Source organism: Halomonas litopenaei, assembly GCF_003045775.1.
GTDB lineage: Bacteria > Pseudomonadota > Gammaproteobacteria > Pseudomonadales > Halomonadaceae > Halomonas > Halomonas litopenaei.
This window is the reverse complement of record NZ_PXNS01000017.1, coordinates 1-54487: the sequence shown is the minus strand read 5'-3', so window position 1 is coordinate 54487 and position 54487 is coordinate 1. Positions and strand designations below refer to the sequence as shown.

General features: G+C 62.8%; 44 protein-coding genes. 17 read left to right on the top strand and 27 right to left on the bottom strand.

From position 1 onward, the window contains the following. Complete coding sequence (locus tag C6W88_RS20005; RefSeq protein ID WP_331281212.1) at positions 1 to 162, top strand: TetR family transcriptional regulator C-terminal domain-containing protein; 162 nt, start codon at positions 1 to 3, stop codon at positions 160 to 162. Between the two features lie 186 nt (positions 163 to 348). On the opposite strand, the gene C6W88_RS20000 is transcribed toward C6W88_RS20005, so the two are convergent. Beyond that, entirely contained in the window at positions 349 to 1776 is a 1428-nt protein-coding gene (locus C6W88_RS20000) for an NCS2 family permease (RefSeq protein ID WP_231498721.1), read from the bottom strand. A 312-nt stretch (positions 1777 to 2088) separates the two neighbouring features. Here C6W88_RS20000 and hrpB point away from each other — a divergent pair, with 312 nt between their 5' ends. The 3 genes from hrpB to C6W88_RS19985 all read left to right on the top strand — a co-directional run bounded on the left by hrpB (position 2089) and on the right by C6W88_RS19985 (position 6301). Next, positions 2089 to 4671 carry an ATP-dependent helicase HrpB gene (gene hrpB / locus C6W88_RS19995; RefSeq protein ID WP_108133756.1) on the top strand — a complete coding sequence of 861 codons (2583 nt, stop codon included), beginning with the start codon at positions 2089 to 2091 and terminating at the stop codon, positions 4669 to 4671. A 121-nt stretch (positions 4672 to 4792) separates the two neighbouring features. Then, positions 4793 to 5725 carry a glutaminase gene (locus C6W88_RS19990; protein ID WP_181248695.1) on the top strand — a complete coding sequence of 311 codons (933 nt, stop codon included), beginning with the start codon at positions 4793 to 4795 and terminating at the stop codon, positions 5723 to 5725. A gap of 108 nt (positions 5726 to 5833) precedes the next feature. Continuing rightward, positions 5834 to 6301 (top strand): YchJ family protein, encoded by a 468-nt coding sequence (locus C6W88_RS19985; protein ID WP_108133754.1) that lies wholly within the window; start codon positions 5834 to 5836, stop codon positions 6299 to 6301. A gap of 214 nt (positions 6302 to 6515) precedes the next feature. Here C6W88_RS19985 and hutU read toward each other — a convergent pair whose 3' ends face one another. From hutU to hutI, 3 genes are all read right to left on the bottom strand, one after another. Further along, positions 6516 to 8207, bottom strand: coding sequence for a urocanate hydratase (gene hutU, locus C6W88_RS19980; protein WP_108133753.1), 1692 nt, complete (start codon positions 8205 to 8207; stop codon positions 6516 to 6518). Positions 8208 to 8243: 36 nt separating this feature from the next. After that, positions 8244 to 9227 carry a formimidoylglutamase gene (hutG, locus tag C6W88_RS19975; RefSeq protein WP_083970572.1) on the bottom strand — a complete coding sequence of 328 codons (984 nt, stop codon included), beginning with the start codon at positions 9225 to 9227 and terminating at the stop codon, positions 8244 to 8246. A gap of 106 nt (positions 9228 to 9333) precedes the next feature. Continuing rightward, positions 9334 to 10545, bottom strand: coding sequence for an imidazolonepropionase (hutI, locus tag C6W88_RS19970; protein ID WP_181248694.1), 1212 nt, complete (start codon positions 10543 to 10545; stop codon positions 9334 to 9336). Positions 10546 to 11250: 705 nt separating this feature from the next. Here hutI and C6W88_RS19965 point away from each other — a divergent pair. After that, positions 11251 to 12573 (top strand): YjiH family protein, encoded by a 1323-nt coding sequence (locus C6W88_RS19965; RefSeq protein WP_045994312.1) that lies wholly within the window; start codon positions 11251 to 11253, stop codon positions 12571 to 12573. An 85-nt stretch (positions 12574 to 12658) separates the two neighbouring features. On the opposite strand, the gene hutC is transcribed toward C6W88_RS19965, so the two are convergent. Next, positions 12659 to 13366: a histidine utilization transcriptional repressor HutC gene (gene hutC, locus C6W88_RS19960; protein WP_045994311.1), complete on the bottom strand. Its 708-nt coding sequence runs from the start codon at positions 13364 to 13366 to the stop codon at positions 12659 to 12661. A gap of 167 nt (positions 13367 to 13533) precedes the next feature. Here hutC and C6W88_RS19955 point away from each other — a divergent pair, with 167 nt between their 5' ends. After that, positions 13534 to 14235, top strand: a complete 702-nt coding sequence (locus C6W88_RS19955; protein WP_108133751.1) for a DUF938 domain-containing protein — start codon at positions 13534 to 13536, stop codon at positions 14233 to 14235. Between the two features lie 36 nt (positions 14236 to 14271). Here the strand turns inward: C6W88_RS19955 and C6W88_RS19950 are convergent, their stop codons facing one another. The 4 genes from C6W88_RS19950 to C6W88_RS19935 all read right to left on the bottom strand — a co-directional run bounded on the left by C6W88_RS19950 (position 14272) and on the right by C6W88_RS19935 (position 18213). Beyond that, on the bottom strand, positions 14272 to 15222 hold the full coding sequence (locus tag C6W88_RS19950; RefSeq protein ID WP_108133750.1) for an NAD-dependent epimerase/dehydratase family protein: 951 nt from the start codon (positions 15220 to 15222) through the stop codon (positions 14272 to 14274). 63 nt (positions 15223 to 15285) lie between these two features. Next, positions 15286 to 16578 carry a TRAP transporter large permease gene (locus tag C6W88_RS19945; protein ID WP_108133749.1) on the bottom strand — a complete coding sequence of 431 codons (1293 nt, stop codon included), beginning with the start codon at positions 16576 to 16578 and terminating at the stop codon, positions 15286 to 15288. 6 nt (positions 16579 to 16584) lie between these two features. After that, on the bottom strand, positions 16585 to 17097 hold the full coding sequence (locus C6W88_RS19940) for a TRAP transporter small permease (protein WP_108133748.1): 513 nt from the start codon (positions 17095 to 17097) through the stop codon (positions 16585 to 16587). A gap of 141 nt (positions 17098 to 17238) precedes the next feature. Next, positions 17239 to 18213, bottom strand: a complete 975-nt coding sequence (locus C6W88_RS19935) for a TRAP transporter substrate-binding protein (RefSeq protein ID WP_108133747.1) — start codon at positions 18211 to 18213, stop codon at positions 17239 to 17241. Positions 18214 to 18380: 167 nt separating this feature from the next. On the opposite strand from C6W88_RS19935, the gene C6W88_RS19930 reads away from it, so the two are divergent. Further along, positions 18381 to 19421 carry a LacI family DNA-binding transcriptional regulator gene (locus C6W88_RS19930; protein WP_108133746.1) on the top strand — a complete coding sequence of 347 codons (1041 nt, stop codon included), beginning with the start codon at positions 18381 to 18383 and terminating at the stop codon, positions 19419 to 19421. 60 nt (positions 19422 to 19481) lie between these two features. On the opposite strand, the gene C6W88_RS19925 is transcribed toward C6W88_RS19930, so the two are convergent. From C6W88_RS19925 to C6W88_RS19895, 7 genes are all read right to left on the bottom strand, one after another. Further along, entirely contained in the window at positions 19482 to 19751 is a 270-nt protein-coding gene (locus C6W88_RS19925; protein WP_108133745.1) for a hypothetical protein, read from the bottom strand. 183 nt (positions 19752 to 19934) lie between these two features. Beyond that, a complete protein-coding gene (locus C6W88_RS19920) occupies positions 19935 to 21185 on the bottom strand; it encodes a TRAP transporter large permease (RefSeq protein ID WP_231498723.1) in 1251 nt (416 codons plus the stop codon). Beyond that, a complete protein-coding gene (locus C6W88_RS19915; protein WP_231498720.1) occupies positions 21185 to 21685 on the bottom strand; it encodes a TRAP transporter small permease in 501 nt (166 codons plus the stop codon). The genes C6W88_RS19920 and C6W88_RS19915 overlap by 1 nt, the downstream gene beginning before the upstream one ends. Further along, positions 21686 to 22723: a TRAP transporter substrate-binding protein gene (locus C6W88_RS19910; RefSeq protein ID WP_108133743.1), complete on the bottom strand. Its 1038-nt coding sequence runs from the start codon at positions 22721 to 22723 to the stop codon at positions 21686 to 21688. A 406-nt stretch (positions 22724 to 23129) separates the two neighbouring features. Continuing rightward, positions 23130 to 23402: a type II toxin-antitoxin system YafQ family toxin gene (locus C6W88_RS19905; protein ID WP_108133742.1), complete on the bottom strand. Its 273-nt coding sequence runs from the start codon at positions 23400 to 23402 to the stop codon at positions 23130 to 23132. Next, positions 23402 to 23659 carry a type II toxin-antitoxin system RelB/DinJ family antitoxin gene (locus C6W88_RS19900; protein ID WP_108133741.1) on the bottom strand — a complete coding sequence of 86 codons (258 nt, stop codon included), beginning with the start codon at positions 23657 to 23659 and terminating at the stop codon, positions 23402 to 23404. The genes C6W88_RS19905 and C6W88_RS19900 overlap by 1 nt, the downstream gene beginning before the upstream one ends. Before the next feature lie 108 nt (positions 23660 to 23767). Next, positions 23768 to 25387: an OpgD/OpgG family glucan biosynthesis protein gene (locus tag C6W88_RS19895; RefSeq protein WP_108133740.1), complete on the bottom strand. Its 1620-nt coding sequence runs from the start codon at positions 25385 to 25387 to the stop codon at positions 23768 to 23770. A gap of 294 nt (positions 25388 to 25681) precedes the next feature. Between C6W88_RS19895 and C6W88_RS19890 the strand changes: the two genes are divergently transcribed. Both C6W88_RS19890 and C6W88_RS19885 read left to right on the top strand, forming a co-directional pair. After that, positions 25682 to 26743 (top strand): HlyD family secretion protein, encoded by a 1062-nt coding sequence (locus tag C6W88_RS19890; protein ID WP_108133739.1) that lies wholly within the window; start codon positions 25682 to 25684, stop codon positions 26741 to 26743. Positions 26744 to 26882: 139 nt separating this feature from the next. Next, a complete protein-coding gene (locus C6W88_RS19885; protein WP_231498722.1) occupies positions 26883 to 27956 on the top strand; it encodes a DUF2955 domain-containing protein in 1074 nt (357 codons plus the stop codon). Positions 27957 to 28140: 184 nt separating this feature from the next. Here the strand turns inward: C6W88_RS19885 and C6W88_RS19880 are convergent, their stop codons facing one another. Next, complete coding sequence (locus C6W88_RS19880) at positions 28141 to 29406, bottom strand: lactonase family protein (RefSeq protein WP_108133737.1); 1266 nt, start codon at positions 29404 to 29406, stop codon at positions 28141 to 28143. Between the two features lie 92 nt (positions 29407 to 29498). On the opposite strand from C6W88_RS19880, the gene C6W88_RS22015 reads away from it, so the two are divergent. Next, entirely contained in the window at positions 29499 to 29621 is a 123-nt protein-coding gene (locus C6W88_RS22015; protein WP_258183976.1) for a hypothetical protein, read from the top strand. Positions 29622 to 29856: 235 nt separating this feature from the next. On the opposite strand, the gene C6W88_RS19875 is transcribed toward C6W88_RS22015, so the two are convergent. Beyond that, positions 29857 to 31125, bottom strand: coding sequence for a Y-family DNA polymerase (locus tag C6W88_RS19875; RefSeq protein ID WP_108133736.1), 1269 nt, complete (start codon positions 31123 to 31125; stop codon positions 29857 to 29859). Continuing rightward, positions 31122 to 31571 carry a LexA family protein gene (locus tag C6W88_RS19870; protein WP_231498719.1) on the bottom strand — a complete coding sequence of 150 codons (450 nt, stop codon included), beginning with the start codon at positions 31569 to 31571 and terminating at the stop codon, positions 31122 to 31124. The genes C6W88_RS19875 and C6W88_RS19870 overlap by 4 nt, the downstream gene beginning before the upstream one ends. Before the next feature lie 425 nt (positions 31572 to 31996). On the opposite strand from C6W88_RS19870, the gene C6W88_RS21465 reads away from it, so the two are divergent. Continuing rightward, complete coding sequence (locus C6W88_RS21465) at positions 31997 to 32887, top strand: AbaSI family restriction endonuclease (RefSeq protein WP_146164687.1); 891 nt, start codon at positions 31997 to 31999, stop codon at positions 32885 to 32887. 72 nt (positions 32888 to 32959) lie between these two features. Next, complete coding sequence (locus C6W88_RS19860) at positions 32960 to 34057, top strand: ADP-ribosylglycohydrolase family protein (RefSeq protein WP_108133734.1); 1098 nt, start codon at positions 32960 to 32962, stop codon at positions 34055 to 34057. 268 nt (positions 34058 to 34325) lie between these two features. Here the strand turns inward: C6W88_RS19860 and C6W88_RS19855 are convergent, their stop codons facing one another. From C6W88_RS19855 to C6W88_RS19820, 8 genes are all read right to left on the bottom strand, one after another. Next, positions 34326 to 34625 carry a DUF2442 domain-containing protein gene (locus tag C6W88_RS19855; protein ID WP_083970229.1) on the bottom strand — a complete coding sequence of 100 codons (300 nt, stop codon included), beginning with the start codon at positions 34623 to 34625 and terminating at the stop codon, positions 34326 to 34328. A gap of 179 nt (positions 34626 to 34804) precedes the next feature. Continuing rightward, positions 34805 to 35800 carry an ion transporter gene (locus tag C6W88_RS19850; RefSeq protein ID WP_108133733.1) on the bottom strand — a complete coding sequence of 332 codons (996 nt, stop codon included), beginning with the start codon at positions 35798 to 35800 and terminating at the stop codon, positions 34805 to 34807. Between the two features lie 156 nt (positions 35801 to 35956). Beyond that, a complete protein-coding gene (gene recD, locus C6W88_RS19845) occupies positions 35957 to 38164 on the bottom strand; it encodes an exodeoxyribonuclease V subunit alpha (RefSeq protein WP_108133732.1) in 2208 nt (735 codons plus the stop codon). After that, positions 38161 to 42153: an exodeoxyribonuclease V subunit beta gene (gene recB / locus C6W88_RS19840; RefSeq protein WP_108133731.1), complete on the bottom strand. Its 3993-nt coding sequence runs from the start codon at positions 42151 to 42153 to the stop codon at positions 38161 to 38163. The genes recD and recB overlap by 4 nt, the downstream gene beginning before the upstream one ends. Then, positions 42150 to 45884, bottom strand: coding sequence for an exodeoxyribonuclease V subunit gamma (recC, locus tag C6W88_RS19835; protein WP_181248693.1), 3735 nt, complete (start codon positions 45882 to 45884; stop codon positions 42150 to 42152). The genes recB and recC overlap by 4 nt, the downstream gene beginning before the upstream one ends. 520 nt (positions 45885 to 46404) lie before the next feature. Continuing rightward, positions 46405 to 46566, bottom strand: coding sequence for a type II toxin-antitoxin system Phd/YefM family antitoxin (locus tag C6W88_RS19830; protein WP_231498718.1), 162 nt, complete (start codon positions 46564 to 46566; stop codon positions 46405 to 46407). Positions 46567 to 46674: 108 nt separating this feature from the next. Continuing rightward, positions 46675 to 46896 (bottom strand): hypothetical protein, encoded by a 222-nt coding sequence (locus tag C6W88_RS19825; protein WP_108133729.1) that lies wholly within the window; start codon positions 46894 to 46896, stop codon positions 46675 to 46677. Between the two features lie 220 nt (positions 46897 to 47116). After that, positions 47117 to 47476 carry a hypothetical protein gene (locus C6W88_RS19820; protein WP_108133728.1) on the bottom strand — a complete coding sequence of 120 codons (360 nt, stop codon included), beginning with the start codon at positions 47474 to 47476 and terminating at the stop codon, positions 47117 to 47119. 831 nt (positions 47477 to 48307) lie between these two features. Here C6W88_RS19820 and C6W88_RS19815 point away from each other — a divergent pair. Genes C6W88_RS19815 through C6W88_RS19795 form a run of 5 tightly spaced genes read left to right on the top strand, consistent with a single transcriptional unit; the run spans position 48308 to position 54460 of the window. Further along, positions 48308 to 50167, top strand: coding sequence for a DEAD/DEAH box helicase (locus tag C6W88_RS19815; RefSeq protein WP_108133727.1), 1860 nt, complete (start codon positions 48308 to 48310; stop codon positions 50165 to 50167). Further along, the gene (locus C6W88_RS19810; protein WP_108133726.1) at positions 50164 to 50532 is read left to right on the top strand and encodes a hypothetical protein; all 369 of its coding nucleotides are present in this window, start codon (positions 50164 to 50166) and stop codon (positions 50530 to 50532) included. The genes C6W88_RS19815 and C6W88_RS19810 overlap by 4 nt, the downstream gene beginning before the upstream one ends. A 33-nt stretch (positions 50533 to 50565) precedes the next feature. Continuing rightward, the gene (gene zorA / locus C6W88_RS19805) at positions 50566 to 52608 is read left to right on the top strand and encodes an anti-phage ZorAB system protein ZorA (RefSeq protein ID WP_146164686.1); all 2043 of its coding nucleotides are present in this window, start codon (positions 50566 to 50568) and stop codon (positions 52606 to 52608) included. Continuing rightward, a complete protein-coding gene (locus C6W88_RS19800; protein WP_108133724.1) occupies positions 52608 to 53372 on the top strand; it encodes an OmpA/MotB family protein in 765 nt (254 codons plus the stop codon). Before zorA ends, C6W88_RS19800 begins: the two co-directional genes overlap by 1 nt. Beyond that, positions 53369 to 54460, top strand: a complete 1092-nt coding sequence (locus C6W88_RS19795) for an EH signature domain-containing protein (protein WP_108133723.1) — start codon at positions 53369 to 53371, stop codon at positions 54458 to 54460. The genes C6W88_RS19800 and C6W88_RS19795 overlap by 4 nt, the downstream gene beginning before the upstream one ends. Positions 54461 to 54487: the final 27 nt, after the last annotated feature.

Sequence of the window (54487 nt, the reverse complement as noted above, 5' to 3'; positions counted from 1 at the left end):
CTGATCTGGTCGGCGACCCAGCACTATGCAGACTTTCAAAGCCAGGTCGCCGGCATCACCGGCCATGACGACTTCACCGATGACGATATGCAGCGTGTCACCGATTTTCTGATCCAGGTGGTCCTGAAGGGCTGTGGGGTAAGATCTTCCCCCGCGCCATAGCAGGGGACGTCGCCACCACTACGCTGCTCATTACCTGCCAAAGCCAGGTCGCCGGCATCACCGGCCACGACGACTTCACCGATGACGATATGCAGCGTGTCACCGATTTTCTGATCCAGGTGGTATTGAAGGGCTGCGGGGTGGTGTCGGCGCCACGGGGCTGAGGCCCGGTGGCGCTTGCTTACGCTATTGCGCCGTCACCAGCATGATCGCGGACAGCACCGCGGACACCCACATGGCGGGTTTGATCTCGGTGAACTTGCCGGTGGCCAGCTTGATCAGCACGAAGCTCATGAAGCCGAAGGCGATGCCCAGGGTGATCGAGTAGGTCAACGGCATCAGGATGATCGCCAGAAAGGCAGGAAAGGCCTCCTCGAAGCGTCCCCAGTCGATCTTGCCCACCGGGGCCATCATGAACAGCCCCACCAGCACCAGCGCCGGCGAGGTGGCGATGCCCGGCACCAGCGACAGCAGCGGCGACAGGAACAGAAACGGCAGGAACAGCAGCGCGATCACAAGCGCGGTCAGACCGGTGCGCCCGCCCTGGGCGACCCCTGCGCCGGACTCGATAAAGGTCTGGGCGGCGCTGGTGCCCAGCGGAGCGGCGATCATCGAGGCGAAGGCGTCCACCGTCATCGAGCGCTTGAGGTTGCGCGGGTTGCCCTTGGCGTCCTTGAGCCCCGCGGATTCCGACAGCGCCATGAAGCACGACAGCGCATCGAAGAAGTTGGTGAACAGCATCACGAAGATAAAGGGCAGGTAAGCGACCTTGAGAGCCCCCAGTACGTCGACCTGACCCAGCGCCGAGAAGTCCGGCCAGGCGGCCAGTCCCTGCCATGCAACGACCACCTCGTCACCCCACAGACGCCCCATCGGTGCGGCCAGCAGGGTGGTGGTGGCGATGCCGAGGATCAGGGCGCCGTTGAAGCCGCGGATGACCAGCACGGCGGTCACGATCAGGCCGATGAAGAAGGTGGCGAGGCTAGCATCCAGGCTGCCCAGGCTGACCAGGGTGGCGGGGCTTGCCACGATGAAGCCGGCGTTCTTGAGCCCGATAAAGGTGATGAACAGGCCGATACCGCAGGTGATGGCGTAGCGCAGCGACGGCGGAATGGCGTCGATGATCGCCTCGCGGACGTTGAACATGGCCAGTACGGCGAACATCACACCGGACCAGAACACGCATCCGAGCGCGACCTCCCAGGACAGACCTGCGCCCAGTACCAGGGTGTAGGTGAACAGGGCGTTCATGCCCATGCCGGGCGCCACCAGGATGGGGTTGCGCGCGTACAGCGCCATGGCCAGGCTACTCAGAAAGCTGATGACCACCGTAGCCGACAGCGCCGCCGAAAAGGGAATGCCGGCGTCCGACAACACCGCCGGATTGACCACGATGATGTACATGCCCGCCAGAAAGGTGGCGATCCCGGCCAGCAGTTCGGTCTTCAGCGAACTGCCCCGGCGGCTGACGTTGAAGTAGCGATCCAGCCAGGCAAGCCGGCCGACGGCGTCCTGGTTGGTTTGATCCGGAGTACCGTCGTCGCCGTCAGGGCGACTCGCGCTGGCTGCCGGATGACGGTCGCGCGGTGAAAGCGTGGACGTGGTCTCGCTCATCTCAGGGTCCTCTTGTCGTTGTAGTGGCCGCTGTCGATTGTCTGGGCGATGCCGCGACGGGCGTCGCGCTAAAAACCTGACCTTTCGGTCAGCTTGAAGAGCGTAGACAAAAACGTCATCTACTGGCAACAAAATGTTGTTGCTGGTGTATACAAGTCGGGCCTCGGGCGGGGACGCTGCCGCCGGGCCATGGGGCAGCGGCGTGCTATCATCGGCGGCGCATTGCTGCCTTGCTTGTGCAGTCCAGTCCAGTGCAGTCCAGTCCAGCCCAGCCCAGTCCCGTCCCGTCCCGCCCGAGGAGCCCCCGAGCCGATGTCTTCACCGCCCAGCCTGCCCATCGACGCCCGACTGCCTCAGCTCACCGCAGCGCTTGAACAGCACAACCGGGCGCTGCTGGTGGCCGAGCCCGGGGCCGGCAAGACCACTCGGGTACCGCTGGCCCTGCTGGACTGTGACTGGTGCGGTGGCGACGATGGTCGCGGGCGTCTGCTGCTGCTGGAGCCTCGTCGGGTGGCGGCGCGTCTGGCGGCGGGCCATATGGCCGAGTTGCTGGGCGAGCGGCCGGGCGAGACGGTGGGATATCGCATGCGTGGCGAGAGCCGGGTCGGCCCGACGACTCGCCTCGAAGTCGTCACCCAGGGCGTGCTGTCGCGCATGCTGCAGCACGACCCCATGCTAGAGGGGGTCACCGGCATCCTCTTCGACGAGTTCCATGAACGCAGTCTGGAGGCCGACCTGGGGCTGGCGCTGGCCCTCGATGTCCAGCAGGGGCTGCGCGAGGACCTGCGCCTGGTGGTGATGTCTGCCACCCTGGACGTGGCCGCCATGCAAGGCGTGCTGGGACAGGACGTGGCGGTGATCGAGTGCCCGGGGCGGCAGTATCCGGTCCAGACGCTGTATCGGCCGCTGTCCCAGCGCGCCTCTGCAGAGGAGCAGCAGGGCCGGGTGGTCATGGAGGCGCTGCAGGCGTCCGATCCTGTGTCCCATGGCGGGGATGACGATGCCAGGGGTGGTGGTGATCCTGTTGGCGACGTGCTGGTGATCCTGCCTGGCGTTGCCGAAATCGAACGTCTCGGGCGCTGGCTGGGCGAGCGGCTGGAGGATATCGCGATACTGCCGCTGCACGGACGCTTGCCGCTCGAGCAGCAGCGCGCTGCCCTTCGTCCTGACCCGAATGGCCGGCGTCGGGTGGTGCTGGCCACCGCCATCGCCGAGTCCAGTGTCACCGTGGATGGCGTGCGCAGCGTGGTCGATGCAGGACTGGAGCGGGTGCCGGTGTTCAGCCCGCGTACCGGGCTTTCGCGTCTCGAGACCCGCCGTGTCAACCGAGCCAGCGCCGATCAGCGGCGTGGGCGGGCAGGGCGCCAGGGGCCTGGACGCTGCTATCGGCTGTGGGCGGAAGAGCAGCCGCTGCCGCCCCACGCCGAGCCGGAGATACACCAGGCAGACCTGTCCGGCCTGGCCTTTGAACTGGCTCGCTGGGGCGTCAAGGACGCGTCCGCGCTTGCCTGGGTGACTTCACCAGGGACAGCGGCCCTGGATAGCGGGCGTCGGCTGTTGCAGTCCCTCGGGCTGGTCGAGCCTGATGGCGGCTTGAGTTCGCTGGGCCGGGCAGCCGGACGCTGGCCGGTGCATCCCCGGCTCGCCGCCATGCTGGAGCGGGCCAGCCGCGCTGGCGAGGCGTCGCTGGCCCTGGCCTGCGCCCTGGCCGCCTGGCTCGAGGGTCGTCAGGGCGCCTCGCGGGAGCCGGATCTGGAGCGGGTGTTTTCGCAGTTGTTGTCGTCGCCGAGGCCAGACCCTGCCTGGCAGCGGGAGGCCCGGCGACTGTGCAAGCGCGCCGGGGTGGCGCTGGACAAGGCCCGTATGGGCGAGCCGCGCGGGACAGGCGAGCCGGGCGCATCAATAACCCTGGGCGAGCTTCTGCTCTGCGCCTACCCCGACCGTGTCGCTCAGCACCTTTCGCCCGGACGCTTTCGCCTGCGTGGCGGTGGCCTGGTGACGCTGGCAAGCGATCACCCCCTGGCCCACGCGCCCCTGCTGGTCGCGGTGGACCTGGACGGTCGCCAGCGTGAGGCCAGACTCTATCGCGGCGTACGGATCGAGGAGGCGGCGCTGCTGGCGCATTTTCCTGAACTTTTCGACTGGACCGAGCGGGTCGCCTGGAACGCATCGGCGGGGCGCTTGGAAGGCGAGCGGGTACGCGCCCTCGATGCCGTGGTGCTGGAGCGCAAGCCCCTGGCAGGACCGCCGAGTCGAGAGGCGAGGCGCCGGGCGCTGCTCGACGCCCTGGGGCAGCGCGAGGCGCTGCCGCTGGACGAGGCGGCAGAACAGCTCAGAAGACGGGTAGCGCTGTTGCGACGGACGCATGATCCCCAGTGGCCGGAGCTTGACGACGCCAGCCTGATGGCCGAGCTCGAGGACTGGCTCGGTCCGCATCTGGACGGCCTGTCGCGGCTCGATCAGGTGCTGGCGCTGCCCTGGGAACGGCTGTTGCGCGAACGTCTGCCGTGGCCGTTGGCGGGCAAGCTGGACGAGCTGGCACCGCGACGGCTGGCGCTGCCAAGCGGTGACAGCGCGGCCTTGCGCTATGAGCGTGAGGTCGACGACGGCGACGAGCACGGCACGCGTATCGTGCCGGTTCTGGCCGCCAAATTGCAGGCCCTGTTCGGTTGCGAAGCCACACCCTGTATCGTCGACGGGCGGGTGCCGGTACGCCTGGAATTGCTGTCCCCGGCGCGGCGGCCGCTGGCGACGACCATGGACCTTCGAAGCTTCTGGCACAACGTCTACCCCGAGGTGCGCAAGGAGAACCGCGGCCGCTACCCCAAGCACCCCTGGCCAGAAGATCCGCTTGCCGCCGAGGCGACCATGCGCACCAAGCGGCGCGGGCGCTGAGCGGGCCCTGAGCGGGCGCTGTCGCCCTGGCGATTGACCCCTGCCGGGAAGGGACGTTGACAGTGATGGTGGAGGGGGCGACCATCGCCAGCCTTGTCAGGCTCCTGGAAGAATCACGCTCATGGGAAAGACCCTTACGCCGGAACAACTGCAGGCGCTGGTCGAGAGGCTGGATCGCGAGGCTCGTCAGGCTGGCGAGTGGGGCCAGGTGGCAAGCTATATCCCCGAACTTGCCTGTGTCGATCCCCGCCAGTTCGCCATCAGTGTGTGCACCGTGGATGGACAGGAGTTTCATGCCGGCGACGCCGGCAAGGCCTTTTCGATCCAGAGCGTGTCGAAGGTCTTCACCCTGGCGCTGGCGCTGGGGCGCCACGGCGATGGCCTGTGGCAGCGGGTCGGGCGCGAGCCATCGGGCCGGGCCTTCAACTCCATCGTCCAGCTGGAGGTGGAAGACGGCATTCCCCGCAATCCCTTCATCAACGCCGGGGCGATTGTCACCACCGACGCGGTGCTCGGGTGCAATGCGCCACGCGACACCCTCGGCGAGATTCTGCGCTTTCTGCGCGAGGCCTCCGGCGACGAGGACATCCACATCAACGAGCAGGTGGCGCGCTCCGAGCATGCCACCGGGGATCGCAACTTCTCCCTGGCCTACTTCCTGCGTTCCTGCGGCAACCTGACCAACGACTGTGACCGGGTGCTGGGCACCTACTTCCATCACTGCGCCATCGAGATGTCCACCGCCCAGCTCGCCAGGGCCACACGCTTTCTGTGTGGTGGCTTCGAGGGCCAGCGCATGATCGGGCTCGAGCGGGTACGGGCGATCAATGCGTTGATGATGACCTGCGGCCACTACGATGGCTCGGGGGACTTCGCCTATCGGGTCGGCTTCCCGGGCAAGAGCGGTGTCGGGGGCGGGATCATGGCGGTGGTGCCCAATGTGGCCTCGATCGCGGTGTGGTCGCCGGGACTGGATCGCTACGGCAATTCGCTCAAGGGCACCGCCGCCCTGGAGGGACTGTCCAAGGCCACAGGCTGGTCGGTATTTGCTTGAGGCCGGTACAGGTCGGCAGTCTGTTTAAAGCGTTGCCACCCACGTCGGGTTTTCGTACAAGGCCTGCGCTGTGGCAAAGCGCAAGGTAGATGAGAGGAGAGCCGCACCTTGAACACGACGTCATCCACCCGCTGCCCCTGCGGCAGTGGCCTGGTCCTCGAGCACTGCTGCGGTCTGCTGCACCAGGGCGAGAACGCAGGTTCGCCTGAGGCGCTGATGCGCTCGCGCTTTGCGGCCTTCGCCCTCGGGCTCGAGGACTACCTGCGCCATAGCTGGCACCCGGACAGTCGCCCGGCGCAACTGGGCGGTGACGACGATACCCGCTGGAAGCGTCTCGAGATACTCGATAGCGGTGAAACAGGCGACCAGGGCTGGGTGCAGTTTCGTGCGACCTTTGCCGAGGGCCCGCCGGGGCGGCAGCGCTGGGGCGTGCTGGAAGAGCGCTCGCGCTTTGTGCGCCACCAGGGACGCTGGGTCTATCTGGATGGCGAGGCCAGGGTGTCTCGACTCAAGCCGGGACGCAACGATCCCTGTCCCTGTGGCAGTGCGCGCAAGTTCAAGCAGTGCTGTGCCTGACCCGTCGCCGGCCGCTTCAGGGGCGTCGGCGCACGTTTCAAGTGGCATCGAAGTGAATCACGGTCGTACACGATAAAGGCCGCCCCGAGGGGCGGCCTTTGTGCAGGCGTCTGCGCTTTTTACATGGCGCTCCCGGGCAGGAGGCGCGCTAAGGGACAAGGCGCCTCGATGCCAGGGTCGGGCGCGCCAGCGGCTGGCCGCGCCCGGGACGGCATCAGTCCTTGAGCATCGGCAGGTCGAGGCCGTTGTCGCGGGCACACTGGCTGGCGATGTCGTAGCCGGCGTCGGCATGGCGCATCACGCCGCTTGCCGGGTCGTTGCGCAGGACGCGGGCCAGGCGGGCATCGGCCTCGTCGGTACCGTCGGCGACGATGACCACACCGGCGTGCTGGGAGAAGCCCATGCCGACACCCCCGCCGTGGTGCAGCGAGACCCAGGTAGCGCCGCCTGCGGTGTTGGCCAGGGCGTTGAGCAGCGGCCAGTCGGACACGGCGTCGCTGCCGTCCAGCATGGACTCGGTCTCGCGGTTGGGGCTGGCCACGGAACCGGAGTCGAGGTGGTCACGGCCGATGACGATGGGCGCCTTGAGTTCGCCGTTCTTGACCATCTCGTTGAAGGCGCGGCCGAGGCGCGCGCGATCCTTCAGACCGACCCAGCAGATACGCGCCGGCAGACCCTGGAAGCTGATGCGCTCCTTGGCCATGTCGAGCCAGTGGTGCAGGTGCTCGTCGTCGGGGATCAGCTCCTTGACCTTGGCGTCGGTCTTGTAGATGTCCTCCGGATCGCCGGACAGCGCCACCCAGCGGAACGGGCCGATGCCCTGGCAGAACAGCGGACGAATGTAGGCCGGGACGAAGCCGGGGAAGTCGAAGGCATTCTCGACGCCTTCTTCCTGGGCCATCTGGCGGATGTTGTTGCCGTAGTCGAAGGTGGGCACGCCCATCTTCTGGAACTCGAGCATGGCGCGCACATGCACCGCCATGGACGCCTTGGCGGCCTTGACCACTGTGTCGGGCTCGCTCTTGGCGCGGGCCACGTACTCGTCCCAGGTCCAGCCAGAGGGAAGGTAGCCGTGCAGCGGATCGTGGGCACTGGTCTGGTCGGTGACCATGTCCGGCTTGACGCCGCGCTTGACCAGTTCCGGCAGGACGTCGGCGGCGTTGGCGCAAAGACCGATGGAGATGGCCTTGCCTTCACTGGTGTAGCGCGCAAGACGCTCGAGCGCGTCGTCCAGGTCGTTGGCCTGCTCGTCCAGATAGCGGGTACGCAGACGGAAGTCGATGCTCGTCTGCTGGCACTCGATGTTCAGCGAGCAGGCGCCGGCCAGGGTCGCCGCCAGCGGCTGGGCGCCGCCCATGCCGCCGAGGCCGGCGGTCAGTACCCAGCGGCCCTTGAGGTCGCCGTTGAAGTGCTGACGGCCAGCCTCGACGAAGGTCTCGTAGGTGCCCTGGACGATGCCCTGGGAGCCGATGTAGATCCAGGACCCGGCGGTCATCTGGCCGTACATCATCAGTCCCTTCTTGTCGAGCTCGTTGAAGTGCTCCCAGTTGGCCCAGGCCGGCACCAGGTTGGAGTTGGCGATCAGTACCCGCGGCGCGTCCTTGTGGGTCGGGATCACCGCTACCGGCTTGCCGGACTGGATCAGCAGGGTCTGGTCGTCCTCCAGGCGCTTGAGCACCTCGACGATCTTGTCGAAGCATTCCCAGGTGCGGGCAGCGCGACCGATGCCGCCGTACACCACCAGATCCTCGGGACGCTCGGCGACGTCAGGGTGGAGGTTGTTCATCAGCATGCGCAGGGCGGCTTCGGTCAGCCAGCTCTTGCACGACAGCTCGGTGCCGGTGGGGGCGGCGATCTTGCGCGAAGGATCGTGACGGTCGTTCAGCGAGGGCGTGATCTGGTTCATGTCGGTACCTGTAGTGAAAGGGAATAAAAGGCTCGGTCAGGCGTTGGACCGGGTCAGTTGATGGACCAGGCGGGCGGCGAGACGCGCCGTGCGTTGGTCGATGTCATACGCCGGGTTGACCTCGGCGATGTCGATCAGGCGTAGCTTGCGCGAGCGACGCAGGAACTCGAGGATCGGCTCGAAGTGGGTCAGAATCACGCCCCGCGAGGCGGGAGCGCTGACGCCAGGGGCATCGCTTGCAGGGAAGACATCCATGTCGATGGTCAGGTAGACGTGATCGCAGTCGGCTACCAGACGCTGCACGTCGCGCTTGATGTACGCGATGCGGCTATCGCGAAACTCGCGATCCTCGACCACCAGCGACTTGAGCCGCTTGGCGGTGTGAAACAGGGCACGGGTGTTGGCCGCCTGGCTGACTCCGAGGCAGGCGTAGCGGAACGGCCAGCGACGCCTGGCGCAGTCGGCGGCGATCTGGGCGAAGGGCGTGCCGGAAGACGTCTGTTCGCTGGGGTCGCGCAGGTCGAAGTGAGCGTCCAGATTGATGATCGCCACGGTGGGCCTGCGGTGGCCCTTGTCCAGATGCTCGGAGAGGCCGCGCCAGCTGGCGTAGGCGACTTCGTGACCGCCGCCCAGCACTACTGGCTGGTGACCCTGGTCGAGGATCTCGGTCACCCGCGCGCCCAGCGCCTCCTGGGCATCCTCGAGGCCATTGCCGACGCAGTGCACGTCGCCGGCATCGTAGGCCGGGGCGTCGCGGTGCCAGGCCATGGGGGCTAGGGCACGGCGAATGGCGGCGGGGCCATCGGCGGCGCCCACCCGCCCCTTGTTGCGGGCGACACCGGCATCACTGGCAAAGCCCGTCACCACGACGCCAGGCTCGGCGCCGGAGCGGTAGGCGGCGATGCGCTGGTGCCAGCGCTCGCTGTTGGGCTCGGGGTCGGTACGCCCCTGCCAGATACCCATGTCCGGTTCGGTCAACGGCGCGGTGGGAGACGAGGGGGAAGCGAGCTGCTCATCCATGGGTCAATACGCCCTCCAGCAGGCGATGCTTGAGCCGTCCCGGCTGGACGGCATGGTGTCTGGGTCAGCCGCCGGGGTCATGGATGACCAGGGGGAAGATAGCTGCTCATCCATGGGTCAATACGCCCTCCAGCAGGCGATGCTTGAGTCGTCCCGGCTGGACGGCATAGGCCAGTTCGGCCGGGCTATCGATGTTCCAGACGCACAGGTCGGCGGGAGCGCCGACGGCGATACGTCCAAGGTCTGGCTGGCCGATGGCCTGGGCGGCGTGGCGGGTCATGCCGGCCAGTGCCTCCTGGGGTGTCAGGCGCAGCAGGGTGCAGGCCATGTTCAGCATTAGGGTCGGCAGCACGATGGGCGAGGTGCCCGGATTGGCGTCCGAGGCCACCGCCATGGCGACGCCGGCACGACGCATGGCGTCGATCGGTGGGTGCTGCGTTTCGCGCAGGGTGTAGAAGGCACCGGGCAGCAGGACGCCGACGGTCCCGGCATCGGCCATCGCCGCGATGCCGTCGTCGTCCAGGTACTCGATATGGTCGGCGGATAACCCTCGGAACTGGGCCACCAGGGCCGCGCCACCGGACAGCGAAAGCTGCTCGGCGTGGGCCTTGACCGGCAGGTCAAGCGCCCTGGCCGCCTCGAACACGCGTCGGGACTGTTCGCTCGAGAAGGCGATGCGCTCGCAGAACACGTCGACCGCATCGACCAGGCCCTCGGCGTGGGCCGCCGGCAGGATCTGGTCGCACACCAGCTCGATGTAGCCATCGGCGTCGTCTGCATACTCCGGTGGCAGGGCATGGGCGGCCAGCAGGGTGGTAGTGACGCGCACGGGCAGTTGCTCGCCGAGACGTCGCGCCACCCGCAGCATCTTCAGTTCGTCGGCCAGGGTCAGGCCGTAGCCGGACTTGATCTCGACGCTGGTCACGCCGTCCTCGATCATCGACGTGAGGCGCTTTGCAGCGGCGTCGAACAGGGCCGATTCGTCGGCTTCCCGGGTCGCCGTGACGGTGCCCAGGATGCCGCCACCGCGACGCGCGATCTCTTCGTAGGAGGCGCCTTGCAGGCGCAGCTCGAATTCGTCGCTGCGCTGCCCGCCGAAGACCAGGTGGGTATGGCAGTCGATCAGGCCCGGCGTCATGACGCCGCCTTGCCCCATGTCGACGGCGTCGCGATGTTGACTCGGGTCAAGGGTCTGCATGGTGCCCAGGGCGCAGATCCGTCCATCCTCGACCGCTACCCAGTGACGCTCGGGCAGGGTGGTCAGTCCGTCGAAGATCGCCAGATCGCGCCACAGCAGGCGCTTGGATTGCTCGGACATGGGGATGCTCCGTGTCGGTTAATGTATATACAAATAATGCCTTCAAGCCGTTTCGTCAAGCCGCCGAGTCGCCAGTGATGCATCGCCCGAACCTCGGGTCTGGCCTGATGGATGGTTGTTGAAACAGCGGCTTGCAGGCGTTTTTTGGGCTTGGTTCCAGGCCGTGACGCATCAGTAGACCATGGTCGTAGTGCGCGGATAGGCGTGAAATCTCGACTGATTGCTTCGGTAAACGTATATACAGGGTCGCGGGTGCACTAGGCATGTCCTCTGTGAAGCATCGCACCGGGGGAGCGCAGGTCGGCTAGGCCGAGTGCACCCCGTCTTGGCCACGGGATCGTTACCGGCTTTTCTGAACCCCGAATCGTCCAGGGACCTGAGAGCGTTTCGAGCACGCGCGGGAGACGTCGGGTGCCCAACGGGATCGCTCGACAGCATCATGTATATACAGAAAAGTGTGGTTCTGGAGCCCTTGCCGGTTCGTCCGATGCCCTGACCGGCGGCCTGTCTGCGACGCTGCAGGAAAGAGGTGTGGTGGAGCGTGATAACGCCGTTTAACGAACGAATCTGAGGAGAAGCTTGTGGCATATTAGACCATCGTCTAAAGGCGCTGTGGGGGAGTGCTTTGCCACTATAGCGGTTGAAATGTATATACAAACAAGATGACACTTACGAGTTGGTTCACACTTCGACGAGGTTCCCTTCATGGCGACGACTCCTGGTTCCTCGGTAGGCCAGACACCCCTCGGCCTGCTGTTGTTCAAGCTGTTGGTGCCCAGCGCCATCGGCATCTTCATCTTTTTTGTTCCGGTTGCCTGGGAAGGTCGAACCACGATTCCGCTGGATCATCTGGTGACCGCGGCACGGGCCGGGCTCGGTGACTGGGCGAGGTTCTACGCCCTGGCGCTGATCATCGCCGGCGCGGCCTATCCGTTGATCAAGGGAGACTGGCGACGCAGTCTCACCGACAAGATCTTCACCGTGCTCAAGCTTCTGGGGGTGGTGGCGGCGCTGTTGACCATGACCACCGCCGGTCCGGCACTGCTGCATCAGCCGGACATGCTGCCCTTTCTCTACGACAAGCTGGTGATTCCGGTGGGGCTGATCGTGCCGATCGGTGCCATCTTCCTGGCGCTGCTGCTGAGCTATGGGCTACTCGAGCTGATCGGCATCCTAGTTCAGCCCGTCATGCGCCCGCTGTGGCGTACCCCGGGTCGAAGCGCCATCGACGCGGTGGCCTCCTTTGTCGGCAGCTACTCGATCGGACTGTTGATCACCAGCCGTGCCTACGCCGGTGGCCAGTACTCGGCCCGAGAAGCGGCCATCATTGCCACCGGTTTCTCTACCGTCTCCGCGCCGTTCATGATCATCGTCGCCAAGACCCTGGGGCTGATGGACTACTGGAACGCCTACTTCTGGATCACCCTGGTGATCACTTTCGTTGTCTCGGCGGTGACCGCGCGGTTGTGGCCGCTATCAGGCATGGACAACACCGCGACCGACGGCGAACCTGAAGCGCGGAAGGGGGATCGCCTGGCGCTGGCGTGGCGCACCGGTATCAAGGTGGCCGAGCAGGCGCCGCGGCTGGGATCCAGCGTACGCAAGAATCTGACCGAAGGGCTGGTGATGGCGATCAGCATCCTGCCGTCGATCATGTCGGTGGGGCTGCTGGGACTGCTGGTGGCCAAGTACACGCCGGTGTTCGAGTGGCTGGGCTGGCTGTTCTATCCGGTGGTGGCGATCTTCGGCATCGATAATGCCCAGGAACTGGCCCAGGCCAGCGCAGCGGGCCTGGCCGAGATGTTCCTGCCGGCGCTGCTGCTCGGTGGCGACGCGGGAATCGACTTCGTGGCGCGCTTTGCCGCCGGCGTGGTGTCGGTGTCGTCCATCCTGTTCTTCTCGGCGTCCATTCCCTGCGTGCTGGCCACCCGAATTCCAATCACCATCTGGCAGATGCTGGTGGTATGGGCGGTGCGGGTGGCACTCACCCTGGTGATGGCGATCCCGGCGGCCATGCTGCTGCAGTAACCTTGTCGATCGCTGTCGCCGTAAGTACGAGGGCCGGACAATCACTGTCCGGCCCTCGTGCGTTGGTGGAGGCTGTGTGCGTCCCTCAGTCCTTCCACGCCGAGCGCAACTTGTAGCGATCGCCCGGGTGGATCAACACGGCGTAACTGATGAGCAGGTCATTTGACCAGGTGCGCCGCCGCAACTGCAGGCAAGGGAGGGAGGTGGAGATGGCCAGCTCCTCGGCCTGTCGTGTGTCTGCCGAAACGGCCTCGACCACGTGTTCGATATCGGTGATCGGCCAGGTTTGGATCAGCACCTGATGGGGCGTGGTGAGCGTGAAGTCGGCGTCCAGATAATCGGGCACGTGGCGGGGATTGACGTAGCGCAACTCGAGCTGGATGGGCTCGTCGTTTTCGTGGTGAACGATACGGGTATGGAAGACCTTGCTGCCACGCTTGACCCCCAGTTGCAACGCGATGTCCTCACTGGCGTCGATCGCTTCGGCACGCTGTACCCTGGCCCGATAGTGATGGCCGCGACCGCGGACCTCTTCGGCGATATTGTGGACCTCCATCAGCGAGGATTCCGCCTTGCGTTCGGTGACGAAGGTTCCGGCACCCGGCTGGCGGGTAAGGTAGCCGCGCTGAACCAGTTCGCGGATGGCCTTGTTGGCGGTCATGCGACTGACGTTGAAGTCGAGCGCCAGCTGCTCCTCACCCGGGATGCGATGGTCGGTGGGCCATTCCCCCCGCTGGATCTTGGCCAGGATGTGCTGTTGAATCTCGAGGTAGCGAGGCGCGGGTCGAGCCATGGGCCGTCCTTGGTGAAGATGAAGGGTATCTTTTGCTAGTGTACCGGGACGATCATCGCTTGGCATCGTTGCGCAAGCCGTTGATGCCAGACGTTACCATGCTTCCGTTATATTCGTTTGGCCATTGCCGCTCTTGTTACTCCCCTTGTTTACCGTGAGGTTTTCCCATGTCCGACGCGAGACTCTCCAGTCCAGCGGCGCTTCGCAATCGCGAGCCCATCCACGCGGTGCTGCGCCAGTGCCTGGGACGCCATGCCCGCGTGCTGGAGCTCGCCAGCGGCAGTGGTGAGCACGGACTGTATATGACGCAGTGCCAGCCGGGCTGGCGATGGCAGCCGAGTGACGTTTCCGAGGCGGCGCTGGCGTCCATCGCTGCCTGGCGCGCGCTTGCAGCAGCAGACGATGGGCAAGGGGAAGCGGAGGGTGACAGGCAAGGCGAAAGCGAAGCGCAACGGGCAGGGCCTGCTGGGCGAGAGCCGGAGCAAGCGACGCAAGGGGGCGGCAATCTGCTGGCGCCGGTACGCCGCGACGTGCTGGAACCCTGGCCGGATGACACCTTTGACGCCCTGGTGGCGATCAATCTGATCCATATCTCGCCGTGGGAAGTGACGCCTGCGCTGATGGCAAAGGCCCAGGCTCACCTCGAGCCGGGTGGCGTGCTGTTGCTGTACGGCCCTTACCGACGTGGTGGTGAGCATACCGCGCCGTCCAATGCGGCCTTCGACGCCGACCTGAGGCGCCGTGACCCGCGCTGGGGCGTGCGGGACCTGGAGCAGGTGACCGAGGTCGCCGCCGAGCACGGCCTGAGCCGGGAGGCCATCCACGAGCTACCGGCCAACAATCTGGCGCTGGTGTTCCGTCGGCAGTGATGGCCGGCCTGCCACGGACAGGCCGGCCATGTCGGCTCAAGCGTTCTTCTTGAGCCAGCGATGGTAGTCCTCGAGTCCCTCGCGGATATCAGTAAATCGCGGCTCGAAGCCCAGATCCGTGCGCGCGCGGGTGATGTCCAGGGGGCTGCCACGCACCACGAAGGGGCCAGGCCCCAGACGCATGCCGCTGTCGTGGCCGAGCAGTTCGGTGACGCTGTCGACGATGTCCTGATGGGCGATCGGCACACCGCAGGAAATGTTGTAGTGGCGGTGTGGCACGCTGTCGGCATCGAACAGCGCCAGGATGCCCCTCGCGGTGTCCTCGACGTGGGTCCAGTCGGTGGTCTGGTCGCGTCCGTTGTCCGGGTGCACATCGCGTAGCCCTTCGAGTGGCCCGAACATCGCCTGGTAGACCGCGTGCATGTGGGACGGGCGCTTGCCGGGGCCATACACGAAGAACAGTCGGGCCTGACGGATATCCATGCCGTAGGTCGCCGTGTACTGGTCGCCGTAGAGCTCGCCGGAAATCTTGGTGGCGCCGTAAAGGTCGGTGGCCTTGTAGGGCATGGTCTCGACCTGTGGGCCGGCGGCGTCGCCGTAGACCGCGCCGGAGCTCATGTTGACCACCTTGTCGATGCCCAGCAGCCGGCAGGTCTCGTAGACGTTCAGGGTGCCCATGGCGTTGATCGACAGGTGCTTGAACGGGCGGGTCTGGAAGCTTGGCCCGGCGATCACCGAGACGCCGTGTATGACCCCTTCCAGCTCGTCGCGATAGCGCAGAAAGGTCTCGAACAGGGTGTGGGTGTCGAGCACGTCGACCGCTTCGAAGTGGACGTTGTCGCGCACTTCCTCGAGATAGTCGAGCCCCATGCGGTCGACGTGGGGGGCGGCCATATCGCAGATGATGACCTTCTTGCCCTGGCGGGCGAGCAGGGTGGCGACCCAGGAACCGACGTGGCCGAGGCCACCGGTGATCAGTACAGCCATGGCATGACTCCTATTGAGATAAGCCCGCCCGGCAAGGCCCTGGAGCCTTGCCGGGTCGCGGCGTCATTTGAGCAAGAGGTTGGGGAGGAACATCACGATGGACGGAAACAGCGTGATCACGATCAGCACCGCCACCAGCGGGATGTAGAACGGCAGGGTGGCCCGCACCAGGGTGTTGAAGGGCAGGTCGGTGATCTTCTGGATGGCGAACAGCACCGTGCCCACCGGTGGCGTGATCAGCCCGATCATCAGGTTGAAGATCATCAGCACGCCGAAGTGCACCGGATCGATGCCGTACTGCACCACCACCGGCACCAGCAACGGCGTCAGTAGAAACAGCGCCGGTACCGAGTCGATGAACAGCCCGATCAGCAGGATGAACAGACTCAGCAGCAGCAGCAGCACCATCGGGTCGCTGACCGTGGCGAGCAGGAAGTCGGCGACCAGGGCGGTGACCTGGTAGCGTGCCAGGATCCAGCTATAGAGCGCGCTGCCGGCGATGATCAACAGCAGCACCGAGGTGTCGATGGCGGTGTCACGCAGGATCTGGACGAACTCGCGCAGGGTGATCGAGCGATAGACGCAGAACGAGATGATCATGCAGTAGAGCAACGCCACCACCGAGGCCTCGGTGGGGGTGAATAGCCCCGACAGGATGCCGACCAGGATGATCACCGGGGTCAACATCGGCAACAGCCCCCGCGACAGTGCACGGGTGAACTCGGCCATGGTGGCGCGGGCCCGGGTCGGGTAGCCACGACGATGGGAGATCACCGCCACCATCACCATCAGCCCGGCACCCATGAACAGGCCCGGCAGGATGGAGCCGAGAAAGATCGCGGCGATGGAGGCGTTGGCCAGGGCGCCATAGATGACCGCCGGAATGCTGGGCGGGATGATCGGCCCGATGGTGGCGGAACTGGCGGTGACCGCGGCGCTGAAGTCGGTGGGAAAGCCATCGTCTTCCATGGCCTTGATCTCCACCGCGCCAAGCCCGCCAGCATCGGCCACCGCCGAGCCCGACATGCCGGCAAACAGCATGCTGGCCAGCACGTTGACGTGGCCGAGCCCGCCCTTGAGGTGACCCACCGCGCAGCGCGCCACGTCGAACACCCGATCAGAGATGCCGGCGGAGTTCATCAGCCGGCCGATCAGCAGAAAGGCGGGAATCGCCAGCAGGGTGAAGCTGTTGACGCCGTACAGGGTGCGCTGGGCGATCATCTCCAGCGGGATCTCGGCGAAGCCACGGGTATAGGCCAGCACCGCCGCCGATGAGGCGATCATCGCAAAGGCGACCGGCACCCCCAGCATCAGCAGCACGATCAGGCCGACGAACATGATGGCAAAGATTTCCATGGTGTCTTACTCCTTGGGTTCGTCAGGCAAGTTGGGAGGCTTGCCGCGCAGACGAACGACGAGGTCCTCGACCAGCAGCAGTGCCATCAGGCCGGCAGCGACCAGCTGCATCAGGTACAGGTAGGAAAAGCTCATGTCGAAGGTGCTGGCGAAGATGCCGGCGGTGCGCTCCATCATGTTGAAGGCGCCCCCCATGATCATCAGAAGCACCAGGATGCTGATGGCGTCAGCGGCGACCGCCGCCCAGCGCTGGGCGCCCGCTGGCAGCAGGTCGGTGACGACGGTGATGCGGATGTGTTCCTGGTAGCGCAGCGCCAGCACCGAACCGAGAAAGATCTCCGCCAGAAACAGGTAGCGGGAAACCTCGTCGGTCCAGGGCACCGCGACACCGAGGGCATAGCGTGCGATTACCTGAATGGCCATGACCAGCAGCATCAGGCCGAAGGCACCGACTACCACGGTGGTCAACAACCACCAGAAAGCACCCAGTGCCCGGGACAGGGTAGGAGATGAGGTCATCGGACACTCCGTTGCCCCCGCCGGGTGGCGGGGACTTGACTCAAGAGAGGGAGGCCTCGGTCGGCGAGGCCCCGTGGGACGGTCAGATGCTGTGCCAACCCTCGAGGCGCCAAGGCCTCAAAGGCTCGCGCCGCCTCGGACTTACTGGATCAGTGACAGCACATAGTCACGAACGGCCGGGTCGTAGTCCTGGGCGATCTCTTCCACCGCGGGGCGCGCGGCCTGACGGAAGGCGGCGACATCGGGCTCGACCACCTCCATGCCTTCTTCCTTTAGTTTTTCAAACAGCTCCGCCTGACCATCGCTGACCAGTTGATCACCCCAGGTGGTGGCGTCGTCGATGGCTAACAGGACGATGTCACGGTGTTCGTCGGACAGTTCCTGATAGACGTCTTCGTTCATCAGCCAGTGGAAGAACGAGTAGACGTGTTCGGTGCGGCTGACATAGTCCTGCACCTCGAACAGCTTGCCGGCGTAGATGTTGTCCACCGGGTTTTCCTGCATGTCGATGACGCCGGTCTGCAGCGAGGTGTAGACCTCCGGCCAGGCGATCGGGCTCGGCAGTGCGCCGATCTCGCCCCATACCGCGACCCAGGGCGCGATTTCCGGCACGCGCATGCGCACCTCGCTGACGTCCTCCGGGGTCTCGACCGGGGTCTTTGAGGTCAGGTTGCGGGGGTTACGCGCCGACAGGCCCACCAGGCGCATGTTGCCCTTGGCGATCAGGCTCTGATTCAGCGCCTCGCCGATCTCGCCTTCGTAGATCTTGCGCGCCTGGTCACTGGAGTCGTAGACGAAGGGCAGGTCGGCGGCGGCAAACTCGGGGGCATACAGGGTCATCGGCATGGAGCCACCGAGGGCGATGGCGTACTCGCCGTAGCTGGCGCCTTCCAGGTGGTCGCGCTCGCCACCGACCTCGGTGCCTAGCAGGGTCACCGTCAGCTCGCCATCGGACTCGCTCTCGATGGTGTCCTTGAGGCGCTCGCCGATCTTGAACATGGCGTGGGACGGGTCGGTGTGGATGGCGATGGCCAGGTCTTCGGCGGCGGCGGTGCCGGCGGCGCCGAGCGAGATGGCGGTGACCAGGGCAAGGGGGGTGAGGCTGCGTGCGTTCATTGTCGTTGTCTCCTCGGGGCGTATCGTCCGACGACGCTGTTGCGTCGAGGCGTAGTCGAAAGGTAGTCGACATTGTATGGGTAGCGCTACCATTAAGATGGTAGCGCTACCCATACTTTGGTCTTGGGTTACACTGTGGCCAAAGGAATCTTCGAGGAAGGACGCCAATGGACAGCCAGGAAATTCGCTCACGCAAGCGCCACCGGGGCAAGGGCCGAGTGACCCTGGCTGACGTGGCCCGGCAGGCGGGGGTCGCGCCGATCACGGTGTCACGGGCGCTGAATACGCCGGGTCGAGTCTCCGCCGAGGTCAAAGAACGCGTCGACGCGGCGGTGGAGGCGCTTGGCTATGTGCCGAACCTGATCGCCGGGGGGCTTGCAGCGGCCGGTACCCGGGTGATCCCGGTGATCGTGCCGTCGCTGGCGATCCTGACCTTTATCGAGGTCATCGATGCCATCCAGAAGCGACTGGAGGCGGCGGGCTATCAGATGCTGCTGGCCACCACCGACTGGGATCTGGACCGCGAGGCCAGTCTGGTCGATACGGTGCTCGGCTACTCGCCGTCCGGGGTGATCCTGACCGGTCTGCGCCACCGGCCCCGAGTGATCTCGCGACTCAGGGACTGGGGACGCCCGGTGGTAGAGATCATGGAAGTGGGCGACGACCCCATCGACATGAACGTGGGGGTGGATGGCGTCGCCCTGGGTCACGCTATGGCGTCCCATCTGCTTGAGCAGGGCTATCGGCGTATCGCCTTCGTCGGCTCTCACCTGGGCCATGACTACCGGGCGGCTCAACGCCTGGAGGGCCACCAGCGGGCGCTGGAGGAGGCGGGTGCGGCCTGTGGCGGGGTGCTGGAGTACCACGAGCCGGCGTCCTACGAGGTCGGGGTGCGGGCGCTGGAGGATGTGATGGCGATGACACCGCGACCGGACGCCATCCACTGCTCCAACGATATCGTCGCCAGCGGCGTGCTGCTGGCGGCCAGCCGCCAGGGCATCAGGATTCCCGAGGAGCTGGCGGTGGGTGGCTATCTGGGGTTGCCGCTGGCGGAGCACCTGACGCCGAAGCTGACCACCCTGGCGGTGGCCCGCAGCGAGATGGGCACCCAGGCGGCGGAACTGCTGCTCGAGCGTCTGTCCGGCAAGACCCCGGAACGGCCGATCCGCGATCTGGGATTCACCCTGGTGAAGGGCGGCAGCACCTGAGCGTCAGCAGGTCCTGGCGAGGCCTGTACCACCTGTAAAATGGGGGAGCAAATCGGACGATCATTCTTCAGGGATAACGCCCGGTTCACGATACTTGACGCCTTCGTTCTGGCGCTCCTGTTCGGTCTTGTGCTCATCCACCGGGGGAACGCCCCAGACCGTCTCCTTGTGTCCGTCATCGTAGGTGTAGGTGGTGCAGCCGGCGAGGCTTGCCAGCAGCAGGGCGGCGATCATGGCGGTGATGATAGTGCGGCTCGGCAGGCCGATCCTTGCTTGGTGCAGGAAGGCGCGAAGGCCGGGGCGGGCAACGACAGGCAGGCGAAGGGTCATGAAGGCTCCGGATGTCAGGGTACGGTGAAGCTGCGAAGGAGTTGCCGATGAAGCGGTCCATCGCCAGTATGGCGCTGTGGCAGCAAAGAAAAAACCGCGGATCCTGATGACAGCATCCGCGGCTCGCTTGTTGGCGCTAAATAGGCTCTTTCGCCTCCGGCGTCAGGACGATAGCCACCGGTGTCAGGACGAGAGCCACAGGGGCACGTAGACCACCAGCAACAGCACGCCGATCAGCCCCAGCAGGTAGGGCAGGATGGCACGGGTGATACGCTCGAGCGGCAGTTGGGTCACCGAAGAGGCCACGTACAGATTGATCGCCACTGGCGGGGTGATCATGCCGATCGCCAGCCCCACCACGATGATCAGACCAAAGTGCACCGGGTCGATGCCGAGCTGGGTCACCAGCGGCAGCAATACCGGGGTCAGGATGATCAGGGCGCTGGCGGTCTCGATGAACACTCCGGTCAGCAGGATCACCGCCACCACCAGCAGCAGGATGACGTAGGGATCGGTGGACAGCGACAGCACCGACTGGGCGATCTGGGCCGGCACCTGGGCGCTGGACAATGTCCAGCTCAGCACCGCCGAGGTGGCGATCACCAGCATGATCACCGAGGTGGTGATCGCCGAGCGGATCATCACGGCGTAGACGTCCCGATAGGTCAGGTCGCGATAGACGAACAGCGATACCAGCAGGGCGTAGACCACCGCCACCACCGCCGCCTCGCTGGGAGTGAACACCCCCGAGAAGATCCCGCCGAGGATGATGACCGGCGTCATCAGCCCCCAGCTTGCTGCACGCAGGGTCCGCCAGATGGTCGCCAGCGACAGCGGGCTGCCGTGGGGGTACTGGCGACGGTGGGCCTGGACCAGGGCGATGGCACCGAGGCCAAGACCCATGGCCAGCCCCGGCAGAAAGCCCGCCAGAAACAGGTCCGACACCGACTCCTGGGCGATGACCGCGTAGATGATCATCGGCACCGAGGGTGGGATCACCACGCCGATGGTGCCGCTGGCGGCGATCAGGCTGGCGGCGGAGGCCGGGTCATAGCCCTTGCGCTTGAGTTCCGGCACCAGGCTCGAGCCCACCGCAGCGGTGGTGGCCGCACCGGAGCCGGAGATGGCGGCAAAGAACATCCCGGCCAGTACCGACACCAGCGAAAGCCCGCCCTTGAGAAAGCCGAACAGGCTGTCGGCGAAATCGACCAGCTTGCGGCTGACCGCGCCCTGGGCCATGAGGTCGCCGGTGAGGATAAACATCGGCACCGCGACCAGGGCGAAGGTGTTGATGCCCTGGAACATCTGCTGGGGCACCACGGCGAGCGGTGTGCCCTGTACCACCAGCGTCGCCAGGGTGCTGGCGCCGATGGTGAAGGCGATGGGCACGCCGATCAGCATCAGCACCACGAAGGAGATGAACAGCAACAGCATCACGCCACCTCCTGCGGGCTCGCCGGCGTCTGGCCGGTCAGTTCTCGCACGATCGCCACCAGGGTGGTGAAGGCCATCAAGGCGCCCGCCAGGGGCATCACTGCGTAGACCCAGGTCATCGACAGGCGCAGTGACGCCGACTTCTGGAAACTCTGCAACTGCATGTAGTTCCAGCCGATGATGATCAGCGCCAGCAGAAAGGCCAGCACCACCAGGTGGGCGATGATCCTGGCGATTCGGCCGCCAAGGCCGGGCAGGGCGTCGACCACGAAGGTCACGGCGATATGACGACCGGCGCGGTAGGCCAGGGTGGCGGCCAGGAAGGTGATCCAGACCAGCAGAAAGCGTGCGACCTCTTCGGTCCAGCCCACCGCGGTGAAGGCTACCCGGGAGATGATCTGCAGGGAGATGACGCCGATCAACGCCGCCATGGCGGCGAACACCACCGGGCGTGTCACGGCGTCGAGTCCCCGCTCAAGGCGTTCGAGCAGGGACAGCACTTACTTGGACTCCCCGGCCTTCAGCGCTTCCTGGATGCGCGGCAGGTAGTCGCCGAACTGCTCGCCGTAGGTCTCGTAGACCGGAGCGACGGCGTCCTGGAAGGCGGCGATGTCGGGAGACTCCTCGATCTGCATGCCGGCTTCCTTGAGTTCGGCAAGCTGCTGTTCGGCCATGGCGGCGTTCTGCTCACGCTCGTACTCGGCGGCTTCCTGGGCGGCGGCCTCGACGACCTCCTGGGCGGCCTCGGGCAGCTTCTGCCAGGACGGCATACCCATGACGAAGATCGCCGGGGCGTAGGTGTGGCGCGACAGCGTCATGTAGTCCTGGGTCTCGTTGAGCTTGAACGAGTGGATCACGTTGATCGGGTTTTCCTGGCCATCGATGGTGCCCTGCTGCATGGCGGTCAGCGCCTCGGTCCAGGCCATCGGCACGGCATTGGCGCCGAGTTCGCGGAAGGTGTCGACGTAGACCGGGTTTTCCATGACCCGGATGCGCAGGCCGTCGATGTCCTCGGGGCTTGCCACCGGGCGCTCGGAGTTGGTCAGGTTGCGGAAACCGCGCTCGGCGTAGGCCAGGCCCTTGAGGTTGACGTCGGCCAGCCTGTCGAGCAGTTCCTGGCCGATGGGGCCGTCGAGTACCGAGTAGGCCTCCTCGGGCGAGGCGAACAGGAACGGCAGTTCGAATACCGCCATGGGCTCGACGAAGTTGGCCACCGGGCCGTTGGTGATCACGCCCATGTCGACGGTGCCGATCTGCATGCCTTCGAGCAGGGTGCGTTCATCACCCAGGGTGGCGTTGGGGAAGATCTCGACGTCGACCTTGCCTTCGGTACGGGCTTCGACCAGCTCCTCGAACTTGGTGGCGGCGATATGGAAGCCGTCCTGCTCGTTGACCACGTGGGCCAGGCGCAGCTTGACCGGGTCCATGTCGGCGAAGTCGTTGGCCTGGGCGGCGGACGTGGCAAGCGCAGTGGACAGAGCGATGCCGGCGGCCAGGGTGGTCAGGGCAAGGGGGCGGGGCGCGATGTGGCGTGTCATGGGGGTTCCTTGGTGGTGTTCAGCGAAATGGCGTCTTCTCGGCGGGCCGTCACTTTACGATGGTAGCCGCCTAGCGCCTTGTTTTTGTTGAGAGGTTGGAGTGATCTAGCAGCCACGATCATGCCGGAAGCGGCGCCACGCGGTCAATTCGGCTGGGTTGAGGGGGAAGAGCAAAGGATGAGAGCAGGGGAATTACCCTGTGTCGTGGTGTCGGGAACCGCCATGCGGGGAAGGGTTTCAGGCTAGGCGCTGTCCGAAAAGTCGACGAGCGAAGGTTAGACAAGGCAAAAATCGGTGAGACAGCGCAGTTTACGGGGTGTAAATGAGCATTTTGACCGGGCTGGCGCACCAGCCGATTTTTAACGCCGTATTACCGAGCGCAGGCACTTTTCAGACAAGCCCTAGCCTACTCGCGGAAGAGATCTGCGTGGCTACCTGTCCGGGCCAATTGCAGTTGGTCATCCGCGACGCGATACAGCAACAGCCAATCGGGCTCGATATGGGCATCTCGGTAACCCTTCCAGTTTCCCTGCAATGCATGATCCTGGTAGGTATCCGGCAAGGGCGCTTGCTCAAGCAGCAGGCCCAGCAGTCGGCGTAGCTTGTCCATGTCCTTGCCGCGCTTCTGGACCCGCTTTACGTCTCGCTTGAACTGGCTTGAGCGAACTGGGGTCAGCATTAGATGCCTAGATCGTCGAACAGCGCATCCGCGCTATCGAAGCGCTTGCCCTTTCCGGCTTCCAGCTCTTCCAGCGCCTTGGTCGTGGTGGCGTTTGGTACCTGCACCGCAAACGGCAGGCGCTTTTCGTCGGCGATCCGCAGCATCAGCAGGCGGATGGCGTCTGACACGGTCAGGCCCATGGCATCGAGGGCGGCGGTGGCGCGCTCTTTGGTCTCGCTGTCGATGCGAGCTCGGACCACGGTATCGGTACCCATGAATGTCTCCTTCTCATTGGTAGCCACTGTGTAGCTACATTGTGGCCTGGCCCTGGCAACTTGTCATCAAGGAAGGAGGGCGCCCCGCATCATCGGTGGGTGGGGCGACTACAAGTGATCGGGGTTATGTAGCTCGCGCTCATCGCCGGGAGGCGGCGTCCACTGGTAGATCCAGGTCTCCGACAGCGGCTTGCCTTCGCTATCGCGCAGATACAGGCGCAGATTGATCGGCTCGGTGCCCTCGTCCGGTGGCACCACATCGAACATGGCCCGGTAGCCCTGAATGGCGTCCAGTGGTCGGGCCGAGGTGATCTCGATACGCCCGGCGCTGGTCTCGATGACCGGCTCCACCTCGACCTCGCTTGCGTCATCGAAGGGAAAGGGACCGCCGCGGAAGTCCACGGCGAAGCGCCAGCTGAAGTACTCGCGACGTTGGCCGACGACGCCACCCAGTCCGGTACGGGTCGCCACACAGCGCGACAGGCTGGGTTGCTGTGGCGGCAGGTCGTACCAGCTCAGACGATAGGCGTAGCGCAGCTCCTGGCCGGCCTCCACCGGAGTCTTGGGTTGCCAGTAGGCCACGATATTGTCGAAGGTCTCGTCCTTGGCAGGCAGCTCGACCAGGTCCACGCTGCCTTCGCCCCAGCCCTCGGTAGGTTCGACCCACACGCTGGGTCGGCGATCGTAGTAGACGCCATCGTCCTGGTAGTGGTCGAAGTCGTGGTCGCGCTGGGCCAGGCCGAAGCCCTGAACATTGGTGGCGGAATAGGCGTTGTAGCGAAGCTGGGGCGGGTTCACCAGCGGGCGCCACAACCATTCGCCGCTTTCGGTGTGGATCGACAGCCCATCCGAGTCATGGATCTCCGGGCGCCAGTCATAGTTGACGTCACGATCGTTCTCGCCGACCAGGTACATGCTGGTCAGTGGCGCGATGCCCAGACGCTCGATCGTCTTGCGCGGATAGAGGGTGGCGGCCACGTCCATGACCACGCCTTCGACGTCGCGACGAATATCGAAGCGGTAGGCCCCGGTGGTGCTCTCCGACTCGAGCAGGGCGTAGACGATGAGCTTGTCTTCACCCTCGGGCTGTTCCAGCCAGAAGCGGGTGAAGTCGGGGAATTCCTCGGGTTCGCTGCCGGCGGTGTCGATGGCCAGGCCCCTGGCCGACATGCCGTACTGCATGCTCTGACTGACCGCACGGAAGTAGCTGGCGCCCAGGAAGGAGGCGATATCGCGCTTGGGGTCCTGATGATGGTGCAGGCGGAAGCCGGCGAAGCCGAGGCGTTCGGACAGCGTATCGGTATCGACCACGCTATCCCCATCGCCGTTGGAAAAGTTGAATAGCGCCGGGTCGTAGGCCAATTCCTGCGCCTGTCCCTGGCTGACCTGGTAGATCCTGACCGGGGTGGTGAAGCCACGACCCAGGTGAAACAGCTGGGCCGTATAGGGCGCGTCGCTGTTGCTCCACAGGGCGTGGTCGGCGCGGTAGCCGATGGCCTGGTAGTCGTCCCAGGAAAGGGACTTGAGCTGGTCGGGCAGTTCGCCTTCGTGATCCTGGTGAGGTTGCCCCGACAGATGGCGGGCGAAGCCTTTCAGCCAGGCGTAGTCGAAGGAGACCTTTTCTCCGGTGGTCATGAGCCGCTGGTCCAGCGCGGCCAGCAGCGGGGAGATTGGCAGGGCGTAGGCGCTGAGGGCGGTGGCCGCCTTGAGGAAGTCACGTCGCTGCATTTCCATCATCCTTGTGGGTCGAGCATGTCGGGTGTCGGGCGACTGCCTGGGTAAGCAGTCGCTACGCCTGGTCGAGCACGTCGAAGGGTACGACTGCCCGAATCAGCAAAGGTTCAGGAAATGTGCATGACAGGGTCGCAATATTGTTAACAGGCTAACAAAGTGCTAGTCTACGCGGCCGGTCGACGGGGGACGCCTTCGTCAAATACCGAGCGGCTCCGTCGAGTGAGCCCGCACGTCAGCCGGTCGAGTCGGCCCGTTAAAAAAGCCCGTCGTGTAACCAAGAGGAATACCATGACCCCCGACCAGCGCTTCAGGTGGATCGTTCGCCTGGCCTTGGGCATGTTCGTCCTGATGTTTGCCTATTTTGTGGTGGCAGATACCTACATGCCGATGACCCCGGAGGCGCGGGTCATGCGCCCGGTGGTGCGTATCGCCCCGGAAGTCAGCGGCCCCGTCGAGCGGGTCCACGTCAGCAATAACGACCATGTCGAGGCGGGTGATCCGCTGTTTCGTATCGACCCCGCGCCCTTCGAGCTGGTGCTTGAGCAGGCGCGACTGGAACTGGAGGCAGCGCGTCAGCAGAACGCGACTTTGAGCGCCAGCATCGCCTCTGCCCGCGCCGCCCTCGAAGCGGCCCGCGCCAGGGCCCAGGAGAGCGCCCAGGAGCGCCGGCGAGGCGAGCGCTTGATCAGCCAGAACAGCATCTCGCGCCAGCGCCTCGATGGCCTGGTGGCCACCGACCGTCAGGCCCAGGCCGAGGTCAAGTCCGCCGAGGCCGAAGTGGCGCGCCTGGAGGCTGAACTGGGCGCCGAAGGGGAGGCCAACTTGCGTTTGCGTCAGGCCCGCAACGCCCTGGAGCAGGCCGAGCTCGATCTTGACCACACTCTGGTGCGGGCCCAGCATTCCGGCACATTGAGCAACCTGCAACTCGAGGTGGGTGACTACGCCACCCAGGGACAGCCAGCGCTGGCGCTGATCACCGATGAGGTCGAACTGATCGCGGACTTCCGCGAGAAGAGCCTGCGCAAGGTCGCCGCCGGCGACGAGGCCCGTGTGGTCTTCGACGCCATGCCAGGCCAGGTCTTTGCCGCCCGGGTCGAGAAGCGTGACGCAGGGGTCTACGACGGACAGATCAGCGCCGACGGTAACCTGGCCGACATCCCCACCACCGACCGCTGGCTGCGCGACGCCCAGCGCCTTCGCCTGCACCTTTCGCTGGCCGGGGACGCACCGCTGAGTCTGCCCACCGGCTCCCGCGCCACGGTGCAGCTGTTTCCTGGGGAGCACCCGCTGGCCCATCCGCTGGGGGCGCTGCAGATTCGGCTGATGTCCTGGCTGCACTATGTTTATTAACCGGCTACCGGCGTCGTTTACCAAGCAGCCACGGGCGTCGTCTATTAAGCGGCCACTGGCGTCGTTTATTAAGCAGCCACGGGCGTCGTCTACCAGGCTGCCACTGGCCTTGTTTACCAAGCGGCCACGGGCGTCGTCTATTAAGCGGCCACGGGCGTCGTCAGGGCAGCAGCAACCGAAGGCCTCGAAGCTCAGCGACAACGGCTTGCGCCAGTGTCTGCGTATCGCGGTGGGGGCCTGGCTCGGCTTTCTGATCAGTCAGCTGATGCACTGGAACTATGGTGTCTTCTTCACCGTCTTTCCGATGTTTCTGCTGGGGATCATTCCGGTGTTCAACGCCCATGTGGTGCGCCAGTTCCTGGGTAACGCCTGCCTCAATGTGGTCGAGATCAGCCTGGTGGTGGGGCTGACCCAGCATCTGCCGGTGGTGATGACGGGACTGGTGTTCCTGATGTTTCTGGGACGCTTCACGCTGATGGCCAGGGGGCCGTTGTTCGTGTTCGGCGCCAACGGCGTGCTAACCCTGAGCATCATGCTGCATTTCGCCAGCTACCCCGACCTCGACCTGTTCGATCTGCTGGCCAGCAACACCGTTGCGAGTTTTCTGGCGGTGGCCATCGCCGCCCTGATGCACTGGCTGTTTCCCGATGTCACGCCGCGACAGCCGCCACCACGTCAGGCCAAGACGGCGGCGCTGAAGCGCCATCAGGCGTTGATCGGGGCGCTGACCGCGACCCTGTCCTTTCTGGTGTTTCAATTGCTCGATCTGCGCGACTCCCTGTCCGCGCAGATGGCGACCATCCTGATCCTGTTTGCCCTCGGCTACCATGGCGCCCGGATGTCGGCCTGGCGTCGTGCCATCGGCACTCTGTTGGGCTGCAACCTGGCACTGGTGCTGCAACTGGTGCTGTTCACCAAGAGCGACCATCTGCTGCTGGTGCTGCTGGCCTACGCCATCGGTCTTTTGCTGTTCGCACGGGAGCACGTCATCGAGAACGCCGGCTCCGGCATCGGCTTCGGCGGGCTGACGACCCTGGGTATCCTGTTTGGCCAGTACCTGAGACCCGATCAGGATCTGGTCGTCGACGCCGTCTATCGGTTCAGCTCGATGTGCGTGGCACTGCTGGCCACCCTGGCGGTGATGGCGGTACTGCATCGGTTGCTGGATCTATGGCCTGCGGTCTCGAGCCGGGAAGCACCGCACACGAGCTGAGTTTTCTTATGCTGCTTGCAACAAATAAGGGGGCCGTGTCAGCACGGCCCCCTTTTTAGCTACTTTACCTACCCGCCTGATCTGGCGATTTTGGTCAGCTCTCTGGTGAAGCTTTGTGGCATAGCTTTGTGGCCCAGCGTCGTGGCTCTGGTCGCCGACCCCTAGGCCTGCTCCGAAAAGTCGCCTAGCCGCCCTGGGGCAGCGGGATGGTCACCAGTCCGTAGGAGTGGACTTCGGCACTGCCCGGATAGGCATCGACCACGCTCAGGCTGCCGTCGTCGTGCTGGATCTCGAACACCCAGGTCTTGCCGGTGTTGCCGCTGATGATGTTGACGTAGTTGCCGTCGGCGCTCAGGTCCATGTCGGCGAAATACTCGTTGTAATCCTCGGCGCGGTAGGCGGCTTCTTCCAGCAGAGCGATGCTGCCGTCCTCGGGATCGACGCTGAAGGTCGACAGGCTCGAGGTATGGGAGTTGGTGGTCCAGGCGTACTTGCCGTCCTCCGAGGTGGTGACCCAGCAGGCGGCCTGCTCGCCACCCCAGATGTCGTCGCCAGTCATCACATCCGCCGACACCAGGGTCAGCTTGCCGTTCTCGTCAATGTCGTAGGACGACATGGAGCCGGTCTGGCCCTCGTATTCCTGCAGGAAGGGATACTTGGCCTTCGATTCCTCGGAGGACGGGTGGAACTGGTAGCCCTGGGTGATATAGCGGGTTTCGGTCACCAGCAGGGTGCTGTGGCCGTCCGGGCGAGTGACCAGCTTGGTGCCGATGGGCAGGGCGAAGAAGCGCTCCTCGCTCAGGTGCGGCGACTCGAGGCTCGAGATCGGCTCCTGCGATAGGAGGCCTTCGTCGCCCACCGCATAGACATGCACCATGCCGGTAAGAAAGCCGACAAGCGTCAGGTACTTGCCGTCCTCGGTGAACTCCATGCTGACCGGAGAATCATCCAGCGGCCGAACGGAGTCGGGGATCTCGGTCAGGTTGCCATCGCCATCGATGGTAAAGCCCTTGATCACCCCCGGCTCATCGTTGGCACCATCGGTGCTGGCGACGTAGACGATGTCGCCATGGCCGTCGATGGCCTTGGGTTTGGCACCGCCGGCATCCACCACATTGTTGAGCGTCAGCGTCAGGTCATCTTCGACGTGAAGCGACGACAGGGTGCCGTCGCCGACGTTGGCCACCAGCACGTTGCGGTTGTCTGCCGAACGCCACACGCCGTAGGCCGAACCGAGCGGGTCGAGGCCGCCATCCATGCCGTTGCCCGTGCCGCCGGTGGTGTACTCGCCGACCTTTTCCAGGGTGCCATCGTCAAACTGGCGCCAGGCGATCAGCGAGTTCTCGTCGGCGTTGTTGGTGGCGACGTAGACACCACCCGTCACGTCCTTGGCCATGGCAGGCAGGGAAACCGAAAGCAGGACGAGGCCCATCAAGACTGGATTTTTCATAGCGTACCTTGGTCAGTTTTTGCTTTTCTTGTGCCGCGATGCCGGCAGATCCAGGCATTCAGGCTAGTCGTGGTTTACGTAGGTGCTCGCCGGTGAGTCCTTACACCACCCTGGGCAAGGAGCCCAGGTCAGCTGGCTCGCGCCATGGCCTCGACGGCGTCGCCGGGATCAGCGTGCACGTCATTCAATTGCCATCGTTGAAGTTGCCGGAGTGAGAGCATCTAGCAGAAACTGTGCTTTAAAGAATCGTTGTTGAGATAAAGCTTAGGCAAGATTGCGCCGCAATGATGCAGGTGACTGTCGTCAAACGCGCGTAAAGGTTTGAGAATTTCTGACTGCTTCCGGCGATAGCCTGTGTGATGGCCTGGCGCACAGATTTTCCGTTCGTCGTGTTGGTATCTTGGGGGAAAAGAGGGTGGCCGCCCGTCAAGGTGTGTGTCATACCGACTGCTACAGCCTGGCAATTGGCAGCTCATCCCAGCGAGTGGTGTAGCGCGAGGTGCGATGTTCGCACTTGAGCTGCCAGGCCGCGTCCACGCTGGTCTTGCCAAGGCTCAAGGCGCCGCGACCGTGCTTCTGGTTGATCGCGTCCAGGGTGTCCATCAGGCGCTGATTGCGTTCTTTTTTGCCGTCGTCGACGGCAAACAGATCCTGCTGCAGGCTTGCCTTGTCGGCGATGTCGAGTAGCATCACGCCGGCCTTCATATACTGGTGTCCTGGGCGATAGATACGCGCAAGCGCCCGGGTCGCGGTTGCCACGATCTCGAGGCTGTCGTCGCTGGGACGCGCCAGCGGAACCACCAGCGAAGGGTGGTGCTGGGGCAGATCCTGACGATGCTTGTTGGTTTTCAAGAACACCAGCAGCGCCCGCGCCACGCTGCCCTGACCACGCAGCTTTTCAGCACCGCGGCCGGCATGGGCGCGCACTGCCTGACGCAACTGCGCGAGATCATCGGTGGGCCGACCAAAGGAGCGGCTGGTCATGATCCGTTCGCGCGGGGCGCCGACGTCGTCGAGGCGGATGCAGGATTCGCCGCGAAGTTCGCGTACCGTGCGTTCCAGCACCACGCTGAAATGGCGGCGGATATGCTTGGGGTCGGCTTCACGTAGCTGCCAGGCGGACTCGATGCCGAGCTGCCCAAGCCGGGCGGCGGTGCGCCCGGCGACGCCCCAGACCTCGGTGACCGGCAGGCGTTGCAGCAGCGCCCGGGTTGCCGCCGAATCGGCCTCGAGCACGTGGACGCCGTCTGCGCGGGGATCCTTCTTGGCCTGGTGGTTGGCGATCTTTGCCAGGGTGCGGCTGGTCGCCACGCCGACGCCGACGGGAATGCCGGTGTGGCGCATCACCGTGTGTCGCAAGCGCCGGCAGTGGGCGTCCAGCCCGGCGGGTGCCATGCCCGCGAGGTCGAGAAAGCACTCGTCGATGCTGTATACCTCGACGGCGGGAGCAAACTCCCGCAGCGTATCGACCACCCGACGCGACATGTCGCCGTAGAGAGCATAGTTGCTCGACAGCAGGATGCACTGCCTGCGCAGCGCGCCCTCGATCTTGAAGGCAGGCATGCCCATGGCAACGCCGAGGTCCTTGATCTCCTGGCTGCGGGCGATGACGCAGCCGTCGTTGTTGGACAGCACCCCCACAGGCTTGCCGCGAAGCGAGGGGTCGAAGACCCGCTCACAGCTGACGTAGAAGTTGTTGCAGTCGACCAGCGCGATCACCGCGCGACTCCCGCTGCCAGGGCGTGGATATTGTGGGTGACCACGCCCCATAGGTCGCAGTCGCGACCGTTGAGCGGAATCGGCGCGAAGGCCTCATTGGCCGCCAGCAGGTAGGGTCGATTGCCGATATAGCCAAGCTGCTTGCAGGTCAGCTCACCGTCGACGCTGGCGATCAGCACCGAACCGCTGCACGGCTCCAGCGAGCGATCCACGATCAGCAGATCCCCGTCGAAGATGCCGAGGCCCTTCATCGACTCGCCCTTGGCGCGCAGGTAGAAGGTGGCGCTGGGGTGGGGCACCAGATGCGCCACCAGATCGAGCTGTCCCTCCAGGTAGTCATCGGCCGGTGACGGAAAGCCCGCGCGAACCTCGGTCGCCGCCAGCGGCAAGGCGGTCCTGGGCGGGTGCGGATCGACCCGCCCCAGCACCTCCACCTCAAGACTCATGGCACAGGCTCCCGTCGTTGCCATAGGCGCTACACGAAAGGGTTCGCCAAACAAGGGAATAGTCGTCGCGCATGGGGGCCTCCTGAATCGCAGATACTGTTTGGATATACAGTATCAGGAGGTGCATGGCTGCGCCAGCACAGGAGGGCGGGGGCAAAGTTGGCTTGGTGAGCGAGATGGGGTTGGTTGGATTGGGAGTAGGGAATTGGAAGGTGGATGACGAGGTTGGTGGGGCTGTCGGTAATAGTTGGTACTCTTGCACGAACTTATGGATTGTGGCTTAGACAAGGCGACGGTTGAAGTGCGTTTATATAGGTAAACGGAAATTTAACGTATAGTAAAATAAGTGCTGTTACCCTCTGATGTATGTGATATTTTTATATCTAGAATAATTGTTATGATGATTAAAAGGTTTGGTGGATTTGATGGCAAAAGAACTTTCTAAAGCTGACTACATTCTTAGGAGTCTGCAGAAAATATCCCACAAAAGATGGGAGCTGTACATTGTTTCTCGAATAATTCATAAAATTGATGATGACGTTGAATTCGTATGTCAGCAGCTTGTATATCGGCCAGAGGGCTATCGCGCCTTGACTGATATTTATTTTCCTCAGTTCAATCTGCATCTGGAGATTGATGAAAAGCATCACAAAAACCAAATTTCTGAAGATGTTGAGAGAAGTGATGATATTGTTTTAGCTACAGGACACGAAATTCATAGGATAAAAACGTATGGCGATGAAGGGATGTTTAAAGACATTTCTATTGTTGCGGAAGAAACTGATAATTTCATCGATAAACTGAACAAAATTAAAGAGATTGGTGTTGACAACGGCACGTTTGTTCCTTGGGACTGGGATTTCGCTTATTCTTCACGGAGATGGATCAATCAAGGATACTTGGACGTTGTCGATAATCCTGTTTTTCGAACGCAGGCAGAAGCCTTGAGATGTTTTGGTTTTAAAGGTAAAGCACTGCAGCGTGGCGCTTGGGGGATACCTGATGGTAGTACCGATGTTGTATGGTTTCCCAGACTTTTTAGACATGGTATGTGGCACAATAAAATAACAAAAGATGGTGAGCGTATTTACGAGTGTGCTGAAAATCTTGACGGGAAAAAATCTATTGAGACTCAGTTGATAGACGCTGAGAGAAATCCGGAAAGAAAAACAATTGTTTTTGCCAAAGCTAAAGACTCCTTGGGAAGAAACCTTCTTCGGTTTGTTGGTACATTTAAATTAAATATTGCAAGATCGACGGAGGATTGTATTGTGTTTGATCGTATAGGTACGAGGGAAAAAGTTCGATTTTTGTGAATAGGTGATTTTTGATTCTAAAATCAACCATTCTGTTTTAGTGTTTTTGATTTTTTTGGTGTGATTGTGGATATGAAAAATAAAACTCATGAAATAAGACAAAAGTTCGTTGGTTGCCTACTAGGGGGCGCTGTCGGTGACGCACTTGGCGCTCCGGTAGAGTTTATGACTCATGTTGAGATTGTCTCTAAGTTTGGTGAGTCTGGTATAACTGAGTACGTGCCTTGTTATGGTGGTATAGGTCGAATTACTGATGATACCCAAATGGTATTGTTCACTGCCGAGGGGCTGCTGCGCGGTCATGTACGGGGCGCCAGACGTGGGATATGTCACATAGCCAGTGTAATCTCCAGTGCTTATGAGCGCTGGCTTTATACACAAGGGTATCGGTCGCGAATGGAAACAGGAGAAGACTGGCTCACTAGTGGTTGGTTAGCCGGACATGCAGAATTACAAAATCAACGTGCGCCGGGTCGTACTTGTATCTCGGCATTGCGATCGATGGAAAGATATGGCGCTTCAGCTAAGAACAACAGTAAAGGCTGTGGTGGACTCATGCGAGTGGCGCCATGTGGACTTTTCATTTGGCCTTCTACGACTGGCAGCGATGCTTTCCATCTAGGTATGCAAGCCGCGAGTATTACTCATGGTCATCCCAGCGGCTATTTGACTGCTGGAGTGCTGTCGGAATTAATCTTGCATCTTATCAATGGTAAAGGTCTCAGAGATTCACTTGGCAAAGTGAAGGAGGCACTTGTGGCATATGAAGGGCACGAAGAGACGCTTGATGCTCTGGAAAAAGCTGAAGCGTTGGCCGATATTTCGAGTAATCACTTCGAGGCTATTAGTAAGCTGGGACAAGGGTGGGTAGCAGAAGAGGCACTTTCTATTGCTGTCTATTGCGCCTTGGTTGCCAAAGATCTCCGCCATGGAGTCTGCCTTGCAGTTAATCATGATGGTGACTCTGATTCTACTGGCGCCATTGCTGGCAATCTATTGGGCGCCATGATGGGGGTCTCGGCCATCCCGGAGAGTTGGTTGGAACCGCTAGAATTACGGGACGTGATAACTGAAATGGCTGAGGATTTAGTGGATAGCAATGAATGGGACTTGGATGATTTTGGCGGCCTCGACAATGATTGGGTATGGAAAAAATATCCGGGATATTGACAGCTTCGACAACAAGCGTTCAAGAAACTAGTCCATTGATTTCTTGGTGACGCCATCTTGCTTGCTGACTCGTCGTGTCGATTGGCTTGCGTCCTAAGGCTGAATTTCGGTCAATCGATGCCTTTTCTACCGAGCACCGACAGGTACTAAATGTTGAATAAGGTCTGCGAGTATGCCAGTGACTGCTTAATTGTCGGGTCCCGGATGTTTGTTAATGACCGTTTCACCGAACCGTCCGCGGGCGCCCCCTTTGGCGCCATCCTTTAGCTCAGGAGGGGGAGCCAAATTGGCCTTGCAGGAGGGCGGGGACGTAGAGGTCAGCATCGAGTTGGGGCCAATGAAGGCCAAGCCCGGTGGGAGAAACCTCTATGTCGGCCAAGGCTTCTGGAGTGGCGTCGGTGAGACCTTCCACGAGGTGCGGCGGAATCGCGAGCTCAAGCCCTGAGTTCAGATGAATGATGACGCGATGGGTGCGACTGTCGTATCGCGCGGAAACAACGTGGGCGTGACCGCGTGCACAGGCCATGCGGGCCTTTGCCTGCCTGACGTCATCTTCAGTAATGGCCACGTGTCTCTCCCCGTTCGCAGGCGTCTCCCTCCGTGCAGTCATCGATTGTGCCACCATCGCATTCCACAGCATTAGCCGTGGTTGTGCCGTGTAGCTTAGCGACCGCGGATCCATCGTAAAGAATAAGCGAGACCTGAATGCCCAGTAGGCCACAGGGCTCCCCCTGTGGCCCGCTCCCTTCACGCGTACTTGTCGTGCCAGCGCTTGACCGCGATACGTTCCTTGAGGAGTTCCAGCATGTCGACCAGCACCTGTTCGGTGATCTGTTCGGTCTCGGGGTCGGTGCGCAGCCAGGCGTCGAAGCCGCTGTCGGCCATATGTTCGACCAGCGAGGAGAATTCCCTGGATTTGAGGCCGTTCAGGGCTTCGTCGACCAGGTGGCAGGCGAGGTCGGACATCGATGACTCCAGGCCCTGGGTGAGCTGGGAGCCCATGGGCAGGCGCTTGAGTCGCTGAAGCTCCGGCGTTTCGGCCAGGGTGCGGGCGACTAGGCCGCGCACGTAGGCTAGTGTCGCGAAACGGTTGTGGTAGGCGATGTCGCCGACCATGGTTTCGAGGCGCTGGCTGACTTCCCGCACCAGGGCCTCCTTGCGTGGCGTGACGATCTTCTCGATGGCTGGTGAGGCCAGGCCGTCGCCGCTGGTGAGCTCCTGCTGGACGTTGTCGAGCAGGCGGATGGCAATACGATCGGTGAGTTCTTCCATCAGGATGTCGGCGTACTTGGCGACAACCGAGTAGAGATACCAGCGACGCACGTCGATCAGTCCCAGGCGGTGCAGGCGGTGCAGCAGCGAGATCACACGCAGGATACGCAGCAGGCGGAAGCCGGCGAGGGGTATACACCCCAGCACGTCGTACCAGTGCACGAAGGGGTAAAAGAACCAGCGGTGGTAGCGGCGTTGGTAGATGGCGACGGCCCAGCCAAGCAGTACGTCGAACAGAAAGACGGCGACGAAGGCCAGGTCGATGCTGAAGAAGTTGGCATGGATATGCCGGTCGTAGGCGCCATGAAGGCCAGGCGCCGCCGCCTCAAAGGCGGCGTTGAGCGGTGGCAGCAGAAACAGGCTGTCGAACAGCAGCAGCGCCAGGTTGGCGATCACCAGCGCGATGATGAACAGGTCCCACACCAGATGAGCCCGCTCCAGGGCGGGCGAGGTCGTGCGGGTGGCGGGCATGAGTCCTCCTTGGATGCGTGTGACACTCCTTTCTTCACCAGCCTAGAGTGTCCTGGCGTTGGTCGCATCCCCACCTCGCCTTGTGCCAAAGCGTCGTTGGCGCTGTGAGGACGCGGCTTTCTGCTGACAGGCAGTGCGACCGGGACTTTGCAGGGCTTATGTTCCGGGTGACTGAAAGAGCCGGCTCTGACGTGCAATCCGTCGTTCGATGGCCTTGGCCAGCACCACGTCGCTTGCGCTGAGCAGAGTGAAGGTCTTCTTGGCGCGGGTGACGGCGGTGTAGACCAGTTCGCGGGTCAGGATCGGCGACAGGGAGTCCGGCATCACCAGGGCGGTATGGACGAACTCCGAGCCCTGGGACTTGTGCACCGTCATGGCGAATACCGTCTCGACCCGCTGCAGCCGGCTGGGCAGCACCCAGCGAATGCCGCCCTGGCCGTCGCCGGCGGGGAAGGCCACGCGCAGGGTGGTACCGGCCTCTGGGTTGGCGAACTCCACCGGCACCTTGAGGGCAATGCCGATATCTCCGTTCATCAGCTTGAGCGCGTAGTCGTTGCCGGTGACCAGCACCGGGCGGCCTTCGTACCAGTGGGTGCTGTGATCCGGCTTGTCGATCAGTCCGGCCCGTGCCAGCGCCTGCTCGATGCGCTGATTGAGCGATTCGACCCCGTAGTGGCCGGCGCGCAGCGGCGTCAGCAACTGGAACTGGGCGTGGGCCTCGAGGATGGCAGAGGCCCAACGGTCCCACTCGGCTCGCTCGGATGACAGCGACGGGCGTGGCCGCAGCAGGCCGCTTTGCTCGAGTGCGCCAGCTTCCGGGGTGTCGGGACGCGGGGTGATGGCACCCAGATAGAAGCGATAGCCCCAGGCCGCGTCCTGGCCTCGGCCATCCAGCGCCAGGGTCATCAGGCGCCGCTCGTTGGCGCGGGGCAGGGCCTGTCGTTGCGCCTGGGGAAAGGCGGTGTCGTCCAGCACCGCGAGCGCCCGCCGGCTGTCGCCGGCGTTGATGGCGCGGGCGAGCTGGCCGATACCGCTGGCGTCATCGAAGCGAAAGGAGTGGCGCAGCATGGCGACGGACTGATCCAGCGCCCGGCCGTCGCCGTCGTGCAGGGCCTCGGGCAACGACAGCCCGGTAGCCGCTTCGAGCCAGTCGCTGACGTCGCGGCGGTAGTGGCCCTGTTCGGCCCTGGCGCACAGGTTGCCGAGGACCGCCCCGGCCTCCACCGAGGCGAGCTGGTCCTTGTCGCCGAGCAGCACCAGGCGTGCATGGGGCGGCAGGGCGTCGAGCAGTGCCGCCATCATGTCGATGTCGACCATCGACGCCTCGTCCACCGCCACCATGTCCAGCGGCAGGGGGTTGAGGCGATGATGATGGAAGTGACGGGTATCGGGTCGGGCGCCGAGCAGCCGGTGCAGGGTCGAGACCTCGTGGGGAATCGAGGCGCGTACCTGGGCGGCATCCGGCAGCGGCAGTTCGTCGAGGGCGGCGATCTGGTCGCGAATGGATTCGCTGAGTCTCGCCGCCGCCTTGCCGGTGGGGGCGGCCAGGCGTATTGCCAGGGGGGCGCCCCGCTCAGCGATGGCCTGGGTCTGCAACAGCGCCAGCAGACGGATGACGGTGGTGGTCTTGCCGGTGCCTGGGCCGCCGGTGATCACCGCGAAGGGCGCGCGTGCGCCCAGCGCACAGGCGAGCTTCTGGGAGGCGGCCTGGTCGGCACGCGGATCGGACGGGGGAAACAGCGTATCCAGCACCGGACGCAGGCGGGCGGCGTCACTGTCGGCGGTTGGATGATCTTTGGTTGAAGTGCCGGGCGTCGACAGCCGCGCGGCAATGGCGCTGGCGACCCGCTGTTCGTTGCGCCAGTAGCGGCGTAGATAGAGGCGCTCTGCCTCCAGTACCAGGGGGCTTGCGCCTGGGCCTTGCGCCACCGCCGACCAGCGCTGAAGCCGGTTTACCCAGTCGTCGCCGAGCCGGCCGAGCAGGGCCTCCGGCGGGGGCGGGGCGGCGTCGTCACGTGCCACGTCGCGAGCGACGGCGATCAGTGTCTCGGGCTGGCGGCGGGCCTGATTCAGATCCAGCAGCAGATGCCCCTGGCCGGCCTGGTGGCTGACCAGCATGGCCGCCAGCAGGCAGCTGGCGTCGCCGTCCGGGGCGAGCCTGGCCAGCCGATGTGGCAGCGCCGCGTCCAGATCTCGGATCCAGCCGTACTCGGCCCAGGCAAACAGCAGCGACAGCAGCGCCTCGGGGTCGGCCAGTGCCTGCTCCGGGGTGGCAAAGGGCGAGGACGGCAGGGCGGTCGAGGCTGCATCGCCCGGTGTCTCGCCCTTCCCCTCGCGGTGTACCTCAGGGTTAGCCTCGCTCATGCCATTGCCTCCCCGCTGGTGTCATTGCCATGGCCGGTGGCGCTGTCATGGGTTGCTCTCGCGGCGTGGCCCGCCTGTCCGGCCAGGATATCGTCGAGTGCCTCGATAAAGGCTCGGGGCGGCTTGATCGCGGCGACGCCGCGCGAGGGCGCGGTAATACCGCGCAGAAAGACCAGCATGGCCCCTCCAACGTGGCGGTCATAGTCATAGTCCGGCAGGCTCTGGCGCAGGTGGCGATGCAGTGCCACCAGGTAGAGCGCAAGCTGCATGTCGTAGCGCTTGTCGAGCATGGCGGCGCGCATGGCGTCCTGGTGGTAGGCGTCATCGTCCGGACCCAGCCAGTTGGATTTCCAGTCGATGATATAGAAGCGTCCCTGATGCTCGGCCAGGAGGTCGATAAAGCCCTTGAGCAGGCCGTTGAGGCGCTGATAGCCCAGTTGGGGCCTGGGCACTCCGGGAAACAGATGCTGGCGGGTGAGCTTGTCCATGGCCGGGGTGATGGCGTCATGGGTGGCGAGCCAGAAGTCGGGCTCGGCGCGGTAGCGCTCAAGGCTCGCCAGCACCGGCCCATCGTCGGCATCCTCGCCGTCGGGGCGCTCTTGTGTGGTCGAGGTCAAGGGCGTGGTCAGCCAGCGATGGATGCCGTCGGTCAGCGCCTGGGTGTGTGCTTCCCAGCCGCGGCGGCGGCAGCGTTGGGCCAGGCGGGCGAGCAGGCCTGCATCATCAAGCGCGCTGTCAAAGCCGTGCTCGGCCAACGCCTCGAGCACGCCGTGCAGGAAGGTGCCCGGGCCAGGGCCCCGCGGGAAGGCGTGCAGGGTGCCGGGCTCCGGGGCGCCGGCTTCTCGCGCCGCGGGCACCAGGCGGGCGTCCAGATGCTCTTCCTCGAGCACTTCGGCCTCGGGTGTCTCGGGCGCGGTGGCTCCCTTCTGGGCCAGCGATGAGTAACTCGCGATCCACCAGGGGGCAAAGGGCCGGTGGCTGGGCGTGCGTGCGCCCTTGGTGGCGAGCTCGGTGGTGACCGGGTGGTACTGGATCTGGGGGCTATCACTGCTGGCGTCGATGGCGTCCAGGGCGATGGCGTCGAAGCCACCGCTCATGCTCTCCCAGCGCTCGCGCAGGTTTGTCAGGTCAGGGATCGCCTCGCCGCCGGCCAGCAGATAGCCCAGCGCTGACTTGTGCAGGGTGGCGCTCCTGGCGTTGCCGAGCTTGAGGGGGGCAAGGCCAACGAAGGTGGCGTGGCGCGCTCGGGTCAAGGCGACGTACAGAAGCCGTACCTCCTCGGATAGCCGTTCGTCGTCGGCAAGCTCAAAGCCCTCCTTGGCCATCTCCTTCTTGGCCGCCAGTTCGAGCAGCGGCTGGTCGTCGACGTGGTACAGGGGCGTGCCGGACTGGCCGCTGATTTCCTTGTAGGTGCAAAGGAACGGCAGGCACACCAGCGGATACTCGAGCCCCTTGGACTTGAAGATGGTCACCACCTGGATCAGGTCGGCGTCGCTTTCCAGGCGCAGGATCTGCTCGTCATGGCCGGGGTCGTCGAGGTGTTCGGCGAGCACGCGAATCAGGGCGTGGTCGCCGTCCAGGGTATCGCTGGCCTGCTGGGCCCACTCGGCCAGATGCAACAGGTTGGTCAGGCGACGCTGGCCCTGGTGGGCGCCGAGCAGTCGCTCGGGGATCCGGTAGTCGTGCAGCAACTGACGCAGCGCCGGTAGCACGCCCCGACGCTGCCAGCGCAGGCGGTAGCCAAGAAAACGCTCTTGTACCCGCTCCCAGGCGGTCTCGTCGCGTTGCAGCCGGTCGAGCTCGGCCAGTCCCAGGCCCAGGGTGGCGGTAGCCAGGGCCGTGCGCAGGGTCGACACCGACTCCGGGTTGGCCATGGCCTTGAGCCAGTGATGCAGGTCGCGGGCCTCGGCGGTGGCGAAGACGCTGTCACGATCCGACAGGTAGACGCTGGCCAGGCCGCGCTCACTCAAGGCGTCGCGGATGGCGCTGGCCTCGCTGCGATCGCGCACCAGGATGGCGATATCGCCGGCCTTCAGCGGTGTGAGCTTGCCGTCACCGGCGTTCGTTGAGGTGGCGAAACCGGCGCTTGGGACGCCCTCGCCAGGACTGGCCTGATTGAGCCAGTCGGCGATGCGGTCGGCACAGTGGCGGGAGGCCTCGCGCAGGTAGCCTTCCTTGTTGAGACAGCCGTTGTCCTTGTTGCCGTCGGCGATCAGCCAGCCGGTCAGCGCGGCGGCGGGCTTGCCATCCAGGCACAGGGTTTCCTTGCGACCGTTGGCGCCGACGGATTGAAAAGGCAATGGATTGTGGTCGTCGGTGGCGAAGCGGAAGGCGGCGCGGGGGTGGCGCTGCTCGGCAAACGCGAACAGCCGGTTGACCGCTGCCACGGCGGCCTCACTCGAGCGGAAGTTGGTGTCCAGGCTGTGGTGGTGCCCGCGGGTGGCGTGACGGGCGCCCAGGTAGGTGTAGATGTCGCCGCCGCGAAAGCCGTAGATCGCCTGCTTGGGATCGCCGATCAGGATCAGCGCCGTGGCGTCATGCTCAGGAGCGCCTGGCCCATTCAGGTCGTGCTGGGCGTCTGGCTCAGCGGTGGTCGCATCGCCGATACGATACACCCGCTCGAAGATGCGGTACTGGGCCGGATCGGTGTCCTGGAACTCGTCGATCATGGCCACCGGGAACTGCTGGCGAATGCGCCGCGCCAGGGTCTCGCCGCCGTCGCCGTCCAGGGCGCCGGCAAGTCCGGTGATCATGTCGTTGAAGCCCATCTGGGCGTTGGCCTCGAGCTGCTCGGACAGCCGCCGGCTGACCCAGTCGCGGGCATCCGCCAGCACCTGGGGGTAGAGCTCGCGCTGCAGGGTCTCGACCTGCTCGTCGTTATCGCGACACGCCTCCAGGGCCTCGAACAGCCCAAGCTCGGGCACCTCGGTACCCTTCTTGACCCGCAGCTTGGAGCGCGCGAGCTTCTGCACGAAGCTTGCCTCGGCAAGGGGTCGCTTGCCGTTTGCCCAGTCGCCGAGCTGTTCCAGCCAGCCGTCGAAGGTGTCGTCGTCATCCTTGCCGCGAAAGCTGCCGCCGTGCATCGCCGGGCGCAGCGCGCGCAGGCAGTCGTGCACTGCCTCCTTGTCATCCAGGTAGGCGCGGCGGGCGGCGTCTTCCAGCCTGTCGGCGCTCTCACGGGCGTCGCTGAACTGGGCGAGATGGGCGCCGAAATCGCCAGCGGCCAACGGCTCGCCGCAGAATACCAGGCTGGCATCCTCGCGGCTCAGCAGATTGCGCAGCGCCTTGTTCAGCCCCTGGGGCGAGCCGAACAGCTCGACCATGGACGCGGCCAGGGGCTCGTCGAGGGGGTAGACGCGGGTGCGCCAGTAGTCGGTAACCGCCTCCTGGGTCATCTCGCCGAGATCCTTGACCACCTCCTGGCGAAACAGCTTGCCGCTGTCGAAGGCGTGCTCCTTGAGCATTCGCTGACACCAGCTGTGGATGGTCGAGATGGCGGCGTCGTCCATCCATTCGGCGGCAAGCATCAGTCGTCGGGCGCAGGCGGGCCAGGCGTCGCGCTCGAAGTCGTCGCGCAGCGCGGCCAGCAGCGGGTCGCGTTCGGCGAGGCCGTCGTCCGCGGCCGTGGTCGAGCCGTCGTCCCTGTCGCCGGCGCGAAAGGCCTCGGCGGCCTGGACCAGGCGCGCCCGGATACGATCGCGCAGCTCCTGGCTTGCGGCCTCGGTAAAGGTCACCACCAGAATATCCGGCGGCACCAGCGGCTGACTGAAGCCATTGTCGCGTCTGCTGGCCGGGTTGTCCGGCTGGCCGTGGCCCAGCACCAGACGCACGTAGAGCAGCGCGATGGTGAAGGTCTTGCCGGTGCCGGCGCTGGCCTCGATCAACTGGCTGCCCTGCAGCGGCAGTGCCAATGGCAGCGGCGTCTGGCCGGCGTTGTCCGGGGAAGGCGGCTGGTCGTCGGTGGAAAAAAGGTCGGACGGCAGGCTCATGCGGATTCCTTCCCGGTGGTGGCGTTACTCTTGCCCGATGACTTGTGAGAGCCCTTGTCCGAGCCCTTGCGAGCGCTGCGCGCCGTGCTGATCCAGCCATGCAGGTCGGCGTAGAGCTCACGACAGGCTTCGGCAAAGCCCTCGGCGCCGATCAGCTCGTCGAGGCTTGGAAATTCGCGCAGCAGCAGCGGGCTTCGCTCCGGCAGTTTTTCCCAGGCCTGCTCCCAGGCCTTGCGTAGTGTGGCTGACGTCTGGGCGTCTGCCGGTGGCCAGGCTGCATCCTCTGCCACGGGGTATTCCTCGAGCAGAGCAAAGGCGATGTCGGGGTGGCAAGGCGTGGCCCCCTGCATGGCGGCAAGCCAGCGCTGCATCAGCGCATCCAGGCGTCTTGCGGCCTGTTCGCGGGGCATGCCGGGGATCTCCAGCACGCCGCTGGGTGATACCAGATGGCTCGGCGAATTCGGGTAGAGGCACTGCAGCGCCAGGTGCGCCGGCCAGTGGCGCAGAATCTGGCTCCAGTGAAAATGCTCGCCCTGGTGGATCTGGCTGGTCAACAGCACGATGCGGGCGACCTCACCCGCACCCGCACCCGCACCCGCGTCGCCCTCGTCGCTGGCCCCGGAGGAGGGGGCAGAGTCGGTCGCGTGCAGGTGGGACAGGGCGTCTTCCAGTACCAGGGTCTCACTCGAGTCGGGCAAGGGAAGGCGACTGTCGTGGCGAAGCTGCGGTGCCCGCTCCAGCGAGCGCGGGTAGCGCTCGAGCAGTTCGCGGTAATGGTCGAGAGCGTCGGGGATTCGCTCCAGCAACTGGCGGCGGATCACCGGGCCCACCGGTGGCGGCGGGTAGTGGCCGGCGCGTTGCTGGCGCTGGACCTGGCGTTCGATCAACAGGGCCGGGTCGCAGGCGCGGTCGTGGGCCAGACGCTGGCCAAGCGGCTGCACCAGGGCCTCGCGCTGCTGCCATCTGGCAAGACCGGCGAAGGCGAAGGGTTCGTCGTCGTCGCTCAGCGTCTGTTCGTCGCGCATGCTGGTGGACAGGCGCTGCTGGAACAGGGCGCTGACGGGATCGCGCAGCAGGCCTGAAAGCTGCGACAGGCCGATGGCGCCCTCGGGGCGCCAGGGCGGCAGCGCCTCATCGGCTGAGGTGGCCGCCATGGGGTCCGGGTGACGAGAATCACGCTGGTGCAGGGTCTGCCACTCGTCTGCGTAGGTATAAAGCGGCGAGTCTGACAGGAAATAGCCGGCGCCGAAGGGCTGCAGCGGGTGTTCGGTGGTCAGGGCGGTGAGCAGGGCCTCGGCCATCTGCTGTTCTTCGGCCAGCGAGCGCTCATCGTGGGGCGGTTGGTCGGGAAGGCGCCAGCCCTTGCCGAGGTGGTCGCGCAGCTGGCCGACCAGCACGCTGGCCGGCTTCTCGCCGTTGTCCTGCGGGCTGCGTCCGCACCAGCTGATGGTCAGCCGGTCCCGCGCCGACAGCAGCGCCTCGAGGAACAGGTAGCGGTCGTCGTCACGCCGGGAGCGGTCGCCGGCGCGATAGTGCCCGCGCATGGCCATCAGGTCGAAGTCCATGGCCTCGGCGCGGCGCGGGTAGGCACCGTCGCTCATGCCCAGCAGCACGACGTGGCGGAAGGGGATCGCGCGCATGGGCATCAGGGTGGCGAAGGTGATGCGGCCCATCATGAAGCTCTGGGACAGCTGGGGCTGGTCGATGCGCGAAAGCCAGCTTTCACGCACCACCGCCAGCGGCAGGCGGATGCCGACCTCGGCCGAATCGACCTCCTCGTGCCAGGTCTCGAGCGCCGCCTGGATGCGCCCGAGCAAGGCCTCTTCGGCGCTGGAGCCGGGGGCCAGGGTGCGCTCCAGCATGGTTCCCAGAACCTGGTCCCATTGGCTGGCCGTCTTGGATTCGATCAGGCTCTGACGAACCTCGTCGAGGGTCATGATCAGCCGGTACAGCGGACCCACGAGGGTGGCGTCGAGGCCGGCGACTTCGTCGTAAGGCACGATGTCGCCCCAGTCCTCGCCGTCGTCGCTGGCCTCGCCCACGGCGTAGCCCATCAGCATGCGCTCCAGGCCGAAGCGCCAGGTGTGCAGCTCGTCGTGTTCCGGCAGGCCGAGTTCGGCTCGCTGGGAGGCATCGAGGCCCCAGCGTACGTTGGCTTCGCGAATCCAGCGTTGCAGGGTGGAAAGGTCTCCCTCGCCAAGGCCAAAGCGCGTGCGGATGGCCGGGATGTCCAGCAGGTCGAGGATCTCGCTGGCGCGAAAGCGCAGACGCGGCAGCGACAGCAGGGTCTCCAGTGCCACCAGCATGGGTTCGCGATGGCGTTCCTGCTGGTCGGCCACGTGGTAGGGCAGGTGGCGCTTCTCGCCCGGGGCGAACTGGCCAAATACCGCGTCGATATAGGGCGCGTAGTCGTTGATGTCCGGCACCATCACCATCACGTCCCTGGGTTCGAGAGTCGCATCCTCGGCGAAGGCCTCGAGCAGCTGGTCGTGCAGAACCTCCAGTTCACGCTGAGGGCTGTGGCAGATATGAAAACGGATCGAGTGGTCGTGCTCGGGATCAAGCGCTGGCCACTCGGCCTGGGTCTCCGCCAGCGGGCGCAGGTTGAGGATGTCGTCCTGCAGCTGGCCCAGCAGGGTGTCGGTGGGCGGCGCCAGGAACAGATCCACCGAGTCGTCGAGCAGGGCGCTCAACGCCTCCACGTCGGTGTGGTCGTGTTCGCTGAGTAGCTGCAGGTAGTCGCGGCCCTGCTTGCCCCATGCTGCCAGCAGCGGATGGGCGTGTAGATGCAGCTGCTCGAGCGAGTGGTGCAGCTCCGCCGGCATGCCCTGGCGACGGCGCTGGCGCACGTGGCGGCGCAGTACCTCCTGGGTCTCGATGATCTCGCCCCAGTAGAACTGGCAGGGGTTGAGCAGACACAGCACCACCTCGCTGATGCTGGACAGGGCGGCCAGCACCTCCAGGGTCTGCTGGGGCAGCGACGAAATGCCGAACACCACGATACGCGGCGGTATTTCCGGGGGGCAGGCCGTCTCGCCCTGTTCGACCTCGCGGGTCAGCTGCTCGGCGGCCCGCTTGAAGCGCTGGTGCACGGCGCCGCGGTGACTGTGGCGTTGGTCAGCAGGCAGGGCGTCGCTGATCCTGCGCCACAGGGCCGGCTGCCAGCGCTGGTCATCGGGGACCTCTGTGACACGGTTACCGGGCAGTGTGAGCACATCGTCCCCGGCCTCCCAGGCGGTGAGCCAGTCGGCGCGATAGACCTGGTACTGATCGAACAGGTCGGCCAGGCGCTCGGCCAGCTGGTAACGCTTGCGCTGCTCATCGTCCTCGCGCAGGTAGCGCGCCAGCGGCTCGAACAGCGGGTCGTCCAGGGCTTCGGGCAGCAGCTTCATCAGGTGCCAGCGCAGGCGGCTCTTGTCCCAGGGGGAGGTGGTCGGCACCTGGCCTGGGCCTTCCACCGCCTCGATCACCGCTCGATAGGCCTGCCACTGAAAGCGCGCGGGCAGGGCAACGTCGGTGCCGAGACAGACGCCGTAGCCCGGTTCGCCCTGGCGCTCGGCGATGGAGGTCTTGAGCCACTGGGCGATACCGTTGCTTTGCACCAGAAAAAGGGTGCGCGCCAGCGGATGCAGCGGGCGTCGCCCCAGCCACTTCAGGGTCAGATCACGCAGATCCTCCATACGGTTGCCCTGCAGGACGATCAAGCCCGAGGCGGCGGTGGTATCGGTCATGGCGAGTTCTCTGTACTGCGTGAAGGCGTGGCAGCCCGAGGCGGTGACGGCGCTAGCTTGAGCAGAACACGCCAAGGCATCGTCGGGACGTCTCGGCATAGCCTAATGGATGCGGCGGCGGGGATCACCATCACCGGATGACCACAGTGTCTGGTCGTAGACGGGCGTCATCTATAGGCCAACATCGCAAGGTAGGCCTCGTCTGCGATGAAGAGGCGTTTCGATGGGGGTGAGTAAATATCGGACTCGGCCAGGCGGCGCTTTGCCTAGCACTACCGAGATGGCAACAGTTCATCGACCGGGGCGATATAGCGGCGAGCCGGGTCGTAGCGCTTTATCAGGCCATCGGCGGGCAACCGTTCAGTCGGCCAGAGCTAAAGATCGATAGTGAGCAGGTAGCGCTTCATGGATGATTTCCATCAAACAACGCTTCGATGACGTCCTCTTTCAGCGGAGCATCCCAGCCAGCCTTCGCCTCGATACGACCCTTGGTCAGACCGTAGAGATCATCCAGGTCAAGTCATTGATCTTTCAGTGCTTCAATGCGTGCTACCGGCTTCCCGTTCTTGCAGATCAGTACCTCCTGCCCGCGCTGAGCGGCAGCGATCAGCCGGGATAGATGGGTCTTGGCCTCGTGCATGTTGGCCTTGAGACAATTTTCTGCAGAGGTTTGAGCAGCCACGATGAGCTTCCTGTTAGCTAACCACTTAGCTAAGGATAGTCTCGAACAGAGAGGGCCGTTGAGTGCGCGAAGCACCTTGGTCACCGTGATCCGCGCGCCCCGGAGTCCTTATCGAGAGTCCCGATTCTTGACCACGAACCACAGCCAGATAGCGACACTCAGCGACAGGTAGACGACCAGCGGAAGGGCGAGAAACAGCGCCAGCACCTTGATCGAGAAACCTTCCTTGAAAAAGTAGACGATCAGCAGCAGCGGGAAGATGCTGGCAACCAGCAGCGGCCCAGCCTCACGCCGTATCCACTGGACGACCGCGGTGGTCTTGTTGCGCATAAGCGTCCTCTGGTGGTCGTGGTTGGTGTTGCAGGAACAGCCGGAGCACCACTGACGACATCTTCCTGCCGGTGATGTCGGCGACGTTGTGCCGGTGATCTTCGCAGGGACTACAACGAGATGGTGACTCGCCTGGCTGCGCGCCTTCAGGGCGTCGAAGAAACGCCGTCGGCGCACGTGTAATCCTGCAGGCGCTGCCGACGGCCTGCTGCATCGCAGATCAGAGCATCTCTTCGATGTTGTTGATGGTGGGTTCGAGAATCAGCTCGCCTGTGCCCTGTTGCACCACGCGATTGGGTTCGATGAAGCAGGTCACCAGGCACCTGGCGCTTTCACCACCATCAGAGATGGTGAAGGTCTTCTTGGTGGAGACAACCCTGCCCTGCACAAAGACCAGGCTGGTTTTTTCGCCTTCCTCCGCCGTGAAGGGAAGCTCGATCAGATCGTCGGTGGCGGGAACTTCCTGCAAGGAGTCGATCTGGTGCTCCGGCATTTCCAGTGGCGTGGGTTTCAGCAACAGCGGCTCTAGGGACTTGGTGTTCAGGGAGTCCGTAAGCTGAAACATCAGTCGGTAGTTCATGTCAGTTCCTGATTGGTGTCGTGAGACGCAGCCACTGCTGTGCGTCGATTTCCTGCCGGCCATTCCTGCTCGCCCTGGCGGCTGCTCGAGACGAGCAGGTCTACCCCGTCTGCTGCCTTGTATCCGTTGGCCGGCAGCCGGCAGATGTCGGGCATGGAACGCCAAAGAATTCAATCATTTGTCGAATAAGATCAGGCTAATATATAGCATTGGTAGTATCCGATCGCCAGTACTTTACGGTGAGCGTTCGATGCGCTAGCTGGCGGTATAGAGGCACTGAGCGCAGGTCGCGGTAGCACCCTGGGGTCTGTAGAGGGTATTGGCACAAGACAGCGCCAGCGACAACTTCACGGGACGAATGTTGGATGCGATAAACGCCATGCTTCTTTATATGCTGGCCCCTGTCGCTCGCAAGAACTATGACGACAGACGTGGTCGGCAGGCCGAGGAGCTGCAGTGGACCCGGGGAAGTCCAGATTACTTAGATTGGTGTCCACCAATGCTGGGTAAGATCACTGTTGTGCGCAAACTGAGTAACTAGGTTATAACCCACCAGCAGACGAGCGTGCCTAGTAGTAGGCACTGCTACCTTTTATGTGGCCAAGAACATTACAAAACTCTCCTAAACTACTGTGAGCCCGTTCGCGCCGGTGATACTCTATGCCGATTCGGTGACTGCCTGGGGCAACAAATAGACTTAGGTTTACTCGTTTGCTGATTTCAGGTGACAGAGGATGGCGGGCCGGCCCACCATCCTCTTCGCTATTCCTGTCGCGGCTCCCTTCTCGGGCAGCCCTCGAGAGGTGGTGTGGCGTGTTTCAGGAGGCTGGTATGCAGGAGCAGGGTGCGCAAGCAAAGGGGTGGCAGGGGGCAGACATATGGGCGCGTTACGACCCGGGTGTTCGGGTGGTGATCCGTGATTGCGAGTGGATCGTCCGTCAGGCCGATCCCAGCGTCGATAGTGGCTATGTGCTTACCGTGGACGGACTCTCGCAGTTGGTCAGCGGCAAGAGCGCGCGCTGTCTCACCTGGCTAAAGGAGGAGGCCGATGCCATCCGTGTGCTCGACCCTGCTGAAACCCGGTTCGAGCAGGATCTGACCCCCGGCTTCGAGAGGAGCCGGCTGTTCATCGAGACCCAGCTGCGCCAGATCACCCCGGCGGATGCGCGCATCCACCTGAGCCATAAGGTCGCCATGGACCCGGTGCCCTACCAGCTCGATCCGGCCCGGCAGGCGCTGAAGCAGAACCGTCAGCGCATCATGATCGCCGACGCCGTGGGCCTGGGCAAGACTCTGGAAGCCGGCATTCTGACTACCGAGTTGATGCGCCGCGGCCGCGGCAAGCGCATACTGGTGCTCACCCTCAAGAGCATGATAACTCAGTTCCAGAAGGAGCTGTGGAACCGCTTCACCATTCCGCTCACAAGGCTCGATTCCGTCGGCCTGCAGCGGGTGCGCAACCACGTTCCGGGCAACCACAATCCCTTCTACTACTACGACAAGTCGATCGTTTCGATCGACACCCGCAAACAGGACAACGAGTATCGCCGCCATCTGGAGCAGGCCTACTGGGACATCATTGTCATCGACGAGGCCCACAAAGTGGCTGAGCGAGGTGCCAGTTCCCGGCGTGCCCGGCTGGCCCAGCTGTTGGCAGGGCGCTCCAACACCCTGATCATGCTCTCCGCTACACCTCACGACGGCAAGGCACGCTCCTTCGCCAGTCTGACGAACATGCTCGACCCCACGGCGATCTCTGACCCGGAGGACTACGTCCGGGAGGATTTTCGCGACAAGGACCTGGTGATCCGCCGCTTCAAGAAAGATATCCGCGACCAGGTGCAGCAGGCGTTCAAGGAGCGTCTGATCAAGGACCTCTATCTAGACGCCTCGCCGCAGGAGGAGGCCGCCTACCAGGCCATACTAGACGTACCATTTACCTACCGCGGCGACCACAATCACCGCTTCGTGCTACACAAGCTCAGTGCCAAGCAGCTTACCGACCAGCGCGAGGCCGCCTTCGCCCGCAGTCCCGAACTGGAAGCCGCCTGGTTTGCCGAGCTGGCAGAGGCCGAAGGCGGCCAGGCTTTTCTGAATGCGCCGCAGAACTACCCGCAGTTGGAGGGGCAGAGGGCAAATCTTTACAAATGCTTCCTGCCCCGCGCCTGGGACAATGCCAACGAGCAGGGCGTCAGCGGCTTTCTGCACCCGGAAGGCATCTACGATGACCCCAAGGGTGCGGGATTTCGGCGTGAGCTTAACCCGCGTTTGTGCCAGCACTTCCAGTTTATTAATGAGACCAAGCTGTTCGCCGAGGTATATAACCAGACGCTGTTCAGCATCAATGTCCATGGTCCCTTCATAGCTCCCGGCTTCAAGCGCGTCTCGAACCTGTTTATTCCCGGCACTATCGACCTGTCCTTTGCCCATGATGGAGAAGGCCAGGTGCCCGGCATCAAGGAGGAAGTGGAGCTGCCGGATGGTCGGGTCAAGGTAAAGTGGGGATTCGCTGGCCATCTGGGCGGAGCACAGAGTGGGTATCTGGAACGAACAGGGCAAGGCGTCCCCAATCCCGGCAACCTTGGCTGGCTGGCACCTCTATCACTTGGAAGAGGTGCGCTAGGCACCTTACCTGCTGTCTCGCCAGCTGATTCAGCAAACCACCGCTTGAGGGAGGGCTCGCCGGGATGAGGATTGCCCAACACCCAGTCCTGATACGGATTTTCCGCAGTTGGCATGAAGGAATCTCCGATGAGGAGCTCTATGAAGTAATGCGTGGGGTGTGGATGCTTGGCGAGCGACGCGAGCTGGTCGAGCTGGCTTTTGCGGTTGCGAACGGTGTCGTGTGCGAGGTCTATCGGGTGCTGTCATGGCCGCCGGCAGGTTCCACTCCCTATCATGCGAGGCCTCACAGCGATGTCAGCATCGACGGTAGCTGGGAGTTCGTTGGAGAGGGAGCCGGGCCACACGAGAGACATAGATACAAGGGTATGGATGTGTCAGAGTGGTTCGAGAAGGGTAGCAGCAATCCGATACTGTACGTCAATATTGGGTGATATTCCATTTAAAGTCATCGGGTAGTGTAAAGAATGATTGAGTCAGTTTCGCATCTTCTTCCCAATTTTACTGCCATGGGCATGTTCCAGTATCAGAAACTTTTGTTGAGTGACTGGTTCTGGTTGGGAATGATGGCGATCATGGTTATTGCGATTGCTTCACTTTTATACTATTTCGCAAAATATCGAAAGAATGTCCGTCTGGTTGAAGATTTGATAAGAGGTCAAACACGAGAAGAGTTGGCCTGGAAGCGTCAGGAAATCCTCGAGAAGGCGAAAAGTTCACGTGTCAAGGCTGGAAAGCTTTGGGTAGAGTTTGATGAAAGCCTAATCTATTCTCCTGATAGAGATAAGCTATACAATACTTTGGACGCCGACCATTTCTTTAACGGGAGAACATTAGCTTATGGTTTGACGTCAAGCCGTCTGCTGGCAGCCACACCGACCTTTCTGACTGCGATCGGTGTGCTGGGTACTTTTATTGGTCTGACAATTGGTTTGAGAGGCCTTCAGGTCAATGCTGATGATGTCGATACCCTCAGAGTGGGTATCGCGAGCATGATAAACGGCACCGCTATTGCCTTTTTGACATCAGTATGGGGGGTTGGGCTTAGCCTTCTCTTGAATGTTATAGAAAAGCTGGTGGAAAGGCGCGCCTTGGGGCGTATAAATGAGCTTCAGTATGAAATTGATTTTCTTTATCCTCGTATGCCTGCCGAACATTCTCTTGTTCACATTGCCGAGTCAAGTCAGGCAAGTAAGGAGGCACTTCAGGAACTTCACGAGCGTATTGGAGACAGGCTTCAGGAAACCGTGTCGGGAATGAGCGATGCCATGCAGCAAGCCATTTCTGACTCACTTAATAATGTCATGGCCCCAGCCATACAGTCTCTGGTTGACAGTGCAAGCAATCAATCAAATGAGGTTCTTGAAAAGCTTGTTTCGAATTTCATGGAGGGTATGAAGACAGCTGGGAGTGAGCAAACCTCGGCGCTTGGAATAGCTGCTGAAGAGGTGAATCAGGCAGTAACCTCAATGAGTACAAGGATGGACGAACTCTTTACGAAACTAACTGAGCAGCAACAAAGAAGCGGTGAGCATGTAGAGACTACATCGCGCGAGCTGTCCGAGCAGCTAGACAGGCAGCGTGAGGCAGCGATGGAACAGCAGTCTGCGCTGGCGGAGAAGTTTGAATCCTTCATGACACGCATGACAGAGTCAATGGATACCCAATTCCATCAGGCATCTGAGCGGGATGAGCAACGGAAGCGAGCGCATGAAGAAAGTCTACAGAAGATATCTGAAGATCAGGCTGCGGCGATTCAGCGCCAGGTTTCCTTGGCAGAGGAACGGGATCAGGTGCGTGCAGCGCAGTTTGATGAGCAGCAAAAGGTTACCGAAGAACGCTTTGGCGGAATGGTAGAAAAGCTTGTCAACGAGCAGCAAGAGTTGATGCGACAGGTTGGAGAGGCATCAAGGAGTGCCAATCAGCACTTGACAGGCATCTCGACTCAATACGAAAAGCTTTCTTCCGCGCTAAGTGAAGCAGCAAGTTCTGCCGAACGTAGTAGCCAGAACATGACAAATAGTTCTACCCAACTAGGCACATTGTCGGCCAATCTTCACAAGGCCACTGTGCTTCTTGATGAAAGGGTCGGTTCCGTTGTAGAAAGCCTGGATAAAATGTCAATAAGAAATAGTGAAGTGCTTTCTGGCATCTCTGAACACGCGCGCACACTTGCGAGCATGCAGGAGGCTATAAGCGATGCTGCTCGCCAGCTTGATTCTGCCGCTAAATTCGCCAATGAAGGTTTCAGCGAGCTGGGGAGCCGTAATGACGAGTTTGTCCGTAAGCTGCGTGATGAATTTACGCAGCTGGGTGATACGCTAAGTGAACAGGTGGAAAACATTGAGAAGCAAGCCGAAGAGTGGCTTAAAGCATATAGTCAGGAGGTGCGCGACCAGGTTTCGGAGAGGATGGAAGCCTGGAATACCAATACGTTATCGTTTGCCGATCAGATGAAGAGAACTGTTACGGCGATCAGTGGTATCGTGGATGATCTGGAGCGTCGCTGATGAGTATTAGTAGGCGCGGAAGGCCTCAAGTAGATGAAGAGAATCCCTACTGGATGTCTTTTTCAGATATCATGTCGGCGCTGCTGATAATTTTTATTCTGGCATCTGTCGTTCTCATTGTTCAGGTAATGGAAATCAGAGAACAGTTGGAGGAGCAGCAGCAGGAGTTTACTGAAGAAATTCAGATGCTGCGACAGGCTGAAGAAGTAAGAAGAACTATATTGCATGAAGCAGAAGAGGAGTTGCAGCGGAGAGGAATACGGGTTTCTGTCAGCGAGAACGACACTGTGCTTAGTATACCTAACGACATTCTGGGTTTTGACACGGCGGAATTCGACCTTGGTTCGCAGTATCAGGATACAGCGACTCAAATTGGTAAAGTTCTTGCTGGTGTTATTCTCCAGGATGATCGAGTAGATTATTTAGATACAGTGTTTATTGAAGGACATACAGATAATCGCTCCTTTCAGGGAATGATGGGAAAGGGAAACTGGGGGCTTTCGGCTTTTCGTGCTATTTCTCTTTGGCAACACTGGTTGGATGTCCTTCCAGAGGACCGTCGCCTGGATAGATTGGTAAATCAGGATGGGCAGCCAGTATTTTCTGTCAGTGGCTATGCTGAAAGTCGTCCTGTCACAAAGGTGCAAGAAACTGAAGAAGAGCTCAGGGCAAACCGGCGAATTGACATAAGGTTTACCATCCGTCGTCCTACGGTTGAAGACTATCGAGAAGTTCAGGATGCATTTGTAGGTGATTCGCAGTGATATTGCCACCCCTCGAGCTAGTCAAGATAAGCTGGAATCCCGTGTCTCTTGAGCCTTGGGTTGAGCTTACCGAGTCCGCAAAGAAGATTGAAGACAATGCCGGTCGCGGTGATGCTTACCTCAAGGCAGAAGAAAAGCTACTGGATGTGGTAAGGAGTCGAAATTACGGAGTGTTATCGGTACTGCTCAAGAAAAGAGTCGCGGTTCGGGCACTGACTCAGCTGTGGCTCGATGACTCCTACGTGCTTAAGAGGCTGATGAGCCCCAGACTGCTTGAAATCATGGTTGAAGTACAGCAACCTAGGCTAGGCAGAGTCCCACTCCTCAATATACTTCAACTCTACTTCCAAGAATTTGACAGGCTAGATCATTATTCCTCGGAAAACGATGGTTCTATGAGAGAGCTGTTTGAGAATGTTCTTGTAGATCAGGCAAAAAAATTTGACATCTTTAGCGAAGTTCTGATGGCAGATGATCTGATCTCGATTATCAAGCAGCAAGGCGACTGGGTTCTGAAAGTTGATGGGCCGAATCAGGTTGTCAGTTTTGCCATAAAAAATGGCATAACGCTAGAGGGTGCTTTTTCGAAGTTTGGATTGAAGGGTGTTGACAACGGTCGATACGCTGATGTCTGCCGTGCCCATTACTATATAGAAAAGCTTCATGAGATAGATGAAAAAGAATGGTCTCCTGTCTTCGATGAGTTGTTGCATCACGATGTCTCCAAGGCGCCATATGGAAGAGAAGGGAAGCGTATAGGCCACGCCGCCTTGGAAGTGCTGATTGATCGTGTCTCAGAGGCTAGTGAAGCCTGGCAGGATTTCATGTTGAGCCTGGCCGGCGACCCTCGTGTCTCAAGTAGGGTCAAGAGCTATCGGGAGTGGTGGGCCCCCCTTGGTGATCAAAGGGTAGAGAAGGTACGCGGCTGGTTTTCCAAGCAGGATCTACGCCTCTTCCTTCAGGCGCTTGAGCAGTATGGTGAAGCCACTGATAACGCTGAGCTGAAGAGGATGTTTCCCGCCCGAAGAACCTTTCTGGAAGGGCTTTTTGTAATGACCCCTTGGTTTCTGCACACCTCATCCAGTTAATGCGAGGTGTGCTCGGGGTGACACATA

Excerpts from the sequence above, each read along its gene's own strand:
- C6W88_RS20000 (WP_231498721.1), bottom strand. The coding sequence starts at position 1,776 with ATGAGCGAGACCACGTCCACGCTTTCACCGCGCGACCGTCATCCGGCA.
- hrpB (WP_108133756.1), top strand. The coding sequence starts at position 2,089 with ATGTCTTCACCGCCCAGCCTGCCCATCGACGCCCGACTGCCTCAGCTC.
- C6W88_RS19990 (WP_181248695.1), top strand. The coding sequence starts at position 4,793 with ATGGGAAAGACCCTTACGCCGGAACAACTGCAGGCGCTGGTCGAGAGG.
- hutU (WP_108133753.1), bottom strand. The coding sequence starts at position 8,207 with ATGAACCAGATCACGCCCTCGCTGAACGACCGTCACGATCCTTCGCGC.
- hutG (WP_083970572.1), bottom strand. The coding sequence starts at position 9,227 with ATGGATGAGCAGCTCGCTTCCCCCTCGTCTCCCACCGCGCCGTTGACC.
- hutI (WP_181248694.1), bottom strand. The coding sequence starts at position 10,545 with ATGTCCGAGCAATCCAAGCGCCTGCTGTGGCGCGATCTGGCGATCTTC.
- C6W88_RS19965 (WP_045994312.1), top strand. The coding sequence starts at position 11,251 with ATGGCGACGACTCCTGGTTCCTCGGTAGGCCAGACACCCCTCGGCCTG.
- hutC (WP_045994311.1), bottom strand. The coding sequence starts at position 13,366 with ATGGCTCGACCCGCGCCTCGCTACCTCGAGATTCAACAGCACATCCTG.
- C6W88_RS19955 (WP_108133751.1), top strand. The coding sequence starts at position 13,534 with ATGTCCGACGCGAGACTCTCCAGTCCAGCGGCGCTTCGCAATCGCGAG.
- C6W88_RS19950 (WP_108133750.1), bottom strand. The coding sequence starts at position 15,222 with ATGGCTGTACTGATCACCGGTGGCCTCGGCCACGTCGGTTCCTGGGTC.
- C6W88_RS19945 (WP_108133749.1), bottom strand. The coding sequence starts at position 16,578 with ATGGAAATCTTTGCCATCATGTTCGTCGGCCTGATCGTGCTGCTGATG.
- C6W88_RS19940 (WP_108133748.1), bottom strand. The coding sequence starts at position 17,097 with ATGACCTCATCTCCTACCCTGTCCCGGGCACTGGGTGCTTTCTGGTGG.
- C6W88_RS19935 (WP_108133747.1), bottom strand. The coding sequence starts at position 18,213 with ATGAACGCACGCAGCCTCACCCCCCTTGCCCTGGTCACCGCCATCTCG.
- C6W88_RS19930 (WP_108133746.1), top strand. The coding sequence starts at position 18,381 with ATGGACAGCCAGGAAATTCGCTCACGCAAGCGCCACCGGGGCAAGGGC.
- C6W88_RS19925 (WP_108133745.1), bottom strand. The coding sequence starts at position 19,751 with ATGACCCTTCGCCTGCCTGTCGTTGCCCGCCCCGGCCTTCGCGCCTTC.
- C6W88_RS19920 (WP_231498723.1), bottom strand. The coding sequence starts at position 21,185 with ATGCTGTTGCTGTTCATCTCCTTCGTGGTGCTGATGCTGATCGGCGTG.
- C6W88_RS19910 (WP_108133743.1), bottom strand. The coding sequence starts at position 22,723 with ATGACACGCCACATCGCGCCCCGCCCCCTTGCCCTGACCACCCTGGCC.
- C6W88_RS19905 (WP_108133742.1), bottom strand. The coding sequence starts at position 23,402 with ATGCTGACCCCAGTTCGCTCAAGCCAGTTCAAGCGAGACGTAAAGCGG.
- C6W88_RS19900 (WP_108133741.1), bottom strand. The coding sequence starts at position 23,659 with ATGGGTACCGATACCGTGGTCCGAGCTCGCATCGACAGCGAGACCAAA.
- C6W88_RS19895 (WP_108133740.1), bottom strand. The coding sequence starts at position 25,387 with ATGCAGCGACGTGACTTCCTCAAGGCGGCCACCGCCCTCAGCGCCTAC.
- C6W88_RS19890 (WP_108133739.1), top strand. The coding sequence starts at position 25,682 with ATGACCCCCGACCAGCGCTTCAGGTGGATCGTTCGCCTGGCCTTGGGC.
- C6W88_RS19880 (WP_108133737.1), bottom strand. The coding sequence starts at position 29,406 with ATGAAAAATCCAGTCTTGATGGGCCTCGTCCTGCTTTCGGTTTCCCTG.
- C6W88_RS19870 (WP_231498719.1), bottom strand. The coding sequence starts at position 31,571 with ATGAGTCTTGAGGTGGAGGTGCTGGGGCGGGTCGATCCGCACCCGCCC.
- C6W88_RS21465 (WP_146164687.1), top strand. The coding sequence starts at position 31,997 with ATGGCAAAAGAACTTTCTAAAGCTGACTACATTCTTAGGAGTCTGCAG.
- C6W88_RS19860 (WP_108133734.1), top strand. The coding sequence starts at position 32,960 with ATGAAAAATAAAACTCATGAAATAAGACAAAAGTTCGTTGGTTGCCTA.
- C6W88_RS19850 (WP_108133733.1), bottom strand. The coding sequence starts at position 35,800 with ATGCCCGCCACCCGCACGACCTCGCCCGCCCTGGAGCGGGCTCATCTG.
- recD (WP_108133732.1), bottom strand. The coding sequence starts at position 38,164 with ATGAGCGAGGCTAACCCTGAGGTACACCGCGAGGGGAAGGGCGAGACA.
- recB (WP_108133731.1), bottom strand. The coding sequence starts at position 42,153 with ATGAGCCTGCCGTCCGACCTTTTTTCCACCGACGACCAGCCGCCTTCC.
- recC (WP_181248693.1), bottom strand. The coding sequence starts at position 45,884 with ATGACCGATACCACCGCCGCCTCGGGCTTGATCGTCCTGCAGGGCAAC.
- C6W88_RS19825 (WP_108133729.1), bottom strand. The coding sequence starts at position 46,896 with ATGCGCAACAAGACCACCGCGGTCGTCCAGTGGATACGGCGTGAGGCT.
- C6W88_RS19820 (WP_108133728.1), bottom strand. The coding sequence starts at position 47,476 with ATGAACTACCGACTGATGTTTCAGCTTACGGACTCCCTGAACACCAAG.
- C6W88_RS19815 (WP_108133727.1), top strand. The coding sequence starts at position 48,308 with ATGCAGGAGCAGGGTGCGCAAGCAAAGGGGTGGCAGGGGGCAGACATA.
- C6W88_RS19810 (WP_108133726.1), top strand. The coding sequence starts at position 50,164 with ATGAGGATTGCCCAACACCCAGTCCTGATACGGATTTTCCGCAGTTGG.
- zorA (WP_146164686.1), top strand. The coding sequence starts at position 50,566 with ATGATTGAGTCAGTTTCGCATCTTCTTCCCAATTTTACTGCCATGGGC.
- C6W88_RS19800 (WP_108133724.1), top strand. The coding sequence starts at position 52,608 with ATGAGTATTAGTAGGCGCGGAAGGCCTCAAGTAGATGAAGAGAATCCC.